Consider the following 57,146-nt stretch of genomic DNA (forward strand, 5'->3'; position numbering starts at 1 on the left):
GAAAAGCGGAACGTCTGCTTTGGAGGCCACATCCCAGGAAACCGGTGACTGAACGGGTATCCCCGTTGCATCAGTATTTTGCATCGTCAGAGCCGTTGGTTTCCCGCCGTTTGTGGGCTGATGCGAAATCTGAGAGTTTTTGCATAATGGTCACGGAGCGAATGACCGGTAGTCGCAAAAAATCAAAATGGGGCAGGAGGTCTATAAGTCATTGATACGCGATCAATGTTGTTATTGATGTCTAGCACCACCTCAATGTCCCAATAGAGTTTTCCAAGGCCATCAGGTGCGTAAGCAAGTCTGTATGGCTGCGCTAGCTTATTGTCGCTGCGGACCCGTTCGACATTCCACACGCTTTTAAACGGCACCTGTAAGAAAGCCTCGCGAGGCGAAACCTTCGTCTTGTCATATGAGGCGATCGATCCCGCAAGGTGCTCGAACGACTGAAATTTTCCAGCTCTCAAAAAACGTTGAGCGTCCTCCAGCTTGGCGATGAGGTCAGTTGCCTCTCGGGGGGTGACTCCGCTCAATTGCCGTTCGATAGGAACCGGCACGCCTGGCGTCGTTTGTGCCCCGCCGCTAACGGATTGGCCTGCTAGGCCGACGATAAAGGCAATTTGTAAGATGCCCATGCTCGAATTCTCCTTGGTTCGGGTTTTGCATGCAATCGCTCTGAAGCCAATCAGCCCTTCTGGTCCGCGGCCGTTGATGCAAAACTTTTGATTTTTGCATCAACGCGGAGGCGGGTTGGCATCATCGAGATGAACGGATGTCCGCTTTCGAGACTGCGAGTTACCTACCGGAACGTCCGGATGTGGCGATGAATTGAGGGAAAGCAGCCATTGGTGGTAACTATTTCGGGTCACTGACCATCGGAAAGTGAGGGCCTTCCACTACGGTCGCTTGCATGTCTGCCCACAGGGCAGACTTGCCATGCTTGATCAGTTCGCAGCCTTTGAGCAATCCGGCATCCATGATGCCCTGCGACTCATTGATCACCTTCAATGATGCGGGTCGAACAAAGCGATAGCCGTGATCACGCGCGGAAAGTGCGAAAGCGACCGCCTCTCGATACCCTATTTCCGTCATAGGCAAACGCTTCTCGCGCATGATTGCGTCTATCAGTGTTCGACCGAACATACACCGGATTGCGCCGGAGCTGTTTGGCGACTCCGTCAGCCGCACGCGCACAATCGGCGGGGACGATAAGTATGCGCCCTCAATTGCCCACGCAAATTGATCCTGCCGCTGCAAGCCAGCAGGGCTACACGAAGCAGTGAGCACAGCCATCAAGACGGGAGGAGCGGATAGGGAAAGAAAGCTCGCCACAAGCGGTATGGTGTCAGGTTCCGTCCGCCCGGTCTATGTCCGCTTTGTAGCACACTAAAATGGCGCTTCTACGACCGGTTTGGGAAGGAAAGCGGACTGGCGGTTTTTTGCCAAGCCCTGGTCAAGGCAGACGTTGACCTAGGGCGGAACGGTAGGCACTTCCCGCTGGATGAAGCGGTATGCCATTTGGATCGCGTGTGTATCGAGTTCGACGCCAGGTCAGATTCCTGCGGATCCGAAGCCCTCAAATTTGATGTATCGCCTCGACTCCGCGACGGGAGACGCTGACGCACACCGTGACTGTCCATCTCCACGTCGAGACCTCTACGCAGCGGACTTCCAACGGCGCTATGGGCACCGGATCGAGCATCTTAAAGACGTCCACCTTGCTCGATCAGGTCCAGATGCGGACTTTGTCACCGTTTCGTCCTGCCGAGTGTTTAGAGGGTCATCGGCAGAACGCGATGCTCGCCATCGGAAGGCCATGAATGACTTTGAAGACACGCTACGCGGATTAGAGCACGAGTTCGGCGGTTATTGAGCCTGCAAAAGGCTTCCTCAACGAAGGGCAACTCTTGGAGGGGAATTGCCCAGATGGACGTCCGGGTGTGGGCGTTAGCGGAATGGCCGGGTTGGGAAAGTTACGCGACGTTCGTCCGATACCGAAAGCCCGCAGCCAGCACGATAAGACAGATCGCGCTTCCAAGAAACTTAGCCATCGCCATCGCGGTAGCGGGATCGTCGATCGGACCGCTGACTGAATAGTGACCGAGCATAAAACCGAATCCCACGCAAAGAGACGGTATGTATGTCTTCATTTCTACAAAGAATATGCTCAACACGAACCGGGCAATTATCACGATGAGAGCCGTAACTAACATGGCGCTAACAAAGTTTTGAAAATAGACCATTTTGATTTTCCGTGCCGCTTAGACGGGAGACTGCTCACATATGCCTGCCCGGTCAAGATTAATGTCCGAGAATGGGCGTAGGGGGAATGGCCAGAATGGGGAGGAAAGCGGACGGTCCGCTTTGGCGGCCGCACCCTGGGACGCCGGCCACTGAACCGGCATCCCAGATGCATCAGTCTTTTGCATCGGCGGAACCCTCGATTTCCCGCCGCTCTTTGGTCGATGCAAAACCTGTGATTTTTGCATCATCATGCAAAGCGTGTTGGATTGCGTGAGAGCTGTTTTCTTTTTGTTGAAAGCCTGAGCAGCCATTGTAGGTGAGCTTGGGACAGGGAATACATGTGCTTCTGATTAAGCGTTCAGCGGGGCACACATGCGAGATTATTCAAGCATCTCATTAGCCGATGCGCGGAGGAATTATCTCGCCACCAGCACCACGGCGATGCCGATCGGTGGTTTCATAGCCTGGAGCGCATTGGCGATCACCGCGTACCTTCTTGGCAACCAGCTTCCGAGCTTTGCGCCATTTATTGCCGCAGCCATCCCTTTTCCGTTAGCCCTGATCATAGACAAAGTACGCGGCGCGCCTGGGCTTCAATCGGAAAGTCGGCACAACCCCGTGACACAGCTGTTTATGCGATTCATCACGGTAGTTGGGCTACTTATACCGTTTGTGATTATCGCCGCGCGAGCCGCTGATAACCTCGATATTCTAATTCTGGGCCTCGCCATCCTCGCCGGAATGGTATGGGTGCCTCACGGATGGGGCGCTGATGATCCGGCTGGGTTCATCCATTTCGTGATGAGAGCGGTCCTTTGCTACGCAGCTTACCTGTTCGTCCCCGAGGGGGTTCGCGGGGCTGTGATAGCTGGCGCTGCGGCGCTGACGTACGTTTACGCTATCGTTGCGATGCGGAAACCTTCCTCTGCACATTGATGCAAAACTTTTAACTTTTGCATCAGGAGAAAGCGGCTCGGGAGGAACCGACCTGATCGAATGACCGCTTTCGGAGCCCTAATTTGTGACACTCAGTGTCCCTCTCTGGGCGGAACTGCCCAGCAACGCGGGGCTTCCCAGACCCATTCCAAACACCCTGCGGCTGACCCGTCGATCGCTATCTCGGCCGCTCATTCATCGGCATAGCGCAAACTATAGATGTAAATGGCCGCTTTACCTTCGCGTCTCACTCTAGTGTCGCGAACTTCGACCGCCATTTCATTTTCATCTGTCGTATTACGGACATAGAATATCATGGAGCACCGCAGCCATGCCGGAGACGCAAATTGGCCGCGTGCGCTAGCGCCACCAGGATGCCCCCAGTTACCGTAACCGCGCTTTCGACGTCGCCTTCCGGCAGGGCGAAGGCACCTACCGTCATCAGACCCAGTCCAGCGACGCCAAGGCACAGGGGCCACAACGCCGCGTGGCGCGCATGTCCGCCGAGGAGCGCGACCGCCGCGAGCGGTACCGCCAACAGCAGCACCCAGCGGTGGAAGCTTTCGGGTATGACGATGATCGCGGACACCGCCGGCACTGCCGCCAGGAGGAGCGGTAGCGCGAGGCAATGGACCATGCATGCTGCCGATCCCGCCATGGCTGCCCGATCGAGCCAATCCATTCCGCAAATCCGTATCGTTCTCATCTTGCCACAACCAATATCTACATAGTAATGATATACTGTATCACGCTGTATGAGGTTGGTCGATGCTCGAAGTTGAGATGCCGCTGCTACCGGTAACCGTCCTTTCCGGATTTCTGGGTGCCGGAAAGACGACGCTCCTCAATCACATCCTCGCTAACCGCGAAGGCCGGCGCGTGGCGGTGATCGTCAACGACATGTCCGAGGTGAACATCGACGCCGATCTCGTGCGCAGCGGCGATACAGCGCTATCGCGAGGCGAAGACACGCTGGTCGAGATGACCAATGGCTGCATCTGCTGCACGCTGCGCGAGGATCTGCTCGTCGAGGTGCGCGCGCTGGCCGAGGCCGGGCGGTTCGACTGTCTAGTCATCGAGAGTAGCGGCATCTCGGAGCCGTTGCCGGTCGCCGCGACCTTCTCGTTCGCGGACGAGCAGGGCGAGAGCCTGTCGGACGTTGCGCGGCTCGACACGATGGTGACGGTGGTCGATGCCGCGAACCTGCTGCGCGATTACACAAGCACCGACTTTCTCACCGACCGAGGCGAGGCGCTCGGCGACGACGACCGCCGCAGCCTGGTCGGGTTGCTGGTCGAACAGATCGAGTTCGCGGACGTGATCGTCATCACCAAGGCCGATCTCGTCGATGCCGCGCAGCTGGCAACCGTGCGCAAGCTGGTGGCATCGCTCAACGCCGATGCCCGCATCGTCGAGGCGCGCCACGGACACGTCCCGCTCGACGCGGTAATCGAGACCGGACTGTTCGACGACGAAAAGGCGGAGCTCCACCCGCTCTGGGCGAAGGAACTCTACGGTCATGCCGATCATCGTCCCGAAAGCGAGGAATACGGCGTCGAGAGCTTCGTCTACCGGGCGCGGGCGCCGTTCGACCCGGCCAAGTTCCACGATTTTGCGCGCGGCGGCTGGCCGGGCGTGGTCCGCGCGAAGGGGCATTTCTGGCTCGCGACACGCCCCGATTGGTGCGGCGAACTGGCGCAAGCCGGAGCCCAGTCGGTGACGGAGCCGCTGGGCCGCTGGTGGGCCTGCGTACCGGAACCCAAGCGTCCGAGCGGCGATGCCTGGGGCCGGATGGTAGCGGCGAAATGGTCGCCGATCTGGGGCGATCGGCGACAGGAATTGGTCTTCATCGGCATCGACATGGACGAGGCCGAGATCAGGCGCCGCCTCGATGCCTGTCTTGTGCCGGCGGCTGCGTTCACGCCCCGGCTGTGGGAGGAAATGCCCGATCCATTCCCCGTCTGGGGCGTGCGGGAGACGGCCTGATGAAAGGCATGTCGACCCTCGCCCCATCCCGCTCGCATGTCCATTGCGCGCGGACCGTTGGCGATCTCGCGGCGATCCTGGACCCCGCGGTGACTCTCGCAATCTGGGAGCGACCCTCGGTGGTGCCGGTCGGACCACTGAACGGCTTCGGCACCATCCAGATGACGACTTCGGTCGATCGCGCGCACGCCGCGCTGACCGATGCGTTTGCGCAGCAGCCCCAGGCCGCCTGGCATGCGGATATCGCCGCGGACATCGCTGCGCTCACGGCGTCCTTTGCGGCGATCATGGCGCTGTCGCACGTCGTGATCCGGCTCGAGCGGGTGGTCGGCGACGCCTGCAAACGCTGGCACGCGGATTACGTGTCCGTCCGGCTGATCTGCACCTATCGCGGATCGGGAACGCAGTGGATCGAACGGGCGATCGAACGCGCCGATGCACCGCCCGTCGAGACGCCGCGATCGCTTGCGCCCGGCGCGGTCGGCCTGTTCAAGGGTCGCGTCCTCGCCGGCGATCAGGCGATCGTCCACCGCTCGCCCCAGATCGCCGGCACGGGCGAGGAGCGGTTGTTGCTCGTGCTCGACGCTCCACCACCAGCGGAAACCGCCGCGCTTTGGGAGCAGGCGATGCAACGTGGCTGACATATTCGCGGCGCACCCTCGTCACGCGATCGCCGAACACCGTCTCGCTCCTCCCATGATCCACACCATCAGGATCCACCCAGCATGACCCGTTTGCCGCTCATCATCGCTATCACGCTGGCGAGCCTCGGTGCCGTTGCCGGTGCGCAGCAGGCGCTCGGGCCGGCGGGCTATCTCAACCCCGGCGCTTTCGACGTGCTGGCCGTCCTGCCGCCTGCGCCGAAGCCGAGCGACCCTCGCGGCATTGCCGACCGCGCGATCTTCAAGGCGACGCGCGCTCTTGAGGGAAGTCCGCGCTGGGCGATGGCGACCAACGACGTCAAGCTGGCGCCCGCCGACCTGTTCCGCGATTTCAGCTGCTCGATGGGGATCGCGATGACCCCCAAAAACGCCCCGCGGACCGCTGCGCTGCTCCGGCGCGCGATGGTCGACACCGCGCGACAGACCGGCATCGCCAAGACATTCTATAGGCGCCAGCGCCCCTTCCTGATCGACCGCGGGCCGATCTGCCAGCCCGCCGCCGAGGTCGCGGACAGCTATGATTACCCCTCGGGCCATACCACCGCGGGCTGGACGATGGCGACATTGCTCGCGCAGATCGCGCCCGATCATGCGACCGCACTGCTCGCGCGCGGACGGGCTTACGGAGAAAGCCGGATCGTATGCGGCGTCCACAATGCCAGCGCGGTCGAAGCGGGACGGCTGTCGGCGTCGTCGACGCTCACCGCACTGCAAGGCGACCCGGCCTTCACCGCCGATCTCGCCGCGGCCAGGCAGGAGATCGCGGCGCTCCGACAGACCCGCGGCGTGGCAAGACCCAACACGGCACTCTGCACCCGCGAAGCGGCACTCGTCGCCCAGCTCCTCTACTGACGAGACACTTATGACCGATACGACCGGCTCGCACCTGCTCCTCAATCGCCGCACCATGATAGGGGCCGCTGCCGCCATAATCGGCGCACCGGCGATCCTGCGCGCACAGCAACTCTTCGCCGCCTATCCGTTTCGCCTCGGCATCGCGGCGGGGGATCCGGCCACGGACGGGTTCGTGATCTGGACCCGGCTCGCCCCCGACCCGCTGGCCGAGCATGGCGGCATGCCGATGCAGCCAGTCGAGGTCGAGTGGCGGGTCGCGACCGATCCGCGCTTTGCGACGCTGGTTGCCGGCGGCAAGGCGCTAGCGCGTCCCGAACTCGCGCACTCGGTCCATGTCGAGGTCGCCGGCCTGTTACCCGATCGCCCCTATTGGTACCGTTTCACGGTCGGCGGCGAGCGTTCGGCCGCGGGATGTGCGCGCACGCTGCCGATCGCCGGCGCATCACTCGACCGGCTGCGCTTCGCGGTCGACGGCTGCCAGAATTACGAGGACGGGCTATACACCGCCTATCGCCACCTCGCGGCGGACGATCCCGCCTTCGTCTTCCATTATGGCGACTATATCTACGAAGGCCGCAGCGCGCCGATGCCGGTCGGCTATGACGGCAAGCCCCGCCGCTTCGTCCGCGAGCATGCCGGGCAGAAGCTGTTCGACCTCGCCGATTATCGCCGCCGCTATGCCCAGTACAAGACCGACCTGAATCTCCAGGCCGCCCATGCCGCGGCGGCATGGTTCGTGACGTTCGACGATCACGAAGTCGAGAACAACTGGGTCGGCGAGATCGATCAGGAAAACGACCCGCCCGAAGTGTTCGCGCTACGCCGTGCCGCGGCGTTCCAGGCCTATTACGAGCATATGCCGCTGCGCCGCTCGGCGTTTCCGGGCCCTGCCGGCATGCAGATCTATCGTCGCGCGACAATCGGCAATCTGCTCGACCTGCATCTGCTCGACACCCGGCAGTTCCGGACCGACCAGCCCTGCGACGACGGCTTCAAGCCGCGTTGTGCGGGCTGGGCGGATCCCGCGGCGTAGGTTATGGGACGGATCCAGGAGGCATGGCTGTACACGGCGCTCAAGCAAAAGACGGCGCGCTGGAACGCGCTGGCGCAGCAAGTGATGATGATGCCGCTCGACCGGCGAACGGGTGACGAACCCGCGCCGATCCGCAACATGGACAGCTGGGGCGGCTACGACGCGCCGCGCGAGCGCGTGCTCAAGATGGTCGAAGGCCTCGGCGATATGGTCGTGCTGACCGGCGACGAGCACCAGAATTATGCGGGCGTCCTGCGCACCGAAGGCGGCCAGGGGAATGCCGTCGCGGTCGAGTTCGTCGGCACGTCGATCACCTCGGGCGGCGACGGCGCGGACCGGCGGGTCGGCGAAGACCGCATCCGCGCTCGTAACCCGTTTCTCGCCTGGACCAACGACCGGCGAGGCTATCTGCTCTGCGATGTAAACGCGAACCAGTGGAAGACGGAGTTCCGCACCGTCGATACCGTGATGCGTCCGGACGGCGTGGCCAAGACGTCCGGTACGGCCAGCGTCGAGCACGGCCGGGCCGCTGTGATGGTGACATGACCGCACCTTAGTATGAAACCGATACCTCGATCTGTGCCGATGCGGGCAAAAGCCGCGTTTAAGCCCCGGTTACCCTGCGCATTCCGGCCCGCTTGCGCTTTTATGTGCGCGCGTCGATTGTGAACCTGGCGCGGCGATAGGCGCCTGGTCATGACAAGCTCGACCCAGTTCCGGACGTTCAGTTGCCCTTCCCCGCTTCCCAACTTCAGCCGTTCGTTCATCGGGCTGGAAGTGACCGACGCTGATCGCTGGCGCCTGCGATCTCACTGGCTGCGTGCTGCAATGTCTTTGCCTGTACCGAAGGCGGTCCCCGCCATGTTGGCAATGCAGTCTCCGTTCAGCCGCGCCCGGGGGTCACGAAGGAAGGCCATCGTCATCTGCCCACCGCAACGGTTGAACATTGCTCCATGGGACTGCCCAGGAAGCTGCACGAACCTTGCGTTGGTCATAGTACGGAGCAGGCGACGGCCCCAGGCCGGTGGTGTGATTGGATCGAACTCACCAGCGAGGATGAGGACCGGCACGTCGCTTGTCACCGGAGCGTTTGCCAGCGCATCGGCGGAAAAGACGCGCCACGCCGCACACATTTCCGGCGTCGCCGTGCGATTGTCGGTTCCGCCCAGACCCAACGTCGGGGATATCTGCGAGGTCATCCGATGGGCGTTCTCGAACGGCATTTCTTCACCGCACCAGATCGACAAGCGCAATCCCCAGTTGAAAGTCGACGCGACCCGTCGGGTCAGCGTCAGCAGTCCGGTCAAACGGCCTCCGGCGGTCTCGCTGATGATGTCAAGCAAGGCCGGAATAACGCCGGGTTGCTGTAGACCGGCGCCTACAGCCTCGACGATATCGCGACCACGCAGCACGCGACCCGGTGCCGGGATACCGTCGCGATCGGCATCGGCGACTAACGCGGCGAAGCGAGCGCGAAGGTCCGGGTAGCGGACGTCGCACACCTGATCGCCGGCGCAAGCGTCCAGCAGGGCGTTAATCGCGCGCCCTAGTTAAGAGGCAGCCGTCTCGTCATAGTTGACGTCGACGGGCAGCACTGAATCGAGAACGACACTACGCACACCCTCCGGATGGCGTTGCAGCACCGTCTGGGCCAGACGCGTGCCGTAGGGGAAGCCGATCAGGTTCCATTGCCGGATACCCAGCGCGCGACGCAAATCGTCAAGGTCATCTGCGGTCTCGGCCGAGGTATATCCATCGAGATCGACGCCCGACGCGCTTAGCTCTGCCCGGCAGCGGGCTGCCGCCGCTGTCTGCACGGTGGGAGTCGCATTCGCGGCACGAAGATCGTTTATCTCTGGGCAGCCAAGCAACGGCCGGGCGAACTTGTTGCCCCGACCTTCCAGAAGGATCTGGTCGCGTTCCGCGAGGAACGGGTTCCCTTTACCCGTCGTTCGTCCGTCGATGCTACTCAGGCCCGGTCCCCCGGGAAGATAAACGACCGGGTCGGCCGCGGGAGCGGAGGCGGTGCTGCGAAAGATCATTACCGGAAGACCGATCGTGCGGCTTCGAGCCTTTCGCCGGTTCTCAGGCACGAATAGCAGACCGCATTCAATCCTTTCGGTGGGCACGACCTTTACGACGCACTCTGACTTTTCGAAGCGTGGCTTCACTCGCCTGCCATCGGATGCACTCGCTGTCGTCGATGCCATTATCGCAAGGGGTATCATGGTAAATCTGACGCGGTGAAACTGGATCAAAACGGTCCCCAGGCAAAACAGCATAGCAGTGTATTGCTGTAATAATACAACATTACAACATAGCTCGTTGCCAGCACTCTCGGTTGGAACTCGTAACGGAAAGCCGCAACTTCCAGTCGGCCAGTTAGAGAGAGCTCAGACTCAGAAGCAGCCATTCCGCTGGCTTTGCGCCTTCGCCGCTTTCGGACATTCGTTCAGATACACTTAACTACGCAAGTTTTTCTCGGCCGGATAATAGTCACACGGCCGCTCTGCCGACAATCTATCACATTAACTAGTAGGTTAGGCGGTGCGCTGCAGTTTAAATTGGCCGACATCTATTCAACAACTATCAGCTGGTCTCGACCCACGTTCGCCTACACCCGGTTACTGCCGACCGGCACGTGCAAAATACGTTACCACGCCAATGTAAGTGATATGGTCGCCAGCGGCACGATAGAGGCTGTCGTGCCATCGGGAGCGTCGCGCCGTCGGAGTTGAGCGTCGCGAACTAAAGCGAGAACTTCGCCCTGCAACGTCGCCTTTGCGCCAGCGATCTTCAACGGCTGGGCAACGCTCACCCCGCCGCTGCCGTAAACCCTGTCTCCGCTATCCGCTGCATAGAAGCTGCGCCAACCGCCACCGATCGAGACTGGCAACGTGAGCGTGAGGCCATCCTTTGAGCGTGTGAGGGGGAACGCGGGGGCTATGCCGACGATCGTGTAGAAGCCCCCCTGCCCCTTCGTCCGCGTCGTGGCGGCAAACCGGGGAGCAAGGAATCCCACTGCGTCCTTGCCGGTGTACAGGAACGTCAGGCTGGCTTCATGGGTCGTGCTCGCCACGCCGTTGGGACTTGCCTTGATGGCATAGGCTGCGGCGGCCGACAGCCCATCGACCGGTCGCCATGCCAGACCGACGATCGTGTTGCTCTCGTACCAACCGCGCGGACGGGATCTTTCGTCGGGGCGCGGCGCGTGAAAGCCGTTTGAGCTTTGCCCTACGAGGAACAGCGTCCCCTGCCCGTCCGCACCGCGCTTCAGCACTGCGGCGGCGCCGACCGAGACATGGACCGGAACCCTGCCAAGACCGGCGGCATCGTCGTCATACGCACCTCGCGCGTAATCGCCGTTGCGGACGTCGAACGAGACGATCGGATGAACGCTCGCACCGCCGACATCGACCTCAGATAACGTCGCATCCTCGGTGTCGATGAACGGCACGGTCTGCGACGACGCGGGTGACGCAGCGACCAACGCGAGCGTCGCTGCGAGAACCATCAAGGCCGGTATGGTCACGAGGTGCGTCGCACCATCCACACGGTATCCCCGGCATCGTCGACGACGAAGATCGCGCCGTCGTCGCGCGTCTGCACGCTCACCGGTCGACCATAGACTTCATTCGTCTTCTCGTCTGCGACGAACCCGGTCAGGAACGGCTGCGGCGCGGCCGTCGGCCTTCCGTTTGCAAATGGTACCGCGAGCACGTCATACCCGATGAACGTTGACCGGTTCCACGAGCCATGCCGCGCGACATAAGCAACCTGTTGGTCGGCCGGCGTTCCCTGTGCGAACGCTACGCCCAGCGCAGCGGCATGGGGACCGACCGCGACGTCGGGCATCAACGTCGTCGCCAATAGTTCGCGCCTGTCATTCGCATGACGCGGATCCTGCTTGCCGTAATAGCTGTAGGGCCATCCGTAGAAACCACTATCGCGCACACCGACGAGATAGTCTGGCGCAATATCGTCGCCGAGCTGATCGCGTTCGTTAACGGCGGCCCACAGCACGTTCGATCCCGGCGCCCACGCCATACCGACCGGGTTGCGAAGCCCGGATGCATAAAGACGCTCTCGTCCGGTACGAAGATCGACCGCGAGAATTGCTGCCCTGCGTGTCTCCTCGTCCATACCATGCTCACCGACATTAGACGCCGAGCCAACCGACACGTACAACGTTCGCCCGTCCGGACTGAGCAACAGGTTGCGCGTCCAGTGGTTATTGTAGCCACCCGCGGGCAGCGACACGAGCGGCTGCGACGTTGCGGTTACGCGCGTCTGGCCGGGCTTGAACGGGACGCTGACGACACCGTCGGTATTGGCGACATACAGGCGACCGTTTGCGTACTGCATGCCGAACGGCTGGTTGAGCCCCTCCATCAGTACGAAACGCTGTTCGGCAACGCCGTCGCGGTTCGCGTCGCGTAGCAAGGTGATACGGTTGGCGCTGAAGCCCGTCGTTTTTGACAGGGCTTGGCCCCGCTGAACGTCCGGCTCGGCGTCCAGCTTCGGCTTCGTACGAGCCTCTGCGACAAGCACGTCGCCATTGGGTAGCAACAACGCCTGGCGAGGATAGTCTAGTCCGCCCGCGAATTTAACGACCTCAAACCCTTGCGGCGCCTTTGGCTTACGTCCCTCGGGCCAGCCGATCGTCTTAGGATGGTTGACCACGGACGCAGTCGCATAAGGCTCTGCTTGCGCCTTCAGGCCTACCACTGCCGGTGTTTGCTGTGCGACGGCGCCGCTTGTCAGGCTTAAAAGGCTGACGGCTGCGAGAATCGTTTTCATAATGTCTCCCGGATTATGATCGATAGTGTAACCCCCTGACAATCAAGGATATCCGCGAGACAGACAGCCGTGCGAATTATTTAGGCTCCGAGCGATCGGCCCTTGGTGCAACGTCCCATGGCCGGGGAACTGCTCGAACCACTTAAAATGACAAAAGTTTCACGTTCACCGTGGCACGAAAAGGCTGCCGCGCGTTGTCGCCGTTCCTCAGCGAACGGGATATCATGCCGAAAACACTCACTATTATCGGCATGGGCGCCTGCGGTGTTGCCGCATTCGCCGAAGCTGTAACTCGGCTTAGCTACGATCCGGGCGAAGGTTGGATGATCCACCTGATCGAACGTGACGATGAGCTTGCTCGGGGATTGGCGTTCGGCACCGAGCAACCCGGACATCTTTTGAACACGGAATCCCGCCTCATGGGGCTCTACGACCGGGAGCCGGGCCATTTCCGGACCTGGCTGGAAGCGCGGCGCGCGGCATCCGGCTCCCCGCTCGATCCCGATGGCGTCGAATACCCGCAGCGCCGCGAATACCGCGTCTACATGCAAGGGGTTCTCGACCACGCGCTCGATCAGGCACGGACCACCGGGATCGATGTCCACGTCCACCGCGAGGAAGCTATCGCCATCGAGGGCGATCATGCCGCGGCGACGGTTCGGCTCGCGAACGGATCGAAGATCGCGACGGACGTCGCCCTTCTGACGATCGGCACGCCCGATCCGGATCGGTTCGGCAATCTGAACGGTATGCCCGGCTACTTCGACTCCCCCTATCCCGCCCACCGCATGACCGAGGGGATAGAGCGAGATCAGTCCGTCGTCATCCTCGGCAGCGGCCTGAGTGCCATCGACGCAGTGATGACCCTGCTCGACGACGGGCATCGCGGTCACATCCACCTCGTATCGAAGGAGGGGATGCTGCCACGCGTCGAAATCCCGGCACCCGAGACGGGGTATGACCGTCAGCACCTCACGCTCGGAAACGTCCATCGACTGATCCGCGAGCGGGGCAGTGCCTTCTCGGTCGTGGACCTGTTCCGCCTCTTTCGTCTGGAAGCAGAGACTGCTGCCGGACGCGCGATCGATTGGCAGGCGGAGGATCGCTACGACGGCGATGCCGAGACTGCCTTGTTGCACGACATTGCCGGAGCGGAAGCCGGGGACGAACCTTTCCAGCGCATTCTCACCGCCGCACGGCATGATTCAACGGCGATCTGGAACCTGTTGCGGCCCGCCGACCAGAAACGGTTCGGGCAATGGCTGGCCCCGCATTTCGCCGCCGCACGCTTCGTCACGCCGATGGCGAACGCACGGCGATTGGCGGATGCAATGACCCGCGGGTTGCTCAGCGTACGCGGGCGGATCAGCGAGACCGTTGCCCACGAGAGCGGTACGGGCTTCACGGTCCGGTTCGAGAATGGCGACACGCTCGACACGCCGATCGTCGTCAACGCCACGGGCCAGGCCACCACGCTCGACGAGATGAAGGAGCCACTTATCAAGGACCTGCTCGCGAAGGACTGGCTGCAACCGCATCCGGTCGGCGGGGCCATCGCGCACCGGGCAACGTGTCGGATCATATCCGCCACGCGCGACGCACCTCGGTTGTACGCGCTCGGCCAATTGCTGAATGGCGAGTTGCGCGACACCAACGCGGTCTGGTTCAACGTCGAATGCGCCGGTCGTGCGGTCGACGATATCCTGCGCCAGCAATGAGCGCGCTCGGTAATATCGCGGCGGCGCTGCTGCCGCTCTACGGCGTAATCCTGCTCGCATGGGCCGTCGGCGCCCGCGTGCCCTGGGCGGCGAAGCTGTGTTCAAAGGTCCTCGTCTTCGCCCTCATCCCGTTGCTGGTCATCGACAAGGTGCTCGGCACGGAACCACGACAGCTGCTGGTGATTCCGCCGCTGATGTTCGTTGTCTCGGCCCTGATGAGCATCCCCGCATACCGGTTGGCCAAGCGGCTGGGCGACGACTTCGACCCCAAACTGCTGTCGGCGTCCTTCTCGTTCTTCAACGTTGCGTTCTTCGGGGTGCCCGTCAGCCAGGCGTTGTTCGGCGAGGTCGGCGTATCGACGGTAATCTGCGCATATATCGGCAGCGCGCTGTACGGCAACACGATCGGGTATTTCCTCATCGCCCGGACCAAGGAGGGTACGCGCACCGCCGCGACCAAGGCGTTGCGGGTGCCGCTCGTCTATGTCGTCATCGGCTCGATCATCGCGAAATGGGCTGGCGTGACGATGCCTGAAGCGGCCGCGCCGATCGTCTCGATCGCCAGCACGCTGGTGTCGGTCCTAGGCATGGCGGTGATCGGCCTCAACCTCGCCGAAACCGGCCGGGACGACTGGCGGCCAAAGCTGATGGCGCACATCCTCGCGGTCAGGCAGGTCGCCGGCCTGACACTGCTCGGCGCAGCGCTGGCCCTCGAAGCGGCATTCGTCGGCGTGCTAAGCCCGCGCGACCGCGTGATCGTCGGGCTCGTCGCGCTGTTCCCGATCGCCAGCAACGTGACCCTGTTCGCGACCCTCCTCGACACGAACCGCAAGGCGGCCGCGATCCTCGTCGCGCTGTCGAGCGCTGTATCCCTCGTCCTCGTTCTGCTGGTCGTGGGCGCCTTTCACTCGGTCATGCCGACAAGTTAGTCTCGGTTCCTTGGGCAGTCCGGCTTTCAGCCGATGGCAGCGCCGTAAAACGCTGCCATTGACACGGCGGATCAACAGGCGGTCATGACCGACAGCAGGTCATCCACGTCTCCCACGGCGAACGCCGAGAACTCGTCGCCGATCGCATAGGGGAGCAGGATGCGACGATCCTGGATCAGCGCGCCGCAGCTATAGGTCACGTTCGGCACATAGCCCCCGCGTTGCTCCGCGCTCGGGAACAGCAACGGCGACGCGGTGCGCGCCAGCACCTTGGACGGATCCTCCTTGTCGAGAAGGCAGGCGCCAATGCAATATCCCCGGACCATACCGACACCGTGCGTGAAGACGAGCCAACCCTCGTCTATCTCGATCGGCGAGCCGCAATTGCCCAGCTGCACGAACTCCCACGGATATTTCGGCGCCATGATCGGCGCTCCGATTTCCCACGTGTAAAGATCGTCCGATCGCAGCAACCAGATATTCTCGCTGTCCTGCCGCCCCAGCATCACGAACTGATTACCGATCCGCCGCGGGAAGAGCGCCATACCCTTATAGCCCGTCATGGCTCCGGTAAGCGGCCTCATCTCGACACGGCGCAGGTCGACCCCGCGCAGGATTTCTTGGCGCGCGTCTTTGCCGTCGAACGCGGTGTACGTGCCGATGATGCTGCGGACGCCGTCGTGATCGGTGAAGTTGACGAGGCGAAGATCCTCGATGCCTTGGCGCTGGCTGGGTAGCACGGGGAAGATGACGGTTTCGGACGCGTCCTGGCTGTCCTCGCACAGCAGCCGGACCCATCCGTCATCCTGGCGTTCGATGCGCGGCGGCACGCCGTGGGCGCTCGGCGGATCGATCACCAGCCGGCCGCCCGGCCCCCATTCACCGGTGCGAAACGTAATCGACGAGATATGCCCCTCACCGATCCCGCGCAACGACAGGACGAAACGGACGGCGCCGGGCATGCTCGGCTCCTCGTCCGTCAGAGAGACGATGCTGGGATTGAATAACGCGGCGGACTCGAACGCGTATTCTTGACTGAAATACGCGCCAATTAGGAGGCGCTCGGCATTGGTGAAATCACCGTCGCTCAAGTCCTGCCGTACTTCGTCGTAGCGCCGCAACAGCACCTGCTCGACGTTGCGATGACGCTCGCGCATCGGCGTCAGCAACAAGTCGAGCATCCTCGCCCGCATCGTATCGTCCAGCGCCAGGATGCGGTCTACGACCACCTGGCTGCGTGGCGGGTGGTCCGCCTCGAACGCCTGCGGATAGCCAAAGCTGAACGGCCTGATCACGGTGCGCGACGGATCGGGTTTCAGTTCTACGTCGAGCGTAGCGAAAACATCGGCAGCGTTCATCGGCGTCGGGCCTTTCGGTTAGCGCGAGAGAACGCTCGCAACAGACCGTGTAACGATACCGAACCGGCCATGATCCCACGCTGGCAGCAAAACGCGCGCTTTGCGGCTTCACGTTACAAGATCGCAGCGAGCGCTCAATCAAACGGTTTCCCGACGTCGCCGAGCGTTGCAGAAGGCGGCAATGAACGACACTACCTTGCCAGCAGAAGACGCCCTTGCGAAGCCCAAGCCAACGCTTGGTATTCGGCATGGTATGGCGTTGTGCGTCGGCATCGTGGTTGGAGCGGGCATCTTTCGCGCTCCCGCAATGGTTGCGGGGGCAGCTTCCAGCGAAGCAATGTTCCTTGGAACCTGGGCTTTGGGTGGCCTGCTCTCCATCATTGGCGCGCTCTGCTATGCCGAGCTCGCCTCTGCCCACCCAAGTGCCGGGGGCGACTTCCACTTTCTCGAACTGGCATTCGGCCGCAGCGTGGCCTTCCTCTACGGCTGGGCGCGTCTCGCCGTAATACAGACCGGCTCGCTGGCGCTGCTGGCCTACGTCTTCGGAGACTATGTCGCGGCCGTCTGGTCGTTCGGACCTAATACCAGCAGCATCTATGCGACGCTCCTCGTCATCGGGCTCACGTTTCTCAATTGGCTCGGCATCCGACAGGGTGCCGAGGCGCAGTTCTGGATGACCTGCGCAGAAGTCGCAGGTCTTCTCGCCGTCATCGTCGCCGGGTTGCTCATTGCGCCAGAAGCCGCACCTGCTCCTCCTACCGAACGGGAGGGTGCCTTCGGGCTGGTGCTTGTCTTCGTTTTGCTGACCTATGGTGGGTGGAGCGAAGTAGTCTACATCTCCGCCGAGTTGAAGAATTCACGTCGACGTATCGCACCGGTGATCGTCGCCGGACTGGGACTGGTCACGCTGCTCTACCTGCTCGTGAACTGCGCCTACCTGAGGGCGCTGGGGTTGGAAGGCGTGGCAGGTAGTCAAACCGTGGCAGCCGATGTGATGGCGCACGCTTTTGGCCCCGCCGGCGCTACTTCGATAAGCTTAGCGATCGCCGTTGCGGCGCTCAGTTCGGCCAATGCCACCGTCATCACCGGTGCGCGCACGAGCTATGCATTGGGCCGCACATTCCCTCGTCTTGGCTGGCTCGGAGCTTGGAACGCCACCCGCGGCACGCCGGGCAACGCCATGCTTCTCCAAGGTGGCATCGCCCTCCTCCTCGTCCTAGGCGCAACGTTCAACCGCAACGCTTTCGGCGCGGTGGTCGAGTACACCGCGCCGGTCTTCTGGTTTTTTCTGCTAATGGTGGGTGGAGCGGTGTTCGTGCTCAGACGTCGCGGTCCGCCCCCACCGGGTAGTTTTCGCGTCCCCCTCTATCCAATTCTACCGGCACTATTCTGCGCGACGAGCGCCTACCTTCTTTATTCGAGCATTGCCTATACCGGAGTAAGCGCGCTGGTCGGTGTCGCTGTCCTCGCCGTCGGCGTGCTCCTTCTGTTTCTGGTGCGAGATCCATCGCGACCCCCAGTAGGACAGGACTAACGCCACCGTCATTCGTGCGATAAGTCGTGCAAATACGGCATATTAATTCTGTGGAATACTGGCCTCAAGGAATACTTGACGGTACGATTCAGATCGATGGCTCGTCGTTTCAATTTACCCGCGCTAGCTCTCACGCTGCTCGTCAGCGGGAGCGTCGCACTCGGTGCTCGGTGCCTTTCGCCGGGCGTTGCCTGGTGTTCCTGGGAAACGTTGACCGGTCATGGACCGACGCTTGACGTACCCTATCTCGGCACCCGACCGGAGGTGATCGACAAGATGCTAGACATGGCGGCCGTTGGTCCAGGCGACCGCGTGCTCGACCTCGGGATAGGTAACGGTCGCATTCTGATTGCTGCTGCTAGGCGTGATGCTTCAGGAACCGGGATCGACATCGACCCGGTGTTGATCGACGAGTCAAATGCTGCCGCAATCAGGGTCGGAGTCGCTGACCTTACGCGCTTTATGGCGCAAGACCTGTTCGTAACTCCGGTGCGCGGCCACTCGGTCGTGACCATGTTCCTGTTACCCCAGGTCAACTTACGTTTGCGCTCTCGCTTGCTGCGTGATCTTGCGCTTGGCTCGCGTATCGTCAGTCATGCTTTCGATATGGCGGATTGGGCGCCGGACAGCACCGGTCGGGTTGGTGGGTCGCATCTCTACCTTTGGCGAGTGCCCGCGGCGGTGGCTGGCGAGTGGGTGCTCGATGATGGTGCCCGGGTAACCCTACACCAACACTTTTAGGATATTGGTGGTGCGCTACGTCGCGCAGGGTCGACGGAGACGCTAACTCGCACCGGACTGCGTGGCAGCCTCATTCGCTTTACGGCACTGGGCCGTAACTGCGAGGGAGTGGTAAACGGTGATAGCATTACGGGCGCTAACTGGCGCGCGCATCGCGCGATCAGAAAACCAGAACAAACCGCTTCCTGAGTAGGGTGCTGCTCGATCATACTCGACCCAGATCCGAAACTTCGGAAGCCAGATCGCTGAGCGATATTGCCGTAGCAGCTTCAAGTCATCGGAACCCTCCCCCCCTCCTTCCGCGCTTGAGCCATGAAGGAGAGACGGCATGGACGACCAGCGCGTGTGGGAATTCGAAGGTAGCCTATGGGATGCCAGCGACGAGCATTACCAGAACCGGATCGACGAGGAGATCGTCATGGTCTTGCCCCGGCCGCCTTATGTATTCCAGGGGCAGGAAGCGAAGGATGCGGTCAAGGCTACGCCCGACTGGGATTCGGTCGAGTTATCGGATCGACGAGTGTCACGACCTCAAGAGGGTCTGATCGTCGTTGCGTACACTGCGCGATGCGCGAGCGGCGACGAGAAGTACGAGGCCCACTGCACCTCGACTTTGCGGATGCGGGGACACGACGATTGGCTGGTCGTTCAACATCAGCAAACGCCACCCTTAACCGCTAGCGTGGAGGCCTGACCGCCGGCCTGCCGTTGCGCCTGATACATACCTGTAACAGGTGTGACGGTACCTAACCGGGAGTCAGCGCCCTCATTGCTGGTGTAATCCCGACAGCCTCAACTGCGGCCGGTTATCGCGACCAATGGATCCCCCAGGCGACCGTCGGCGAGTATGGAAGCCGTAGCATCGCGGAACCCTGCTGTTTCCAAATAGAGGCGGACAAGCGATGCGTGGCCCTGCGTATCGAAAGCGCGCCAGACCGCCACGGCCTTAGTCGGGAAGCAGCGGTTCGAGAAGCTTACGATGACGAGGCCTCCCGGCTTCAGCACACGACGGACCTCGCGCAGTACCCCCAGGGGGTGTTGCAGATATTGAACGCCGACACAGATCAGTACGGCATCGTAGCGCGCGTCCTCTTCGGACAGGTCAGGCACATCGTTCAGGTTCTGGACGAACCAGCGATCAAGGCGCGGGTTGGCCGCGAGTTCCTCTGCGTTCATGCCCTGGCCGACGACCTCGGCATAGGCGACGTCGTCCGGCAGGTGGCTGACCCAACTTGACATGAGGTCGAACACCCGCCCGCCAGTCAAGATCGAATTGCGGTACAGGCTGGTCAGGGCGCCGACAGCTGCCTCGTCGATGTGCGTGACTAAACGCGGGGGTGCGTAGAAGCCAAGGTCGTCGCCATCATCCTGACGGTCGAAGGCCCGCGCCGGCAGTCCCAATTCGATCGCTTCGGTCATGCGGTAAGCCCCTGCAATGCCAAGCCGCCAGTATCCGCGACCACAGCGTCCATTGGGAACCGTATCCAGGGGCGCACCGCGAGATAGCGGTTGTCCTCAATCACCGGCGGCGGCCGAGCCAGACACCGGCCCCCGCGAGGCCAAGAACCGCCATACCGCCAGCCGCGGCTGCCAGCTTGCGCCCCCGGTGTGGATCGCGCCGGCCACCATCCGGACCGGCGGAGACGCCTGGTTCGAACAACACCCCATCGCTGTCGTCACCGTTGGGCGCGCGGGCGGACCAGGTGTCGAGGAAGCCACTCATGATCGCCGCCAGCAGGTTCGGCGCCGCGAACTCGCCGAGTTTGAAGGCGATTGCCGCCGCGCCGACCGCAGTGAGGTTACGGGGGTGCGTGGCGAGCCGCACGACAGCCTTATCAACCGTCTCTGGTGCGAGCGAACCCGGGGGTAACGAAAGGTGTGCGCCAGTATAGTTACCGGCGTGGTCAACGCCGGGTGTGTCGACGAAGGTTGGGCAGACGTCGCATATGTGAATGTGCGGGCGCTTCGATACCTCACCGCGCAAGGCCGAGCTAAACCCGCGCAACCCGAACGTACTCGCCGAGTAGGCCGCAGCGTACGGCGTGGCGACAAAACCGCCCGCCGAAATCATGTTTACCCAGGTGCCGTGATCCTGCGCTAGGAAAGTCGGCAGTACTGCATGGACGTCGTTCATGTGGGCGACGAGGTTCACGTCGACGACACGGCCATGATCCGCGATCGGCACGTCTTCGTACCGGCCGAGCACACCGACGCCTTCGCAGCTGAACCAAAGATCAATGCCACCAAGCAGATCGCACGCCTCGGCTGCGAACGTCGCCACAGCGCTCGCGTCGGTGCAGTCGACCGGACGGACAGTCGCGTGGCCGCCCGCCGCTGCGCAGCACCGCGCAACGTCATCCAGCCCTTCTTTACCGCGGGCACCTATGACGAGGTTTGCGCCCGCCTCAGCGAACGCCACGGCCGTCGCGGCGCCAATGCCACTTGACGCACCGGTGACGACCACCCGCTTCCCGGCGAGAGTATGACCAGCACTCATTGGAAGCTGCCCAACGCGTTAGGCACCGGACCGATGGGGAGGCGGCGCTGTCGCGTTGAAGGAACTGTCCTGTAATCAACCATGGACCCTAACGTTCCGACACCCCCCCGGTGTTCCGCGTCGGGGAGGCGTCTCACGATCTAGTCCTGCCGACATTGGCCACGGAGACCTACTGTAATCCATCTAGCGTTTGTCTCGCTAGGCACCTCGATCTGCAGCGGGCACGATCGCGCTCTCGACGATGCCATGCAGCGCATCAATGTGCCCCGCGTCTCTGGCGCCATTTGGGTCCGACGTCATAACCACCGTTATTCGCAGATCGGGGATGACGTAGATCATCTGGCCGCCATAGCCCCAGGCAAAGCGCACTGGATGACCTCTCATCTCGGTAAGGAACCAGCCATAGCCGTACTCCTTCCCGCTCCACGGTGAGATCGCGCGTGGCGTCCAGCTTTGCGCGATCCATTTGGCCGGGACGATGCGCCGGCCTTCAATCATACCACCTAATCGATAAAGCTCGCCAAAACGGGCAAGTGCTCGGGGCGAGAGTTTCATCTCGTTGCCACCAAAGTAGATGCCTTGCGGGTCAGCCGGCCAGGACGGGATCGCGATCTCGAGCGGCTCACCGAGCCACGCCCGCGCGTTGGCAAGCGTGCTCTTTCCTGTCGCGCGCGTCAGCATCGCCGAGAGCAGGTGGGTAGATCCGGTGGAGTAGAGCATCGCCGTTCCGGGATCAGCGACGAACGGCCGGGCCAGCGCGAAACGTACCCAATTGGGGCTAGATACCCAGCGGCCGTAGTTCTCGCCGGAAGTGCGCTCGAGCCCAGCTTGCATCGACAGGAGGTTGCCGATGGTCACCCCCGCGAGACGTGGGTCAGGATCGGCGGGCGCGTCTCGTCTGAGCAGCGGCAGTACCGGCTGGTCGACGCTGTCAAAGACACCGCGTTGTATAGCGATGCCGATCAATGCCGACATTACCGACTTCGACGCCGACTTGATGTTGACCGGCTGATCTAGCGGGGGACCGCCGTTAAACACCTGCGCTGTCAGCGTCTGTCCGTCGCGAAGAATGAGGAGCGAACGGAGCCGCGGGAGTACGGCGGCCCGGGCCTGCACGTCGCGCATCGCTGCGGCGTTCATCCCTTTCGTGTCCGATCCGGCGACCGCGCTCGAACTGGCCGCACCGGCGGACGACGCTGATCCGTCGCAGGCGGTGAGGAGGATAAGCAAGGGAAGGATGAGCCGCATCGGCAACATGTCGCCCGTCAAATTTGCCTTACAAGCCCGCTACACGGCACGTTATCTCCGTTGAGCCGTTTCCTGCTGATGCCACCAGCAGGAACTGATATGACCGACGATCCACGCACCAGCCATCCGACAAGTTTTCCAATGAGCCGCAACAGCCGCGGCCCGGCTTGACGACGAACATGCGAACTAAGCCTGATCATGGCGAGGAAAGTTACGTCGGCAAGGGCCTGCTCAAAGGCAAGGTGGCGCTCATAGCAGGAGAAGATTCCGGTATCGGCCGGGCAGTAGCGATTGCTTATGCCCGTGAAGGTCCAAGCGTGGCGATCTCATACCTTGCGGATGAGCAGACCGACGCTGAGGAGACACAGACCTCGGTTGAGCAGGCAGGGCAGCGTTGCGTTTTGCTACCAGGCGATCTCCGCGACCGGGATCATTGCGTAAGCATCGTAGAGCGTACGATCGCGAATTCGGCGGTATTGATGTGCTCGTAAACAATGCCGCCGCTCAGACAATGAACGACGACCTGGAAAGCATCGATGATGACGAGATGCAGGGTGCCTTCGCTGCTAACGTCTTTGCCATGATCCGTTTAGCCAAGGCGGCTGCGCCGCATATGAAGCCTGGTTCGGCGATCATCAACAGGACCAGCGAACAGGCAAAGGTCGCTGGCAAGAACATGATTGTCTACGCGGCGACCAAGGGCGCTATCTCGAGCCTGACGGTGGGCCCGTCCAACCTTTTATCCAGTGACGGCATTCGCGTGAACGCGGTGGCGCCCGGTCCAATCTGGGCGCCTATCCAGCCGATCGCCAAGTCACCCAAAGAACTGGAAACGCTCGGCCAGGACACTCCGATCGGCCGCGCTGGCCAGCCGGGCGAACTCGCTCCCGCCTATGTGATGCTCGCGTCGGCAGAGGGGAGCTACATGTCCGGTAATGTCGTGGCCGTGACCGGCGGGGTTCCGATTTCCTAATCCCTGCCGGCATAACCTCAGCCGATCGAGACTAAGCGTTCAGCTGAGGTTGCCACAAGACCCAGAAGGCGACGCTCACGGCATTCGAACAGCTCGCCCAAACCGGACGCTGGTTCATATGCTGCGGCCAGCCCAGTGTGGTGTTAGAGAGGGCCGATGGCTGTCTTAAACAATTTCCAGCGTGAGCAAAGTGGCGTTGCTACCAGAATGGTGGCGGCACTTTGTCTCACTATCCTGGTGACGGCGGCTTGCATGCACGTAAGTGTCCCGGCGTTTCTCCCGCTGCAAGATCGCCTGATTGCTGTCGCAAGGGCAGACCTTTTGGTCCTCTTCTGGCTTGCAGCGACGATTGGAAACGTGGCGCGACTACGTTTCTTCTCGGCAACCGATATCGCCGGCAGTGCCTCCACGACCGGCAGTGCGGACATAAGCAGCGCCAACGCAGTGTTGCAAAATACCTTGGAGCAGGTGACGTTGGCGGTTCCGATCCATGTCGCGCTGGCAGTGCTGGTTGAGTCGTCGGTGACGCTGATCATTGCGCTTTCGATGCTCTTTGCCGTCGGGCGTCTGCTGTTCTGGATTGGCTACGCGAATGGTGCGAGGTCTCGGGCATTCGGATTCGCGTTGACCTTTTACCCGAGTGTCGTTGGACTAATCATCGCGGTGGTCGCGGTAGTGCAATCGTCGCTCTAGCGATGTGAGCCGGGCAGCGACGGCAGCGACGGCCCAGTTGCGGACATTCAGGCCGGCCCCGCCTCTTCCCGAAACCAGCCGTTCATTCATGTTCCGGTTTCGCGCTTAAGCTCCCTTCTTCGGCGCTTCCATAGAGGTCGCGGGTAGGTGCCTGCTCACCTTGATCTCGAGGAGGCTGACCATTTCTGGCTGCAGCAAAGCCTAATCATCCGGTATGTCGAGGCAAATTACGCGTGCCTGCCAGAGCCTCTCGGAAGCGTCGCTGCAGCTCGCTTTGATGCGCCTTCTCCATGACGAAAATCAGGTCGGCGTATCTGACCAGCTCAGCAGTGAGTGGGTTTTCGGCATCATGGTTGGTCCCGGCAGAGCCAACCTCCAGTTCTTCTTGCAACGAAACCACCTGCTAGGCCGTCGGGCTTCGCAGCTCGTTCTGGCTACACACCAACAGAACCGATGCTGCCCAAACTAGCCTAAACCGGCCAGAGCTTCTCTGTCGTCCGGGCACGACCGCATGCTTCGGTCCGAGCGCCCCGGAGCATGCTCGACAAATCCGGTCGGGGCCTTCAAACCGTGTCCGTACCGCGCAGGGTGCGCGTAACCGATCGGTCTGGAGCGCTCATGCATCGTCGCCACTTTCTCACGTCCGCCGGCCTCGCCTCTGCTCTTATGGCCCTGCCAGCGATCGCGCGCGCTGCGATCGGTCGCGACGACGCGAAATTGCGTGCCATGCTCGACCAGTTCTTCTTCGCGCGGCTGGACAACAGCCCCGAACAGGCGACCTCGCTCGGTCTCGACACCGGCGCGCGGGTCGGACTTAAATCGAAGCTTGACGACACCTCACGCGCCGGCGAGCTGCGCCAGTTCGCGCGGGCCAGGACCGAGCTCGCTGCGCTGAAGACGGTGTCGCGCGACGCGCTGGGCGACGCGGGAAAGATCGATTACGACGTCGTTGAATACAGCCTAGACCGCATGATTGCGGGGCAGCGCTTCGCGTACGGCGCCAGTGCGGGCCGGTACGCGCCCTATGTGCTGACCCAGTTGAGCGGCGCCTATCGCGACGTCCCGGACTTCTTGGCCAACCAGCATGCGGTGAAAACCGCCGCCGACGCGGACGCCTATGTCGCCCGCGTGCAAGCCTTTGCAGGCGCGATCGATGCCGAAACTGAGCGGCAGCGCGAGGATGCCGCCAAGGGCGTGTTCGCGCCGGACTATATCCTCGACACCACATTGAAACAGCTGGCGTCGGTGCGCGACAAGGCGCCCGAAACGTCCGGCCCGGCAACCGATCTGGCTGCCAAGCTTAAAGCGGCCGGTTTGCCGCCCGAGCGCCGCTTGGCGGTTGCGGCGCTGATGCGCGAACGAGTGTTTCCCGCGCTTGATCGGCAACGCGCGCTGGTGACCGAATTGCGCAGCAAGGCGACGCACGATGCGGGCGTCTGGCGCTTACCGGACGGCGACGCATATTACGCCGCCGCGGCAAGTGCCGCCACCACGGTGGAACTGACCGGAGACGAGATCCACAAGCTCGGTCTGTCTCAGGTCGCGGAAATCGGCGCGCGCATTGACGGCATCCTCAAGACTCAAGGCATAACGCAAGGTAGCGTCGGCGAGCGTCTAGTCGCGCTTAACAAGCGACCCGACCAGCTGTACCCCAACACCGATACAGGTCGCGAGGCGCTGCTCGAGCAACTCCGTGCGCAAATCGCCGCGATGGCGAAGAGCCTGCCCGAGCAATTTGCGGTTCTGCCCAGGGCGCCGGTCGAAGTGCGTCGCGTTCCCGAGGCGATCCAGGCCGGCGCGCCAGGTGGCTATTATCAATCCGCCTCACTCGACGGGTCGCGATCGGCGATCTATTTCATCAACCTGCGTGACACGTTCGACCGCCCGAAATTCGGCCTGGCGACGCTGAGCTATCACGAGGCGATCCCCGGCCACCATCTCCAGGTCATGACGGCGCTGGAGAGCGAGGACATCCCGCTGATCCGCCGCCGCGGCTTCTATTCGGGGTATTCCGAGGGCTGGGCGCTCTACGCCGAACAGCTTGCCGACGAGATGGGCGTTTACGATGGAAACCCGCTGGGCCAGGTTGGCTACCTCCAGTCGCTGCTGTTTCGCGCCACCCGTCTGGTGGTCGATTCAGGCATGCATGCCAAGCGCTGGAGCAGGGAGAAGGCGACCGATTACCTGATTGCCACAACCGGTATCGCCCGTGGGCGCAGCCAGGGTGAGATCGACCGCTACACCGTCTGGCCCGGACAGGCCTGCAGCTACAAGATCGGTCATACCGTGTGGGTCCGCCTGCGCGACGAAGCCAAGCGGAAGGCCGGCGCCAACTGGGACCCGAAGCAGTTCCACCGCGTGCTGACCATGGGAGCGATGCCATTGACGGTGCTGGAGAAGGTCGCGCGGGAGCGGATCGCGTAGCAGACCAGATCCGGGAGTCCCGGAGACAGGGCAGAGCATATCGTTCTTCGGTACCTAGGCGGCAGTGATTCCCCAAGAAACGCGCAACGCGTGCGGGTTAAATGTCGCGCCGTACGTTCTCATTGACGCACTGAATCGCAATCCTTGCAGCGTATGAATACCCACAAGCGGACGTTTAGGAGGCCTCGCCCCTTTTCCAACTTCGGACACTCATTCATCTTTAAAATGATAGTGCATATTGCCAAAGTTTGATCGTTAGCATCCTATTACGGTGGCAATACACAAAGCTTCGACGATATCATTTCAGCGCAACCAGGCTGGTCGGAAAGTATATAAGGTCAGTAACTAAAACAACGTAATCAGGCTAAGGTAGCCGTTCAGCGCCGGCTCGAATCTTGGGCTAAAGATCGGATGCACCGTTACTCCCAAGCCCGGCTGGATATAGATCCCCGCCGCAGCGCGATAGGCGTAGCTGGCCGTGGCAGCCCAGGTACCTTTGTAGAATGATTGGGTTGTCGGGACACGAGCGCGCAGTCCCTCCGGACTATACACGTTATACGTTGTTACCAACGACGCCAGATCGAACGGACGGCTTTTGATGAGACCGACGCCATAGACGCGGCCTTCGTAATATTGCGTGAAGAAGTTCTGTTCCGGTGGCGCGTAGTTGAATGTCGCTCCGGCATAGATTCCGCGAAAGGGTTTCGCCGGATCGGTCTGCGTCAGCTGTTGATCGGCAGCGACGAAAACGGCCCAATTATCTTTTTGCGCACCATCCGAGAAACGAGTGTAGCGCGTCGAATTGTGAATGCCGCCAAACCGTACCCAGGCAGATTTCGTTCCGGGCGCCGATGCCCGATTGAAACCGATTTCGTCGATCAATAAGACGCCAGTACCTGGCGGAGAGAAACGAAAACCTCCCGGGTTTACGGCGTTTTCCGCCGTCGCGCCCCCTGGTGGCAAGCTGCGCTGAATACCGAATTTGTTGTAGAAGCCGGCCTTGGATCGTACCCGGACATTGATACCGGGAGCGGCAAACCCGCCATAACTCAAACCGAGTTGGAACGGGATCGTCGCCTGCGGTCCAAGGTTTCCGGTTGCCAGATTGCCACCGACGTTGATCCCGAGGAACTCCTGCGTGTTGTCGATGTAGCCCGCTTTGAAGTCCAACACCCCCGCGATCACATCCTGATAATAGTGGAGACGACCGATCCGGATTTTCTTCGGACCGTTCACTGCTGGAAAGCTGTTGTCGACGATGCTCAATGTCGTCGCGATCTGTCCACCCTTGAGCCCAATACGGCCGAGGTCATAGGTCGCGGTGAGGCTGGCCGTGGTATTGGTCCGCGTTATACGCTGACCGTTATAAAGCTGTGGTCCACGATAGCCGCGATCGTTCTGCAAGAAATCATATTGGAAGTTGGCCGTATTGATCGGCGAAATGCCTATCCCGATATCGGCGAGTGCATCACGAACGCCCAGATGATCGGCGAGGATCGTATCGGCAACCTTGGGATACGAGATTGCCCAACCCTTCAGACTAAGATCGTCGAACCGCTTGAAGCGATCGGGCGCGGGCAAGACGCTGTCGTCTGGCAGTGCGCTGGTTGTAGCAGGCTGTGTCGTCTGTTCGGGGGGAACCGGTCGCGGGGGCACCTGAGCAAGAGCCACGGAGGGCGCTGACACCGCCAATAGCGCTGCAACGCAGCAGAATGCGGTAGGATCGGACATACGCAACTCTCCAAATATCAGCGACGCGTCGCGCGCTCCGCCTGCGCCCAGGCCAGCGCCATCAACTCGGGCAGCACCGCGACGCGCTGGCGTGCCTCGGCAGACGCCGCGGTACCGTTCAGCACGCGGCCTTTTATTCCGTGGAAGATCGCGGCGAGGCGAAAGAAGTTGAACGCAATGTAGAAGTCGTATCCGGGCATCGAAGCCAAGCCACGCCGAGCACAATAGGCCTGCAGATACGTCTCTTCGGACGGGATCCGCAGCGAAGCTGGATCCACACCACCAAGCCCGGCGACGATATGTGCCGGCATCCGGTACATCATGGCATGATAGGCGAAATCCGCTCCCGGATGCCCGAGTGTCGACAATTCCCAATCGAGCACAGCCAATATCCTGGGTTCGCTGGGATGAAAGATCAGATTGTCGCAGCGAAAGTCGCCATGCACGATGGACGATGCATCGTCGTCGAGGGGAATGTTCGCCGGCAGCCATTCGACGAGCCGGTCCATATACGGGTCCCGCCCTGCGGCATCGTCGGACAGATACTGGCTCGACCAACGCGCGATCTGACGTTCGAAATAATTGCCGGGCCTGCCATAGTCGGCGAGTCCGATCGCGTCTGGATCGATCCCGTGGAGCTGCGCCATCGTCGCATTCATTGCATCGAAATACGCAGCCCGCTCTTCGGCAGGTACGTCAGGGAAGGTCGCGTCCCAGACGACGCGCCCTTCGACCATGTCCATGACGTAGAACATCGTGCCGATCACCGTGTCGTCCACCGACAATCCGTGCACGTGCGCTACCGGAAAGCCGGCACGCTCGAGTGCGATCAGCACCCTGGCTTCGCGGTCGACGGCGTGAGCGCCCTTCAGCAACGGCCCGGGCGGCTTGCGACGCAGGACGTAACGTCGCTTCGGCGTGGCCAGATGGTAAGTCGGATTGGATTGCCCACCGCGAAACTGCGTGACGATCAGCGGCCCCTGATAGTCCGCAACATGCTCGCGCATCCACGTGTCCAACGCGGCTTCGTCAAGCTCGAAACCCGGGCGTACTGGCGTGGTCCCCAGATTGGCATCGGAGACCCTCGTCATGACGTGCTCGACCCGCAACTTGCGGCGCCGCGGTAACGCTTCGCCGGGAAAACCAGCGTCAATTCGGCGGCGCAACATGCGATCTGGCACCGACCAACCCTTGTATGCCAAACCTTCAAAGCGTCTGTCCGTCGTCGATCGTCATCACCGAACCGGTCAGGTTCCGGCTCGAATCGGACGAGAAATACAGGATCATCGCGTCAAGCGCGTCGCTGTCCATAACGCGCTTTCGCGGAAAGGACGCGAGCAGCCGCTGCCCCGCCGGCTGATCCCAAAGCGTTTCGTTCATTTCGGTGGAGATGTAGCCGGGGCAAAGCACGTTGACGTTGATGCCCTTGCGTGCCCAATCCTTCGCCAGCGATCGCCCCATCTGCGCGACGGCAGCCTTTGTCGCGCTGTACGGCGCAATGCCCGCCCCCGGCTGATGCGCGGTAATCGACGATATTATCGTGATGCGACCATGTTCGCGGTCCTGCGATCCGGCTGCCACCATGCGCCGCGCACCTTCGCGTGCCGTCAGGAAAACACCGCGCAGATTGACCGCGACGATCCGGTCGAAGGCGTCGGCCTCCAGCCCGAGAGAACTGCCTGCGACGTTCAGTCCGGCGTTGGCAATGACCGTATCGACGGGGCCGAAGCGTGCTGCTGCTTCGTTATAGGCCGCGATGATCGAGGCCTCGTCGGTGACATCCATCGCCAGCGGCAGCGCTTCGCCGCCATTGTCCGAGATATCCTGCGCAAGCGTGTCGAGCAGATCGGCACGCCGCGCCCCGATTACGACTTTCGCACCGCTCGCCGCCAATATGGTCGCAAAACGACGCCCCAGTCCCGAGGAGGCCCCGGTGACCAGCGCAACACGACCGGTCAGATCGAACGAAAATCCCGTCATGCCGACACCAGTGCCGCAACCGCACGCGCGGACATGACCTTCTTGTCGAGCTTTCCGGTCGCGCCGATCGCCATCTCATCGACCAGGACAAGATGTTCCGGCCATTTCTTGCGCGACATTCCTTCGCGTTGGAGATGCGCGATCATCTCGTCGAAACTGATTGGCGACGCGCCATCGCGTATCCGGGTGCGGAGCGTTGGGCGGTACGCCATTTGTCCTTCGCCCTGGCACCGGGCGAAGTGCTGGCGCTGGTCGGCGAGAACGGCGCCGGGAAAACGACACTCGTGAAGCTGCTTGCCCGGCTCTACGACCCCGTAGAGGGTCGCGTGCTGCTCGATGGTCGAGACCTGCGCGACTTTGATCTCGATGCGTTGCGCGGCGCGATCGGCGTGATCTTCCAGGACTTCGTGCGCTACAATCTACCAGCTGCCGACAACATCGCGGTCGGCCGCATCGAGGCGCGCGGTGATCGTCAACGGATCGAGACCGCCGCCGCCGCCGCCCTCGCGGACGACGTCGTCGCTAAGCTGCCCGGCGGGTACGATCAGATGATCGGCAAGCGGTTCCGCAACGGTGTCGATCTATCGGGGGGTGAATGGCAGAAGATGGCAATTGCCCGCGCGTATATGCGCGACGCCGAGGTCCTGATCTTGGACGAGCCCACCGCTGCTCTCGATGCGCGCGCCGAGTATGAGGTGTTCCAGCGGTTTCGAGAACTCAGTACGGGGCGGTCGGCGGTGCTTATCTCACACCGGTTCTCCAGCGTGCGCATGGCAGACCGCATCTTGTTTCTCAGCGATGGCCGCGTAGAAGCATCTGGTACGCATGACGCCCTGCTCGCCGCTGGCGGGCGATACGCCGAGTTGTTCGAGCTTCAAGCTGCTGGGTATCGATAACTGGCATCGCTTACGCAACGACCCACAAGGCGACATTCGCCCGCGGTTCCTGGCTCACCAATTTCGGACATTCATTCACTTTTCGGGTGATCTCGACCAGGGCCTCGTCCACCGTGCGAGCATCTACTTTCGACAGTTTTCAGACGACTAGCTTTACGCTGTTACATGCAATTTGTGCCGGCAAGGCTGGTGGCCATCGCCCAAAACTTTAAATTCAATGTCATTAGCGCGCCACTCAGGGCATCTGTTCGGTATGAGCCCTGACTGAACCCCGCCCCATCAAGGCTGCTCGTCACTAACCCCACCGACCTAGCATCGGCTCGCGAATCCCGATTGGCTGGTCGATCTCGCCAGAAGGCAAGCGCGCAACGCCGCCGGAATGGGCTGGTACCCAGTCAGGGTACTAGAGCGGTACCAGCCGCCATAGTTGGTACTTTCTCCATAAGCGCTACCATGGCCGGCATGACGACAGACGAGATAGACCACAGCATGCGGGCCGCGATCCAGCGCCTTACGACAGGTGAGCGGGAGTGCCTGAAGCGTTGTCTGGATCATCAGACGGCCAAGGAGATGGCGCTGGATCTGGGCGTGTCTCCTCACGCTGTCGAAAAACGTCTTAAGATGGCGCGTGCCAAGCTGGGCATATCGTCCTCGCTTGAGGCGGCAAAGCTGGTGGCAGCAGCCGACGAGGCCAACCGCCTGGTACCCCAAACGTCCGGACTTTCGGGAACCAACGCGATCGTTGAGGAGGTTCCGGCCGCCATTCCTCTTCCGTCGACCACGCAGGGTGAGCGGCGCCCCTCCATCTATGTGATTTCAGGAGCGATCGTTATGATCTTAGTCGCTGCAGCCGCCCTCATGTTCTGGCTCCAAGGCTCTGGCACTGGCGGCCAACAGGCAATTCCACCCGTCGTTGCTGATGCGGCGCTGGCAACACCAGCGAACGCAGCACCAACACCAGGCACCGAAGCTATGCTGCGGCAGCTTGTCGCCGGCCTCGCGAGCGGCTCACCCGATTACAGAAAACTTTCGCCTGGGTTCGCGGAGGTAGTTCAACGCGATCTCCCCATGACACACCCCATGTTCAAGGCCCTCGGCGAGCTGAAATCTGTGACGTTTCGCTCACGCGGCATGAAGAACGATGACATCTACAACCTTGTCTTTACTAATGGTCAGGTTCTGATGTCGGCCGCGCTCGATCCCGATGGCAGAATGGCGGGCGGCATAATGCAACCGGGCAACCGCATTCCTTCTGCAGCGATGCCATCACCTGGCACTGAGGCTGCAGTTAGGAACCTTGTTGCTGGCTTGGCGAGTGGCTCGCCAGATTACGACAAACTTGCCCCAAAATTCGGTGATCTGGTGCGGAGCGATATGCCGATGTCACGACCTATGTTCAAATCTATGGGCGAGTTGAGGTCGGTCACTTACAAGGGGAAGGGCAGAATGGGAGACGACGTCTACAATCTGGTCTTCGCCAACGGTGGAGTATTGATGTCTGCTTTCCTCGACGCGAACGGACGAATGGCCGGAGGGTTCATCGCTCCGCCGAGTACACCTCTCCCTTGATCCTGCAAGTGGCGGAGCGAAAAGCTTCCTCCATGAGACGCAACCACTCAAGCGTCGCAAGCGGTTGCGTTTTTCATCTGCTTCGCGGCTTCGCTCAGTCGCCCGAGACAGGGGATTGCCAAACGAGCTCTGCCACGGCTCGGTTTGGGAGAAAACGCCCACTTCTCTGTGCAGCGAGACCCAATGTCAGCCGTTCAACGGCCAGCAGTCGCTCTTCAGGACCAGACGTTCGTTCATGTTAGCTGAAGAGATACCGAGGCTGGGTCCCAACAACTTGCCCCACGACGAAACTCACGTAAGCTCTGACCTCTCGCCGTGTTGGCACCGCCTACCAAACCCTGGCGCTAAACGGCTTGGCGATAGCGACAAAGGAATTCAAATGCTCGCCGGTGTCTGTCTGTTTGCCCTGCTTCTCACCACCACCGCCTACGCTCAAACGCCCGGCGACAGCGCCTACCATCGCGCACCCGACGCAATCGCCAAGGCGCTGGAAACACCGCCCACCCCCGGCGTCGCGGTCAGCCCCGATCACCGCACGCTCGCTATCCTGGGACGCGAGAATTTGCCGTCGATCGCCAATCTGTCGAAACCGATCCTTCGGCTGGGTGGCTACCGCATCGATCCCGCCACCAACGGCCAGGCCGAGGTGCGCGTGCAATGGCTGAACGCGCTCAGTTTCAAGGACGTGGAGTCCGGGCGGACCGTTGCGGTCGCGCTGCCCGCCGGCCTGCGCTTCGCCGCGCCCGATTGGTCGCCCGACGGCACCCGGCTCGCCTTCTACGCGCAAGAGGCCGACGGCCTGTCACTATGGATCGCCGAGCGCGACGGCAGCGCCCGCGCGGTCGCCCGCGGGCTGAACGGCACGTTCGGCTCGCCCTTTGCCTGGATGCCGGATGGCAACGCGCTGGTCGCCTATACCGTACCCGCTGGTCGCGGCGCGGCGCCCGTCACGAGCAGCACCCCGACCGGCCCCGTCGTACAGGAAAGCGCAGGGCGCACATCGGCGGCGCGGACCTATGAGGACCTGCTCGGCGATGCGCATGACGAGGCGCTGTTCGACCATTATTTCACCGGCCAGCTGGTCCGGGTCGATCTCGCCGGCGCTACGACGCCGATCGGAACGCCGGGCCTGGTCACCGATTTCAGTGTCTCCCCGGACGGTCGCTATCTGCTGACCGAGCGGCTCAAGCGGCCTTATTCCTATCTGCTGCCCGCCCGCTTCTTCCCGACCGAGATCGCCGTCTCGACGATCGACGGCCAGCCGGTGAAGACCCTGGTCGATCGCCCGCTCGCCGACGATTTGCCGGTCGATTTCGACGCCACCGTCAAGGGGCCTCGCGAGGCGGTTTGGCGGTCGGATGCGCCGGCGACGCTGGTCTGGGCAGAAGCGCTGGACGGCGGCAATCCGCGCGTCAAGATCGCGTTCCACGACAAGGTGATGATGCAGGCGGCGCCGTTCGCTGCGGCACCGGTGGAACTGGCGCAGACCCCAGCCCGCTATTCAGAGACCCTTTGGGGAGATGATGGCTTCGCGATGGTCATCGATCGCGAATGGCGTACGCGCACTGAGCATCGCCTGGCCGTTGCGCCATCACGACCGGGCCAGACGCGGACGGTATCGACGCTCAACTATCAGGATCAATATGGCGATCCCGGCGAACCGCTCGTCGAAGAAAATGCCGCCGGCAAGCCGGTGATGCGCTTCACGCCCGCGCGTGACGGCGTGTACGTCACAGGCGACGGCGCGACCAAGGCGGGGGCGTTTCCCTTCCTGGCGACGATGCCGCTTGCCGGGGGCGAACAGACGCGGCTCTGGACCGCCAAGGCGCCCTATTACGAAACGGTCGTCGCCTTGCTCGACGAGCGCGGGCAGCACATCCTGACGCGGCGCGAGAGCGCGAAGCTTGCGCCCAATTACATGATCCGCGGCGTGAAGGGCGGCAGCGCCAAGGCGGTCACCGCCTTCGCCGATCCCGCTCCGGTCTTCGCCGGCGTCACGCAGCGCACCATCACCTATCCCCGCGCCGACGGACTGCGGCTGTCGGGCTCGCTGTATCTGCCCGCCGGCTACGACGCGAAACGCGACGGGCCGTTGCCGACGCTGCTTTGGGCGTATCCGGCGGAGTTCACCGACGCGAACGTCGCCGGCCAGACGGTCGATCAGGGCAACCGGTTCGTTCGCCCGCGTGGCATCAGCCACCTGTTCCTGCTGACGCAGGGCTATGCGGTTCTCGACAACCCGTCGATGCCGATCATCGGCGAGGGCGGCGCAGAGGCCAACGACACCTACGTCAAGCAGTTGCAGCAGGATGCGCAGGCCGCGGTCGATGCGGTGGTCAAACTGGGCGTCGGCGACCGCGCCCGCATGGCGGTCGGCGGGCACAGCTACGGCGCGTTCATGACCGCCAATCTACTCGCTCACACCGACCTGTTCCGCGCCGGCATCGCGCGGTCGGGCGCGTACAACCGCACGCTGACGCCGTTCGGCTTCCAGGCCGAGCAGCGTACCTATTGGCAGGCTACGCCGACCTACACCGAGATGAGCCCGTTCACCTATGCCGACCGCATAAAGGCGCCGATCCTGCTGATCCATGGCGGCGCGGACGACAATAGCGGCACCTTCCCGATCCAGTCGGAGCGCATGTACGCAGCGCTCAAGGGCAACGGCGCGACGGTACGCTACGTCGTCCTGCCCAACGAACCGCACGGCTATCGCGCGCTGGAATCGACCGAGGAGACGTTGTGGCAGATGACCGACTGGCTCGACCGCTACGTCAAGCCGAAACAGACCGGATCGAGGGTGGCGGCGGTAGCCGCGGAAAAGTGATCGATGCACCGGTGACGGTCCGGAAGTAGGTAGGCAATTTGACCCACAACTAGACGCTCAGCCTGCCATTCCCGCCTCCCAACTTTGGACACCCGTTCATCTTAATATGCTGACCAGCTTCCACCTGCCAAGGTATGATTGGTGGTAAGTGGCATTTCGTAGATAGAGCGCTAGGGAACCTCGAATGCGGTCAGTATAGGGCACGCTCCCGCCGATCCTGATCCGCACTCGTCGGCTAGCCGGGCGAGCGGCTGACGCGCTGACATCATTCCTGCGATGTTGGCATCCAGCGCCGCAAGGCGTGACTGGGCGAGCTCGCGCGCGCGGCTGAAGTCCTGCGTCGCGTCCAGCGCTAGGAGTTCGCTTATCTCGTCCAGTTTGAAGCCAGCTGCCTGCACTTAACGTATGAAGCGGAGGCGCGCACGTCGCTGGCGCTTTAACTGCGAAACCGGTCCCGCCGGGTTGAGCTGGCTCGCTAGGCACGATTGCCATGGCGGTCTGGATGCTTGCCAGAATGTGAGCCGCGTCACCAAGAAAGCTCCTCACGACCCGATATGCAAAATCGCATCAGGAACGTCGTAAACCGCCGCGAGCATAGCTTCGGTTCGCAACAGACCTTCTTGCGAAAGCTGAATACCATCTAACGCGTCTGCGCCCATTTGGACAAAACCGCGCTCCTGTAACAGCTTAAGCCAACGCGATGCCGCAGTCGGAGCCACCCCTGCATACTCAGCGACCTCAGCAAGAGCGAGATTGCGCCCTTCGGCTTCCGCCAAATATATGCCGATAAGGAGCGAACCCACAGGATCAGTGCTGAGTTCGTTACCGAATAGGTTCACGCGTGCGGTATGAACGTGGCGAATCCGTAACGCTGCTTCCCAAAGTCGTGCTGGCGGAAGCTGGCGCCCGTGATCGCGCCAAAAAAGTGTGCTGACCAACCTGTCGGGATTGGAAAAGCGAGTGACGAACAGATTGGCTGCCACACTGCTGCCGTCAGGGCGGATGTAGCGCTTTTGCAGACGGACCGGCGCGGCTCCATCCTCCAGAACCGATAACATGCGAGTGCTGCGATCCATGTCCCTGGGATCGGTGAACAGCTTGTAGGACCGGCCGACAAAGTCAGCCTCCTCGCGCTGCAGCAAATCACAGAAACCTCGATCGCCTGCGAGGATGACACCCTCAACGGTCGATACACAATGAGCCGACGGCATTCACGTTCTCCGCCTCGTCTTTATCATAGGTAGGCTCAGGCTGCTATTAGGCAACAGCCGACATGAGGCGCACGCCAAGATCTGCACCAAGCGCCGCCCCTGCTCGAATGGCTGCCCTTGCACGTCAGGATGGCGTCAAACGTGACCGCTTGTGTGAATGGTTTGTCATGCATTGGTTCAGTTTCAGTTCGGGAACCTATGTTAGCGTCAGCCGATTAGTCCCACGCCGCTGGACATGCCGCGCTACTGAGAAAATTTCATGAAAGATGAAAAACCACCAGCTCAGCTCGATGAGGCTATCAAACTGCTGTCTCAAGCGCTCCAACTGGTTGATGCAGACAATTGCACGCTAGTTGCAGCCCAAATCCAAATGGCACTTGATGCTGCCAACCAGCACAGCCGCAGTCAAAACGATTAGTTTACAGCAGCCTCAACGATTGGGGTCCGATGCATCTGTGAAGCGTTAGACATTGATTGTCCCTCGGCTAGGATATTAGTTAGCGTTACCCGATTGGCGCCCCATGACGCGTTAGCTAGTTCCCGCGCGAGATGGTCGACAAGAGCCTGGACGTACAGATAGTCGGTAGCTGGCTTGCTGAGTCCACGATCCTGCACGTGGCCTCGCTACTCGAGAGCGTCAGCCCAGTACGATATCTGCACCCTACCCTGTGACGGCGAAGTGCCACCCGGTCGAGTTCACCGGGGGCGCTACCCGGCTCCCGCCGCCCGCTATGTGACCGGCTTCGCAACCTGCTTAAGTATAAGATCCTTGGCCGTGTTTCCGCCAAGAACACCTAGCGACCCGCGATACAGCGAGGCCGGCCTACAGACAGCTCATTGGAGTGACGCCCACTTGTGGGGGGTCGGGGCCATTCCGCCGTTTCCCGAAACCTGCCGTTCGTTCGTCACGTTTGAACACCTAGATCGAACGCGAGTCGGGTTGAATGGTAAAGCCCGCGAAGGCGCCCATCCTACAATCCAGCTTGGTCAATCATGGATGCAACCTCGACCGGCAATGCCAACTCTGACTTTGGCAGGAACCGATTAAACGCAGTCTGCACTCGCTTGCGTGCGACCTGATATGCCTTGTGTCGGATCGCGCGCGTCGCATTCGTCCGCCATGATGGGCTCTCGCCAAGCAGCGCCTCCCACTTAGCCTCCTCTGCCTCCAGGATCGACAGCGCCAAGCGCAGTCCATCTCGCCGCCCGCGTGCGTAATCTTCGGACATCGTCAGCTTCTCCGTCATGCGCGCACCGTTGGTCTCGCACCCGATCCTTGGCAAGGCAGCCCCCCCGGGTGGCACGTCCGAAATCGAATCAAAGACCCAGTTGTGGACGTTCGCGAGGTAATCTCCGCTTCCCAACTTCGGCCCTTCGTTCATGTCGAGGTGGGGCTCATGCGGCACGCATTGCCCCAAGCCTAACAGCAAGCCGAATTTGCCGAAAAGGGATGCTGTTACGTGAACGGCGGAGAATGGTAGGCAGCGGAATGGCCGAGTGCGGAAACGAGGCGGTTAGCTGTTCTGCCACAGATCTCCAGTTGTCGACATTCACGCGCTCGGCGGCGTGCTACGATCGAAATCCATTTTGAATGAGCCGTCAGCCCTCAAGACATACGAACAATGATGCCAGTCCTCCTGACCTTCTTTGAGCATGTCACGCCGCAACGCGGATAGAGCATCGTTGACGGATCGGTTCACGAGACGCTCGCCCTCAACGCCTTCCACGAGCTTCCCGTTCTGCACGATATCATACCGTCTCTCCACCCAATCGTCATGAACCTCCGCTACGACTGTGACTTCAGAGACGGAATCATCAAGCATGGTCGCAATTGCGATGCCGATCTTCTCCAACTCACGACTACTTTCCATTTCAAGATCACCTCGCATTCGTAAATTCCCTAAACGTGACCTTCCCATTTATCGAGTACGTCAAGTCGATAAGTTAATAACAGCTTGATTTATAGGGAATATGAGATCTATCTTCGCATACGTAATTTGATGCAGTGTTGCGTTTGGAATGCTTAATTAATATCATTTATTGAACGCAGGTGAGCACTTAGCCTCCGCCAAACTTTCTACTGGTTTTCCAGTTAGAAAACCCTGAACTTGATCGCAACCCCATCGGCATAAAGCCGATAATTGGTCCTCGGTCTCAACTCCTTCAGCAACGATAGTTAAACCAAGGCTCTTGCCTAGACCGATCGTCGCCTTAACGATCGATGCCGACGACGCATGACTGTGCATCGTGGCCACGAAACTTCGATCGATCTTAATCTTGTCGAAGGTAAAATCTTTTAGATTGCTGAGAGAAGAATGTCCTGTTCCGAAATCGTCCATCACAATCTTGGCGCCGTACTCGCGGAGCTTCTCCAGCGTCGCCAGAACGTCGTCCCGTTGAAAACCGAGCAGCGTCGCGCTCTCGGTGACTTCGAGTTCTAATCGGTCGAACGCGACACGCCAACGCAGTGCGGCATCGCATATCTCAGGCGCGAGGCTGAGCGAACGAAACTGTATCGGCGACAGGTTTATCGCCAGTGATACCTTCGAATCCCAGGTCGATGCCGCACGAAGGGCCTGATCGATCATCCACGATCCAATAGTTCCGATGAGTCCGCTGGACTCGGCTATAGGTATGAACACGTCCGGTGGTATTTCGCCCAGGCCGGGATGCCGCCAGCGAAGTAGAGCCTTGTACGCTACGATTTCCAGCGACACCGTATCGGCGATCGGCTGGAACACCAGACGAAGCTCTTGCGCCGAAACGGCATTCTCGAGGTCCCTGGCCAACCGGACGCGCTGACTTTCCTCGTCCTTCAGATGCTTGTTGTAGATTCTCGCCGTATTTTTCCCATCGGCCTTAGCGCGGTACAATGCGAGATCGGCGAGTTCGTGAAGTTCATCTCCGGCCTGCCCGGGTTCTGACAAGGCAACTCCAACGCTCATTTTTATCGCCACGCCCTCGTCCGACGATGTCGAAGCCATCTTGAAGATACGGGAGATCAGCGCTTCTGTAGCTGCGGGTTGAGCACGCGCCACCTGGACGACAGCGAATTCGTCACCGCCGATGTGAGCCACAAGATCATCGCCGCGCACGCAAGAGGACAGAAGCTGCGCCGTACGCTTCAGGACACGGTCTCCGCCCGCATGACCGAGTCGATCATTGATGGCCTTGAACGCGTCCAGATCAATGGCAAACACCGCTACGATGTCACCTGTTCGCGCGCTTCGAGCGAGCTCGTGCGAGAGCCGATTTTCGAACAGAAGGCGATTTGCTAAACCGGTCAACATATCGTGGTTGGCAAGGAACTCGGCGCGACGCTCGGCGGTCCGGCGACTCTCCACGGCATTGCGGTATTCGTTCAGGCCCCGCGCCAAGTCGCCAAGTTCGTCGGCCCGCTCCAGCCCAGGTATGTTTCCGTGATTTTCACCGACCCGGAATTCGCGCAGGCGAGCGGCTACAGTGCTTATCGGCAACACCAGCCTTTGACGAAGCCAGACGGTCATGCCGAATACGATCGCCACGATGACCAGCCCGCCGAGCAGCACGGAAATGATATCCCGTCGGCTCTAACGTCGATTCTTGTCCGCCGCCTTCCAAATCGCCGAGGTCAGTTCCTGGCGCGCTTGACTACGGCTCGTCTCGAACGCCGTTCGCGCACTCAAGAAACGCGGCATGGCAGCCTTGATGCCGGAGGGGTTAGACCGGCTCGTTTCGATCAGTTGGTCGGAGACCATGACAAAAACGGTGGAGGCTCGCTGCTCGTCCTGGGCAGCTTCCGATCCCAGTTGCGACCTGTAGTCGGGTGATTGGCCCGTTTGTAGCCAACGGTTTTTAGACTCCGTGATGCGCTTGTGCAGATCGTTCCAGCTTGCATCGGGTACCTTCGTGCCGCGTTCGGCGTCGCGGGTCAGGCGACCAATTTCCTGGCGCAATTGACGTTGTAACTTCTCCAGCCGGTCCTCGCGGCCGAGCGCGAAAGTGAGAGATGTGATGCGCAGATCGGCCTTATGGATTTTATTGCTGACCGAAAGACCGACTGCCAATACTGCTAGCGCCATCAGGATGACAGACGCGCAGGCTATGGATACGCGCGCTGATATTGATAACCGCACAAGCTTCTCCCCGAACCCCGCATGACGCCAATGCGTTACGTTATGGTTAGAAGACGCACGGGCTCGGTCTGCCAAACGCTCATCACGACCCACAAGCCGACACTCACGAGCAATTTCCTCTTTCCCCATCTCTGCCGTTCGTTCATCTTCAGCCTGCACGAAATGTCGCCGATTTTCGAACTCAAAGAGGCTTTGTACGTGCAAGCCATGCCGCCCAATGCTCATGGCTCAGTGAGACGAACTCAATCTATCAGCGGTGGGGGATCAGCGTCGAAAGCGAGCCCCTGCTGCTAGCGAAGCAACTGACTGCAACCATTTGCAAAATGTCGGTCAGGGAAGGGTTCCGATCGGCGCCGATCTAGCCCCTACCATGTAGGTTTTCGAGGTAGTTCCAATAAATTAGCGATACTCTGCCATGGCAGAGCTTTCGACGCCGATCCACAACCGGCGTCATCGAGTGATGGGAGCACAGATTTGGTCTTCGCTCGGTAAAACCGTGACGGAAATATCGGGGCCATGCATCTATGCTGTGGTCAGGAGTGAAATGAGGCACGTAACTACCGAACTCGTAAACTGGGTTGCCCGGCAGATTCTGCCGCATGAGCCCGAGTTGCGACGGTGGCTCCGGGCCGGATTTCCTGGTGTTGATGTAGATGATGTCGTCCAGGAAGCCTATTGCCGGTTGGCGGCGTTGGCAGATTTCAAGCGTGTAGAGGATCCGCGTCGTTATCTGTTTCAGACAGCACGCAACGTAGTTCTGACCGAGCTACGCAGAGCTCGCGTCGTGCGTTTTGAGGCCGTCGGAACCATTGCCGATCTCGAACTTGCGCTAGCTGCCGACCATCTTTCACCTGAACGTATCGTCGCAGGGCGGGGACTATTAGCGAAAGTCGAACATCTTCTAGCCGCGCTTCCAGAGCGAAGCCGAACCATCTTTCGCATGCGAAAGGTCGAAGGACTGTCGCAGCGGCATATCGCAGAAGAATTGGGCGTGACTGAGATGATCGTTGAGAACGATCTGGCACGGGGATTAAAAATTATCCTTAGTGGCCTTTCAACAGATGACAGGGCTGACTTGCCATCGCGAAACGAAAGGAATCGCAATGCGCGACCATCCTGACGCTATCGACGTTGCTGCAGCGAGGTGGGTCGCGCGACTGGATCGCGCACCAGACGATGCGAACTTGGCAGGCGAGATCGACCGTTGGTGTGCAGAACATCCGCGACACGTTGGTGCCTTGCTGCGTGCCCGTGCTGTTTGGAGTGGGTTGGACGCGGCTGATGCCCGCATAGTAGCGAGACCGTTATTCTCTCGTCGGCGAGTACTGACGGTCAGCGGGGGCTTAGCGGTTGCTGCCGCGGCCTTAGGCGTGGTCTGGCTAGAAACGCACGGCAGTATGGGCATAGAGACAGCTGTCGGCGAACGCCGTCTAGCCAAGCTTGAAGACGGATCAACCATCGTTCTCAACACCGCTAGCCGGACTCGTGTACGAATGACGCCGGAGCAGCGGTCGGTAGCGCTTGACGATGGCGAGGCCTGGTTCGCGGTAGCAACGGATCATGCTCGACCGTTTGTGGTCTCTGCGGGCGACGTGCGGGTTCGTGCGGTTGGAACGGCCTTCGCGGTTCGCCGTTATCCGGGCCGCGCTGAGGTGACGGTAACGGAAGGGCGTGTTCGAGTCTGGTCGGTTGCTGCCCCAGAACGCTTCGTCATGTTAAGCGCTGGCAAGCAAGCAAGCGTAGCAGATGTGTCCGGTACCGCCGAAACCGTCGTCGCAAATGCGAAGCCCGCCGAGTCATTAGCATGGCGACAGGGTGAAATCATACTCGATGGTATGACTTTTGGCGACGCTGCAGCCGAGTTCAACCGGTACAATAGGCGACAATTATCCGTTGATACACAACTAGCCGACCGCAGGATCGTGGGTTGGTTTCGCACCGATGATCTGGACGGGTTCGCACGCGCGGCTGCGATAATGACGGGTGCGAAGATCGAGAGAGACGGCACTGATTTACGGATCGTAAAATAAATCTCGCAAATCCTGACGGAAACGGGAGCGCGACGCATCTTCTCCTGCAGGCGCGCTAAAGACGCGGTCGGCAGATCGGAAGGGGAGGATTATAATGCGTTCGCAGTTCTATTTGGGCCTTATGTTGACCAGCGTCGCGGTTGCCGCATCGCCAGCAGTTGCTTTCGGACAGACCCGAAACTTTGATGTTGCCGCCCAGTCGGCATCGACCGGTATCGTCGCATTCGCACGCCAGGCGGGCATTCAGATCATTGCGCCTGAAGACGCTACGCGCGGCCGACGGATCGTCGCAATCAAGGGCAATCTTGCAGTCGCCGACGGCCTTCGCCAGATCGCCAGCGCCTCCGGTCTCAAGATCGTGTCATTCAATGGCCGCACGGCTGTGCTCGCGACCGGGGTTATGGCGGCACCCCGCTCGACAACTCAAGTATCAATCGCAGTTGCGCAGGATACAACCGCCCCAACTGCGGTGGGCGCATCTGATGAGAACGCGGACATAGTCGTCACGGGGCAAACATCCCGTAATCGAGCTCTAATAACATCGTCAGCTGATATTACGCTAGCGTCGCGCGCCGATATCGACCGCAAGGCTCCGCGGTCGACCGCGGATATGCTTGAACTTATCCCCGGCATCTTCGTCGAGTCGACCGCGGGCGCCGTATCGAACAATTATTCGGTGCGCGGCCTGCAAGGTGGCGGCCAGCGCTTCATCCAGCTGGAAGAGGACGGCATGCCGATCCTGTACAGCGGCGGCGGTGCCGACTTCTTCTTCGACCAGGACCTGACGATCGATCGCCTCGAAGCGGTAAAGGGTGGCTCGTCAGGCGTATTGACCGTCAATGGTGCCGGCGCGACGATCAACTTCATTTCCAAGACGCCGAACTTCACGCGTACCGAAGCGATGGCGCGCGGCAGCTACTACAATTACGGCCAGAAGCGCGGCGAACTGTACCTGTCGTCGCCCATCACCGACAAGCTGGCGTTCAACGTCGGCGGCTATTTCCAGTCGAGCCCTGGCGTGCGCGACAACCCGTTCGAATATCGCGGCTGGCGCATCAAGGGCGCGCTGGAATATCGCCCCGAGGCCGGTGGCTATATCCGCATCTCCGCCAAGGGCGGCGATATCGAGAATGCCTTTTACGCGGATCAGCCGTACCGCTTCATTGATGGCGAGCCGAGCGGTATCCCGAGCCTCAGCACCCAGTTCGGCAATGTCGGCGGTGATGCGTTCAAGAGCATCCAAGTCCCGGTCTCGACTTTCGCGAATCCTAGCGGCTTCCGCGAATTCCGCTATCAGGATGGCATCAAGGCGAAGACTGCTCAGTTCCGCATCGACATGGAAACGCCGGTCAGCGACAGCGTCAACCTGTTCCTCCACAGTCGCTATCTGAAATACTCTTACGACTTCAACGGCCTGTTCCCCGGCTCGGGCACCGGGAACGCCGGTCTGACCAGCGCCGTCAACTATTTGACGCCCGGCGCCGGTTCGCCGATCAACGACCTGCTGACCGCGGGGCGAACGGCGTTTCCGACCGCGACGCGCTTCGGCATCCGCAACCTGCGGACCGGCACGGTGCTGGGCAGCAACCAGACCACGGACCTGAATGCGCTGAACGGCAACGGCTTCCTCCAGCGCACAACGCTCAACCACGATTACATCGACGGGAAGGATTTCGGTCTCAACGGCGGCGGCACGTGGGAATATGAGAGCGGCGGCTTCAAGAACTCGCTGACCGTCGGCGCGATGTATTACGACGTGACACGCGAGCAGGACCAGTCGGCGACGGCAAGCGTCGTCAACGACGTGCGGTCGAACAGCGACATCTACGACATCGTCGCGCTGAACGCGGCTAATGGCGTCGTCGGTACGCTGTCCGATAACGGCCTGGTTTCGTATGGCGACTGGGGCGCTGGCATCCGCACGCGCAAGGACTCCACCGTCTCGTTTTATGCCAATGACGAGCTGTCGATCGGCGACCTACATCTCGACGGCGGCATCCGCTGGGAGCGCGACTCCGCGACGTTCCTGGACGGTCAGGCAGCGGCGGTGAACCAGCCGGTGCAGCCAAACGTGCCCGGCCTCATCCGCACGGTCGGATCGACCTTCGACGGGACCTTTGCACGGACGCAGCGGACACAGTCGAAGGCAGCGTACACCGCCGGCGCGAACTATCAGTTCACGCCGAACCTCGCGATCTACGCGCGCTATGCGAACGGTTTCCAGACCAACAACACCGATCCTATCACGACGATCGAGCTGTACGAGGCTGGTGTCCGCTATCAATACCAGCGCTTCATCAGCGGCTCGGCAACCGTTTTCCAGACCAACTTCAAAAACCAGAACTACAACTTCGCCAACCCGACCAACCCATCGCAACAGCAGAACATCAACGCCGACCTGCGCACGCGCGGCGTCGAAGTGGATGTGAACGTCCGTCCGATCACGTGGTTCTCGGTGGATTTCCAGGGCGTGTTCCAGCAACCCAAGCTGCTCAACCTCGAGATCGACGGCGTTAGCCAGGGTGCTCAGTACGAAGGCAACCGCCCCGAACGCACGCCCGCCAAGCTGTTCACGATCACGCCAGCGATCAAGCTGCCGAATGGCTTGGGCGAAGTGTACGGCCGCTACAAATATGTCGGGCGGATCTTCGCGGATGCCGGCAACGGGGTCGCTCTCCCCAGCTACGGCGTGACCAGCGCGGGGATCACGATCAACGTCAACGAACGGATCCAGGCGAACTTCAACGCCGACAACATCTTCAATGTCGTTGGCCTGACCGAGGGCAATCCGCGGCAGGGCCAGACACAGGCGGTAACCGATGGCTATTTCTATGCCCGCGGCATTGTCGGCACGACCTATGGCGGATCGGTTACGCTGAAATTCTGAACGACTGACGATTTGGGGGTTCAAACGGGGCGGCGAGCAGGCAACTGTTCTGCCGCCCCTTTTCGCGGAGTGACAATCATGAAGACGATAGCGCGCATGGCGATGGCGGGTGGCCTCGTACTCCTCACTTGCGCCGCGGCGCCGATCACGGCTCGACCGGAGCTTGCGTATCAGTTGACCGAGGGGAAGAACCTCAACGCCTTCGTCCGCGACAAGGCGGTGGCGGCGCATGTCCTGCTGCGCAACGGTAACGATCCGCGCATCCTGGTAGCGTTTCCGGCGGGCAACAGCGGTGTCGGCCTGTGGTTCGCGAACACCGCACGCCCCGTGACCTGGCGGCTGGACCAGGCACCGCTACCGTTGAACCGCGGGAGCCTGCACGGCATCGTTGCGGTCGCGACCGTCGATGCGCCGCGGCTGGTTCCAAAGCAGGCGGTGTTGTCCAACATCCGCTTCCTGCGCGACTATCAGGCAGTTGGGACGTTCCCCGTGGAACTCGCCGCGACGCCGGCAATCGCCGGGGATGTAATCACGTGGCACCGCAAGCGCCTCGACGGGGCGGCAGGCTATGAACTGACGCTGCGGGTTGTCGAGGGGCGGATCGACCGGGGCGCCATCGTTGCCGGCCCGAACGGGCAGATCCGGTTGGAGATCACTGCGCTGACCGGCGACGCACCGTTGACCCCTATCCCGGCGGCGAAGTTGCTCAATGCGACGGCGGCCGCCGATCCCGCCGCGCGCAATGCACTGGCGTTTCTCAGCTATCGGGAAAAGTTCCTGGCGGGTTCCTGGCGCTTCGATACGTATTTCGGGCGCGACACGCTGATGTCGTTGCGGCTGCTGATGCCGGCGCTCAAACCCGTCGCGATCGAAGCTGGCCTCAATGCCGTCATCGCGCGACTGTCGGCTGGCGGCGAAGTCGCGCATGAAGAAGGGATTGGCGAATTCGCGATCCTCGCCAATCGCAAGACGAGCCGCAGCGGTGACGCCGCCGAACTCGATTATGGCATGGTCGACGACGATTACATGCTCGGACCGGTCGCCGCTGACTATCTGCTCGGGGCGGACAAAGCACGTGCGTCCGCCTATCTGGCCGCGCCGCTAGCAAGCGAGAGCCAGCCGGGGCGCGGCGAGACGGTCGGTGCAGCGCTGGTCCGCAATCTCCGCTTCGTGCTGGCGCAGGCGAGTGCGTTCGCCGCAGCCCCATCGGCCCGCAACCTCGTCGCGATCAAGCCCGGGCGGATGACCGGCGAGTGGCGCGACAGCAATGAAGGCCTTGGCCGCGGCATTTACGCGTATGACGTGAACGCCGCCCTAGTCCCCGCGGCGATCGAAGCGGCAGATCGCCTCGCGCAGGCCGGACTGCTCGACAGATATCTGTCGGCGGGCGATCGCGCGGCGTTTGGGCGGGCCGGCACGATGGCCGAAGTCTGGCGGACAAAGGCACCCGCGCTGTTCCGCGTCGAAATTCCTGCTGCAACGGCCGCGGCGGGCGTGCGGCGCTATGCAGCGACCCTTGGCCTGCCCGCAGCACCGGCGCTGGCGGCACTGGGCAAGGCCCCGGTCGTATTTCATGCGCTATCTTTGGGCGCCGATGGCGCGCCGGTTAAGATCGTCAATTCGGACGAGGGCTTTGCGCTGTTGTTCGGGCGACCGTCCTCAAACGATCTCGATACCTTTGTGGGCGGGATCATGCAGCCCTTCCCGGCGGGTCTGATGACCGACATCGGCTTGCTGGTAGCTAATCCGGCGTTCGCCGATGGGGCGGCACAGGCGCGCTTTACGCCCGCGGCATATCACGGCGCAGTCGTCTGGTCGTGGCAGCAGGCGTTGCTGGCGGCGGGGCTTGAACGCCAGTTGCAGCGGACTGACCTGCCCGCGGCGACCCGGACGCGGCTCAGGACGGCACAGGCGGCGTTGTGGCGCGCGATAGCGGCAGGCAGGACGATCCGCGGATCGGAACTCTGGTCGTGGACGTACAAAGACGGCGGCTACCGCATCGTCGCCTTCGGTGCAGGCAAGGCCGATGTCGACGAATCAAACGCGGCGCAATTGTGGAGCACGGTCTATCTCGCCGTGCAGCCGCCGGAGGCTCGCTAACCGGCGAAGAAGCCAGTGATCGTCAGGCGTCCGGTTTGCGGGTCGGACCCCAGCGACGTGCCGTCCGCGATCTCACCCGAATGCAGCAGGCTGCTGCGATACAGCAGCGCCCGATTGTACACGCCGTCGATGCGCGTGATCCGTTCGAACAGCGGCGTGTCGCCGGCGATATAGGACTCGGGTGCGCCGTGCTTCGCCAGATCCCGGTTGAGCGCGGCGAAGTAAGGATCGCGGCGACTGGCGTCGATCGTCTCGAACCCGGTCGAACGATGCCGGTAGAACGCGGTACCGCCGGTTTCGTCGGGCACGAGATAATGGATCAGCGCCAGCCGTCCGGGCTCCACCGCATCAACGTGCGGCAGGCGTTGCTCGATCGACAGCGCGGACGGCGCCATCGTCACGATCGAGAAGCGCGCCTCCAGCAGCGACAGCCCGGCCGACATCCCAAAAACCTGCTTCGCGATCGTCGCGATGAGCGCCCCTTGATCGCGCATATAGCTATCGGGAAGCGACGCGGCGATTCCGGGGTAATGTCGTCCTGCCGGGCCATAATCCTGCGTCGCGGCAAAAACTCGCAGCGCGTGGGGATCGGGGACGAAGTGGTCGATGACGACCACCGGCTCCCCTTCCGTACCGATACGGCGCGCCCGCACGTCGGGCGTCGTCATCTCCCGGCGACCTGCGGGGCAACGAGCGCTGCGATGGCCGCGTCATGCAAGGGCAGCGTGGGCGTCGCGCGCGCGATGACAGTCTCGATCTGGTTGAGCTGGCGGCGGTTTGTCGCCGCATCGAGGGTATCGGCCAACGGCGCATGGCCCAAGGCGCCCACCCCCTGCCCCTCCAGCACCGCGAGCCAGCTTGCCTCGCGGAACAGATCGTCGGCACTCAACATCAGACGTCCGGCGCGCGTATATTGCGCGATCTTGTCGACCAGCGTGGGAGGCGGCGTCATATGGCGAGTGTGTTGCCAGAGCGGCGCGTCATGGCCCTGCGTGGCGTGATAGTGCAGGATCAGAAAGTCGCGGATGCCGTCCATATCACGTGCGAACAGCGTGTTGAACTGACGCGCCAGTACGGGGTCGCAATCGGAATCCGGGAACAGCGTGATAAGCTTCGCGATACCGCTCTGGATCAGGTGGATACTGGTCGACTCGAGCGGCTCGAGGAACCCCGATGACAGCCCGATCGCGACAACATTGCCGCGCCATGCCTCGCGCCGGAACCCTGCGGTAAAGCGCAGCATCCGTGGATCTGCCAGCGCTTCGCCGTCTAGGTTGGAGAGCAGGGTCGCCACCGCCTCGTCGTCCGACACGAAACTGCTTGCATAGACATAGCCGTTGCCGGTGCGGTGCTGGAGCGGGATCCGCCACTGCCAGCCGGCGGGGCGCAGCGTCGACCGCGTGAACGGCGTCGTTGCGGCGATGCGCGCGCACGGCACGGCGACTGCGCGATCGCAGGGCAGCCAATGCGACCAGTCCTCGAACCGAGCGCCCATCGTCTCGCCGATAAGCAGCGCACGAAACCCCGAGCAGTCGATGAAGAGATCGCCCTCCAGCCGCTCGCCCCGGTCGCTCGTCAAGGCGGTGACGAAGCCGGTTTTGGGATGACGCTCGATATCGCGCAGCAGGCCCTCGTGCCGGACGACGCCGCGTTTCTCTGCAAGTTGGCGCAGGTGGCGGGCGTAGAGGCCGGCGTCGAAATGATAGGCATAGCCGAGCGTCGACAGGATCGACCGCGGATCGTCCACGGGCTTCGCGAAGCGGCCGTCGGCGGCAAGCTGCGCGGCCAGCGAATAAACCGAAAGCGGCCGATCGAGTCCGTCTCCCTTCCCGCGCAACCAGTGCTGGTGGAACGGCACGGGTCCAAGATCGACGCCGTAGCGACCAAACGGGTGGAAATACCGCGTGCCGGGTCGCGCCCAATCGACGAATTCGATGCCGAGCTTGAAACTCGCTTTCGTCGCCGCGACGAATGCCTCCTCGTCCAGTCCGATCAACTGGTTGAACCAGTGGATCGTCGGGATAGTCGCTTCGCCGACACCGATGGTGCCGATTGCGTCAGATTCGAGGATGCTAATGTTGACCAGGTCGCCGAACGTGGCGCTCATGGCCGCGGCGGTCATCCACCCCGCGGTTCCTCCGCCAAGGATTACAAGACGTTGCACGCGCTTCATGCCACGCAGTCCTGCGCAATTTCTCTTGGATAGCAAGCTGCTTCCTTACTCATGCCGGCGCGACGGTTAGCGGCGATAGGTACCCATTGGCCTGCAGTCCCGGTTGGCCAGCGGCGTTCTGCCGGCGCGTGGTCGATCACTCGCGTAGACTGGCAGCGCGCACGCAGCGGGTCAGTCATTCGGGCCCGTGAACGGACCCAAAAGCAGACGCTCAGAGCATCGGGACAGCTCCCCAACTCCGGCCGCTTGTTCATGTCCAATCCCAGAGTGAAGTTAGGACGGCAAGCCCCTCCCTTTGACCGCCAAGCTTTCTCAAAAAAGATCGAATTTCGGGAATTAACCGCCACGTCGTATTGTGGTGTCGAACGAGGATATCGGACCGAGTTGTGCAGTCTTACCCAATAGGCATGATCTTACCGGTGCCAGGCTTGGGGCGTCTGGTTCTGTTCGATGCGTATCTGGCGAGAGATGTCATTCACCGGGAGATCTGGGGACGAGAGGTGTTCCTGTTCGACGCCAGCAACTGGCCTGTGTGGCAGATTGCGCCGGAACAGGGCGCGACGGACGACATGCACCTGAATTTCGATGCGACCCGCCCCGCGACCGACACCTTCTCCGCCATCAGCAATATCGACGGAAGGTTCTATGCGAGCCGGATCGGCGGTGATACCTTCGTGATCGATATGACGACCGGCGCCGCCTCGTATAGCGGCGGGGCACGGACATAGTCCGTGCGTAGCGGTCAGATGGCGGGATTGACCCATTTCCGGTCGCTCAGGTGCCTCTCTCCGCTTCCCATCTTCAGACGCTCGCTCATGATCGCCCGACTAGCATCCTTGGCTGATATCGCGGATTCAGGGGCAAGACTTTGACTGGTTTAGCAGCGCCAGCCGACGATCACGGGTAGGCAGCCTTGAGCGGCAGCTTCAAAGCAATTAGCTATTTAGCGGCAAGCTCACCGGCGCCGCATGCGCTCAAATTCCACGACCAGGAACGCAATCGACCAGCCTAGCACTGAGAACAGCCCGCGGTTGATGCCTCCGATCGCCGCAACTTGTTGCCACGGTAGCCACCGCAGATTTGGAAATAGCCGAGCTCTGCGTGGGTGACGGCTGAGAAATACCATGTATCTAAGACAACAACTGGAGGTTCCTTTTCAGCTCGGGTAGTTTTGATGCTGCATGCGATCGGCCGATTTTGAGACTGGAGCTGGCGCCGCTAGAACGCCAGCCTCAAACCCGGCCGCGCCCAATTGGCACTCGCCAGCCTGCCGGTCGCCGATAGCGTGACGAACGCGGTACGGTGGTTGATGCCGCCCCAACAGATATTGGTCGTGTAGGGATCATCCGTGGCGACGGTTTCGACCAGCCCGCCACGCGGCGAGATCACGGTGATGCCGCCCGTCCCAAGGGTCGCGACGCAGATGTTGCCGCTCTCTTCGACGCCGAGGGAATCGAAGAATGCATAGCCGCCGGGAGCATACAGGAAACGCCCCCCGCTGCCGCCTGACGGACCACCGCCAGCAACCTGCCCAGGACCGATGATATCGAACGCCCAGAGACTGCGGGTAAAGGTCTCGGAGACGTACAGGGTGCCTCCATCTGGCGACAGGCCGATGCCATTCGGGTTCTCGAGTGGGAAAATGACTTCTCGACACTCTCTGCCGTCGGCCGTTGCGTAAAACACGCCGGTAACGTCGCGCTCGCGCGTTCGGGTCTTGCCGTGATCTGTGAACCAGAAGCCGCCATGCGCATCGAAAACGATGTCGTTCCGAGCCCGCAGCGGGGCATTGACGGCTTCGCTGTAGAGCGTTTCGACATAGCCCGTGGCAATGTCGATTCGTTCGATCCGGCCGCCGCCATAGTCGTCGGCCTGTCCATGAGGGATCAGGTACCCGAACGCCTCGCGCCATGCGAAACCGCCGTTGTTGCAGCAATACAGCTTACCGTCGGGCCCCACGGCCAGTCCGTTCGGCCCCCCGCCGGGTTCGGCGACCACGGTCTTGTTGCCGTCTGAACCGACGCGGGTGACCCGGCCGGCCGCTATTTCGACCAGGATGACGCTGCCATCGGGCATCGCGACCGGCCCTTCTGGAAACCTCAGCCCTTCGGCGATTGTGACCAAATTCTGCATCACCGCTTACCGCCATGATCCGCGTTCGCCGCCGAGAAGCGATGCGCGGCGAGCCAGGATTCAAGCCACTGCGGCCATTGCGCCGATGGCGTGCCCGCGACGCCCATGCCGAAGCCGTGCCCACCGGACGGCAGGCGGTGCAGTTCGACCGCGATGCGCGCTCTCTCGCACGCATCGCGGAGAATGAGCGCGTTGTGCGGGTCGGAGATCGGATCGTCCTCGGCCTGGACAAGGAATATCGGCGGACAGGCGGCACGCACATGTGTCTCGACCGACCAGTCAGCGCTCACCGCCGCACCGGGATGCGCGCCGATCAGCACGCGCCGCGTCGATGTATGGTCATAGGGTGGCTTCAGCGTCACCACCGGATAGATCAGTGCCGCGACATTGGGCCGGGGCGGATTGCCGGTCTATGACGTCCATCGGAGCATATGACGGGAAGTTCGACCGCGTCGCGGCCAGCCCCAGCAGATGACCGCCGGCCGAGAAGCCCAGGACGCCGACGCGTTCCGGATCGATACCTAGCGAACCTGACCGCGAACGGATCAGGCGGAGCGCACGCTGCGCGTCCTGCAACGGCGCCAACGGGCCATCCGCCCACCCCTCGCCGGGGAGGCGATAGCACAAAATGAACGCGGTGATGCCATAAGCCGCCAGCCACGATGCCGCGGGAATAGCCTCCTTCCCCTCCTCGATCCGCTTGTATCCGCCGCCCCCGGCGATCAGTATCGCCGCTCCGGTCGGACGATGCGGCCGGACGACGGTGATCGTCGGGACCGCGATGTTGCTGACGGCGCCGCGCCCGTCGATCGCGACCGGGCCGGCGGGGCCACCACCGCCCGGCGGCGTCGACCAGAGCGGCCAAACGTCCTGCGGCGGCGCGGCGCGCAACAGGGCGGGCATGAGCCCCGCTCCCGCGACCATTGCCAACGCGGTCCGTCGATCGACATTCCAGGGAGCGTCGGGTTTGATCGGCATCGAAGTACCTCGCATTTGAGATTGGTGCTTGTCGGGGTCTTCGAAAGAACCTTCACGGCTATGCCGCGTAGGCACGCGGACCGGTCCCTTACGGTTGCGCCGCGGGGCCGCCGGGAAATGACGGACGCGCCCGTACCGCCATCGTACCGCGATCGGCATCGTAAAGGATATCGTAGGCTAGATACGGGGTCACACCCATGCGTAGCTGCGCGGCCTGCTCGCCCGGCTTGTCGATCGCCGAGTATTTCGTCATCTGGCGGCGGTCGTTCAGGCGAAGCGTCATGCCGGGTGAGCGGGCGTCCGGCGCGCCGAACACGAACCGCGCAGGTGCGCCAGCTATCGCTTGCGGGAACATGCCCGCGTTAAAGACGCCGATCCCAGGTGCGCCAGTATCCAGTGTCGCGTTCCCGCAAGCACGCGCGGGCCTTGGCGTCGGCCGGTACAGGCATGCCAGCACCTGACCGGGGTTTTGCCCTGACGGCACCTGGCGGAAGCCGGCTTCGTCACGCGCGTTCGGGTTCAGCATCAGCGTGCCAGGTCGCCCCGATCCGGGTTGCGGCAGGCTGACGATCCAGCGGTGAATGCCGAGCTGGACGAACGGATTGCGTGGGATCGCGTCAAGATTGGGCTTGATGCCGATGATCCCGAGAAAGCCTTCGCCGGGAAGACCGTCGCCCATCACCCGGTATCGCCCGATACCCAGCCTGGCCGCACATGCGTTGCCGCCCTTTGCGCAATGGACACCGAGCACCTGTTGAACGCCGATGACGGCGGACCGGTTGCCGACCCCGATCTGGCCACGGGCAATCGGGCCATCGAGCACGACGCCGCTGCCGAACGGTTCGTGATTGGCCTTGCCGGTCGACTGCAACCCAGCCTGTGCGTCTGGCAGAAGACGCAACCCTGCCGATCCGGTATCAAGTCCGACTAGCACGGGTTGGCCACCGACCGAGATCGGTATCGCGTACCGGGTGGTGCCGTTGCTAAGTTGAAGCTGGCGGATCGGCACCTCCGCGCGTCCAGAAGCCGGTCCGGAGCGAAAGTCTCCATCGACGCGCTGCGCGATCAGCGGCGGCGACGCAGCCATGGTCATCACCACTGCGCTGACAACGCCTGACGCGGTCCTTCGATAGGTCATCGGTGTCGTTCCTTGTATCACGTCTCGCTGGGCAACGATTGCGGTGTGCGCCGCGCCCGCCTATTGCTCGCCGGACGCCTTCTTCAGGCTTGCAAGCGCCGCGGAAGACCCTGCGAGCACACGCGTTACCAGCCTGCCGTCCGAAGATGCGGGCTTCGCAGCATACGCCTCGGCATAGCTGCCCGAGGTCGCCATGCTGAACCCCAGGTCGACGAGTTTGCCCTGCGCATATCGGCGAGCGAGCATTCGACGCGAGACGGCCGTCCCCAGTACCTTGGGATTGGGATCGAGCCAGACGGTCCCGTGGGAGTCCGCTTTGCCGATGTGGCAATCTATCGGCTGCGCGGTCTGCTCACCGTTGTTCATGCGTGCGACGGAGGTGCCATGATCCGCGCAGAACGAGAGCCCGGTCGCATCGCGCCGAACGAAGTCCGCCGTCACGATCTGACCGGTCCTCAACCGGTTCCCGCTATCGTCGGCGACGGGGCGCAGGATCCTGACCTTGCACTCGGGCGTCTCCCTCGCGATCGCCGCAGTGGAGAGGAAAGGCAGGACGACGAGCAGGCCAAACAATTTCACGGGGTTTCTCCGTATCGTGACTATCAAACACATAAATAGCGGCGCTCAGGCCGGTAGCGGCGGTCCCTGCGACACGCCGAGCCGCGAGTCCGCGAGGCCGACGAACAGCCACCAGCGGCCGGCGAACGCCACGAGCCCCTGCGCGAAACACACATTGCCGACCTGCCCCGCGGCTTCCGCCGGGTCGATGCGCAGGAAAGGCTCCGGCAAGCGCCCGATCACCGCGCTCGGATCGCGCGCGTCGAGCAGCATCTGTCCGGGCTGGTAGGCGAACGGCGGCGCGTCGGCGACGCCGCCGTCGAAATGGTTGGTGCCGTTGTAGATCAGCACAATGCCGTCATGGGTCAGGACCGCGGGGGGCCCCGGTTCGGTCAACAGCGAGTCGAACCGGTGACGACGCGGCCCGGCGATCGCGCGCAGGCCGCGCGGCCCCTCAATCCGATCGATCGTCCAATGTCCCATCAGGCCGCTCGCACTCGGATCCCAGGTTAGATAGCGATCGGGCGCGGTTTCCGATTCCAGCGGCGTCCAGCGGATCAGGTCGGTGGAGGTGGCGGCAAAGACCATGCCTTCCCCCCAATACATCCAGTAGCGACCGTCGATCCGAGCCGCGACGAGCCGCCCATCGACTAGCGCGGTCACGATCGCACCCGCTTTCGTCGGTCGGCGGACATAGGGCGAGCCGGCAAAGGCTGGGCCGTGCTTGGTCCAAGTCCGCAGGTCAGGCGAGGTGGCGACGAACAGGCATCCGACCTTGCCGTCGAACGCGGTGTAGGTGCAAACGAAGCCGCCATCAGGTGACGCGACGACACGCGGGTCCTCCACGCCGCCGGGCCATTCCCATGCCTGCCAGCGGTCGTCGGCGGGAAACAGCACAGGCTCCGGATCGATATCGAAATGGACCCCGTCGATGCTGGTCGCGAGACCGATGCGCGAAGTACCGGCGTAGCGGCCGACGCGATCCTCGCCACGAACCAGCAGGCAGATCTTCCCCTCATGCACAACTGCACCGGGGTTGAAGATGTCCTTTTCGGCCCAGGCAATACGTCGCCCGGCCAGGGGGCAGTCGAACGCGATGTCGGCACGCTGCTCCAGAATGCGGCGCGGCGGCGCGAACGGTCCGATGCTCCAATCAGGCTGCTTGGGGATCGTCATGCGAAATCCTTCAGACGCGCAGGGACCAAGCCCCGCGCAATCAATAGAGCGCCGTCGAGACCGGCATCTTCCAGCATGGCCGGACGGATGAAGTCGGCAGCGGTGGCGGCTGGTCCGATGCCGTAGCCGCGAACCGCTTCGGCAAAGGCGGAGCGGATGGCCGCCAGCATCGACGGTGCACGGCCAATCCCGCCACCGATCACGATCCGGTGCGGCGACCAGGCGAGCACGGTCGCGACGAGCAACTGGGCGATATAGCCTGCGGTCAGATCACGCACGTCCTCGCGGGCGATCAGCGTCTCGCCCGTGCCCAAACGCTGCGCTACTGCTAGACCGGCAGCGAGCCCCTCGGCGCAATCGTCGTGGAACGGGCAAGTCGACGGCATGATATCGCCGCGCCGCCGGACGATCCTCAGATGACCGATCTCTGGATGCAGGGCACCACGCAGCGTACCCGTTGCGGTGGCAAGCCCTGCGCCGATCCCCGTCCCGATCGTCACATAGGCGACGCTGGTACAGCCCTGCCCTGCCCCGAGTTCACGCTCGGCCGTGGCGGCAGCGTTGACGTCCGTATCGACTGCCACCAGTATGTTCAGCGTCTCGGCGAGTTCGGCGCGCAGGTTGCTGCCGGTCCACCCAGGCTTCGCGGTGGCCAGCATTTTGCCATATTCGGGGTGAGCAGCGTCAATCAGGATCGGCCCGAACGCCGAGATACCGACTGCGACTAGCGGATCATCGCTGACGTCGAGCGAGCGAGCGAACGCCACAAGGCCAGTCAGTGCGGCTTCGGGCGTGGTGGTCGGCCAGCGACCACTCGCCATTACCATGCCACCGGCCGCCACGATGCGCGCGACGATCTTGGTCCCGCCGGTCTCGATCGCGAGCCAGCTCATGCTGTTACCGTCACGCGTCGTGCGTCGAGATCGCGGAGGATGCCCGCATGCCGTGTGGCGTCCAGCCGGTAGAAGAAACACGTCGATGCGGCCGCGAGCGCGAGCAGCCCTGCGCCCGGACCG

The 57,146-nt window shown here is 62.0% G+C and carries 52 protein-coding genes and 2 pseudogenes (1 of these 54 running past the window's edge); 22 read left to right on the top strand and 32 right to left on the bottom strand.

All coding sequences use genetic code 11. The features are described 5' to 3' along the window. Nucleotides 1-182 precede the first annotated feature (182 nt). The 3 genes from ASE88_RS18760 to ASE88_RS04585 form a co-directional block, all read right to left on the bottom strand. Nucleotides 183-632, bottom strand: a complete 450-nt coding sequence (locus ASE88_RS18760) for a hypothetical protein (RefSeq protein ID WP_156356909.1) — start codon at nucleotides 630-632, stop codon at nucleotides 183-185. A 220-nt stretch (nucleotides 633-852) separates the two neighbouring features. Continuing rightward, nucleotides 853-1,110, bottom strand: coding sequence for a hypothetical protein (locus ASE88_RS18765; RefSeq protein ID WP_156356910.1), 258 nt, complete (start codon nucleotides 1,108-1,110; stop codon nucleotides 853-855). An 860-nt stretch (nucleotides 1,111-1,970) separates the two neighbouring features. Further along, nucleotides 1,971-2,240, bottom strand: coding sequence for a hypothetical protein (locus ASE88_RS04585; protein ID WP_156356911.1), 270 nt, complete (start codon nucleotides 2,238-2,240; stop codon nucleotides 1,971-1,973). Nucleotides 2,241-2,613: 373 nt separating this feature from the next. Here ASE88_RS04585 and ASE88_RS04590 point away from each other — a divergent pair, with 373 nt between their 5' ends. Next, nucleotides 2,614-3,177, top strand: coding sequence for a DUF7010 family protein (locus ASE88_RS04590; RefSeq protein WP_156356912.1), 564 nt, complete (start codon nucleotides 2,614-2,616; stop codon nucleotides 3,175-3,177). A gap of 313 nt (nucleotides 3,178-3,490) precedes the next feature. Here ASE88_RS04590 and ASE88_RS04595 read toward each other — a convergent pair whose 3' ends face one another. Then, complete coding sequence (locus tag ASE88_RS04595) at nucleotides 3,491-3,835, bottom strand: MerC domain-containing protein (protein WP_162233387.1); 345 nt, start codon at nucleotides 3,833-3,835, stop codon at nucleotides 3,491-3,493. A 110-nt stretch (nucleotides 3,836-3,945) separates the two neighbouring features. Here ASE88_RS04595 and ASE88_RS04600 point away from each other — a divergent pair, with 110 nt between their 5' ends. From ASE88_RS04600 to ASE88_RS04615, 4 genes and pseudogenes are all read left to right on the top strand, one after another. Then, the gene (locus ASE88_RS04600) at nucleotides 3,946-5,163 is read left to right on the top strand and encodes a GTP-binding protein (protein ID WP_082466206.1); all 1,218 of its coding nucleotides are present in this window, start codon (nucleotides 3,946-3,948) and stop codon (nucleotides 5,161-5,163) included. Nucleotides 5,164-5,171: 8 nt separating this feature from the next. Further along, entirely contained in the window at nucleotides 5,172-5,804 is a 633-nt protein-coding gene (locus ASE88_RS04605; protein ID WP_235527816.1) for a DUF1826 domain-containing protein, read from the top strand. Between the two features lie 84 nt (nucleotides 5,805-5,888). Then, nucleotides 5,889-6,677: an acid phosphatase gene (locus ASE88_RS04610; RefSeq protein ID WP_056475857.1), complete on the top strand. Its 789-nt coding sequence runs from the start codon at nucleotides 5,889-5,891 to the stop codon at nucleotides 6,675-6,677. Between the two features lie 55 nt (nucleotides 6,678-6,732). Then, nucleotides 6,733-8,259: pseudogene (locus tag ASE88_RS04615) on the top strand (alkaline phosphatase D family protein). A gap of 263 nt (nucleotides 8,260-8,522) precedes the next feature. On the opposite strand, the gene ASE88_RS04620 reads toward ASE88_RS04615, so the two are convergent. The 4 genes from ASE88_RS04620 to ASE88_RS04635 form a co-directional block, all read right to left on the bottom strand. Further along, a complete protein-coding gene (locus ASE88_RS04620; RefSeq protein WP_056475860.1) occupies nucleotides 8,523-9,215 on the bottom strand; it encodes an alpha/beta hydrolase in 693 nt (230 codons plus the stop codon). Nucleotides 9,216-9,263: 48 nt separating this feature from the next. After that, nucleotides 9,264-9,755 carry an alpha/beta fold hydrolase gene (locus tag ASE88_RS04625; RefSeq protein WP_056475862.1) on the bottom strand — a complete coding sequence of 164 codons (492 nt, stop codon included), beginning with the start codon at nucleotides 9,753-9,755 and terminating at the stop codon, nucleotides 9,264-9,266. 611 nt (nucleotides 9,756-10,366) lie between these two features. Continuing rightward, on the bottom strand, nucleotides 10,367-11,227 hold the full coding sequence (locus ASE88_RS04630; RefSeq protein ID WP_156356913.1) for a hypothetical protein: 861 nt from the start codon (nucleotides 11,225-11,227) through the stop codon (nucleotides 10,367-10,369). A gap of 14 nt (nucleotides 11,228-11,241) precedes the next feature. After that, nucleotides 11,242-12,513 (bottom strand): PQQ-dependent sugar dehydrogenase, encoded by a 1,272-nt coding sequence (locus ASE88_RS04635; RefSeq protein WP_056475869.1) that lies wholly within the window; start codon nucleotides 12,511-12,513, stop codon nucleotides 11,242-11,244. A gap of 194 nt (nucleotides 12,514-12,707) precedes the next feature. Between ASE88_RS04635 and ASE88_RS04640 the strand changes: the two genes are divergently transcribed. After that, nucleotides 12,708-14,231: an FAD/NAD(P)-binding protein gene (locus ASE88_RS04640; RefSeq protein ID WP_082466210.1), complete on the top strand. Its 1,524-nt coding sequence runs from the start codon at nucleotides 12,708-12,710 to the stop codon at nucleotides 14,229-14,231. Further along, the gene (locus tag ASE88_RS04645) at nucleotides 14,228-15,160 is read left to right on the top strand and encodes an AEC family transporter (protein ID WP_056475874.1); all 933 of its coding nucleotides are present in this window, start codon (nucleotides 14,228-14,230) and stop codon (nucleotides 15,158-15,160) included. Before ASE88_RS04640 ends, ASE88_RS04645 begins: the two co-directional genes overlap by 4 nt. Before the next feature lie 71 nt (nucleotides 15,161-15,231). Here the strand turns inward: ASE88_RS04645 and ASE88_RS04650 are convergent, their stop codons facing one another. After that, nucleotides 15,232-16,518, bottom strand: coding sequence for a glycoside hydrolase family 130 protein (locus tag ASE88_RS04650; protein WP_056475878.1), 1,287 nt, complete (start codon nucleotides 16,516-16,518; stop codon nucleotides 15,232-15,234). A 181-nt stretch (nucleotides 16,519-16,699) separates the two neighbouring features. Between ASE88_RS04650 and ASE88_RS04655 the strand changes: the two genes are divergently transcribed. From ASE88_RS04655 to ASE88_RS04665, 3 genes are all read left to right on the top strand, one after another. Continuing rightward, complete coding sequence (locus ASE88_RS04655; protein ID WP_056475883.1) at nucleotides 16,700-18,052, top strand: APC family permease; 1,353 nt, start codon at nucleotides 16,700-16,702, stop codon at nucleotides 18,050-18,052. A gap of 264 nt (nucleotides 18,053-18,316) precedes the next feature. Continuing rightward, complete coding sequence (locus ASE88_RS04660) at nucleotides 18,317-18,793, top strand: SAM-dependent methyltransferase (protein WP_056475885.1); 477 nt, start codon at nucleotides 18,317-18,319, stop codon at nucleotides 18,791-18,793. A 328-nt stretch (nucleotides 18,794-19,121) separates the two neighbouring features. After that, nucleotides 19,122-19,487, top strand: coding sequence for a hypothetical protein (locus tag ASE88_RS04665; RefSeq protein ID WP_056475890.1), 366 nt, complete (start codon nucleotides 19,122-19,124; stop codon nucleotides 19,485-19,487). 98 nt (nucleotides 19,488-19,585) lie between these two features. Here the strand turns inward: ASE88_RS04665 and ASE88_RS04670 are convergent, their stop codons facing one another. The 3 genes from ASE88_RS04670 to ASE88_RS04680 form a co-directional block, all read right to left on the bottom strand. Then, complete coding sequence (locus tag ASE88_RS04670; RefSeq protein WP_056475892.1) at nucleotides 19,586-20,212, bottom strand: class I SAM-dependent methyltransferase; 627 nt, start codon at nucleotides 20,210-20,212, stop codon at nucleotides 19,586-19,588. A gap of 100 nt (nucleotides 20,213-20,312) precedes the next feature. Further along, entirely contained in the window at nucleotides 20,313-21,290 is a 978-nt protein-coding gene (locus ASE88_RS04675; protein WP_056475895.1) for an SDR family oxidoreductase, read from the bottom strand. Nucleotides 21,291-21,488: 198 nt separating this feature from the next. Continuing rightward, nucleotides 21,489-22,538 (bottom strand): serine hydrolase domain-containing protein, encoded by a 1,050-nt coding sequence (locus ASE88_RS04680; RefSeq protein WP_055877234.1) that lies wholly within the window; start codon nucleotides 22,536-22,538, stop codon nucleotides 21,489-21,491. Between the two features lie 179 nt (nucleotides 22,539-22,717). Here ASE88_RS04680 and ASE88_RS04685 point away from each other — a divergent pair. From ASE88_RS04685 to ASE88_RS04700, 3 genes and pseudogenes are all read left to right on the top strand, one after another. Further along, nucleotides 22,718-23,511: pseudogene (locus ASE88_RS04685) on the top strand (SDR family oxidoreductase). 156 nt (nucleotides 23,512-23,667) lie between these two features. Next, nucleotides 23,668-24,204: an MAPEG family protein gene (locus ASE88_RS04690; protein WP_056475898.1), complete on the top strand. Its 537-nt coding sequence runs from the start codon at nucleotides 23,668-23,670 to the stop codon at nucleotides 24,202-24,204. A gap of 618 nt (nucleotides 24,205-24,822) precedes the next feature. Then, entirely contained in the window at nucleotides 24,823-26,628 is a 1,806-nt protein-coding gene (locus ASE88_RS04700; RefSeq protein WP_056475904.1) for a DUF885 domain-containing protein, read from the top strand. A gap of 345 nt (nucleotides 26,629-26,973) precedes the next feature. On the opposite strand, the gene ASE88_RS04705 is transcribed toward ASE88_RS04700, so the two are convergent. From ASE88_RS04705 to ASE88_RS19710, 4 genes are all read right to left on the bottom strand, one after another. Next, on the bottom strand, nucleotides 26,974-28,359 hold the full coding sequence (locus ASE88_RS04705) for a carbohydrate porin (RefSeq protein ID WP_082466212.1): 1,386 nt from the start codon (nucleotides 28,357-28,359) through the stop codon (nucleotides 26,974-26,976). Nucleotides 28,360-28,376: 17 nt separating this feature from the next. Further along, nucleotides 28,377-29,450 carry a phosphotransferase gene (locus tag ASE88_RS04710; RefSeq protein ID WP_056476451.1) on the bottom strand — a complete coding sequence of 358 codons (1,074 nt, stop codon included), beginning with the start codon at nucleotides 29,448-29,450 and terminating at the stop codon, nucleotides 28,377-28,379. Nucleotides 29,451-29,565: 115 nt separating this feature from the next. Then, a complete protein-coding gene (locus tag ASE88_RS04715) occupies nucleotides 29,566-30,339 on the bottom strand; it encodes an SDR family NAD(P)-dependent oxidoreductase (RefSeq protein WP_056475909.1) in 774 nt (257 codons plus the stop codon). Beyond that, nucleotides 30,336-30,458 (bottom strand): hypothetical protein, encoded by a 123-nt coding sequence (locus ASE88_RS19710; protein ID WP_268795204.1) that lies wholly within the window; start codon nucleotides 30,456-30,458, stop codon nucleotides 30,336-30,338. The genes ASE88_RS04715 and ASE88_RS19710 overlap by 4 nt, the downstream gene beginning before the upstream one ends. A gap of 15 nt (nucleotides 30,459-30,473) precedes the next feature. Between ASE88_RS19710 and ASE88_RS04720 the strand changes: the two genes are divergently transcribed. The 3 genes from ASE88_RS04720 to ASE88_RS04730 all read left to right on the top strand — a co-directional run bounded on the left by ASE88_RS04720 (nucleotide 30,474) and on the right by ASE88_RS04730 (nucleotide 35,631). Next, nucleotides 30,474-31,235 carry an ABC transporter ATP-binding protein gene (locus ASE88_RS04720; RefSeq protein ID WP_235527817.1) on the top strand — a complete coding sequence of 254 codons (762 nt, stop codon included), beginning with the start codon at nucleotides 30,474-30,476 and terminating at the stop codon, nucleotides 31,233-31,235. A 453-nt stretch (nucleotides 31,236-31,688) separates the two neighbouring features. Continuing rightward, nucleotides 31,689-32,804: a sigma factor-like helix-turn-helix DNA-binding protein gene (locus ASE88_RS04725; protein ID WP_056475912.1), complete on the top strand. Its 1,116-nt coding sequence runs from the start codon at nucleotides 31,689-31,691 to the stop codon at nucleotides 32,802-32,804. Between the two features lie 379 nt (nucleotides 32,805-33,183). Then, complete coding sequence (locus ASE88_RS04730) at nucleotides 33,184-35,631, top strand: alpha/beta hydrolase family protein (protein WP_056475915.1); 2,448 nt, start codon at nucleotides 33,184-33,186, stop codon at nucleotides 35,629-35,631. A gap of 170 nt (nucleotides 35,632-35,801) precedes the next feature. Here ASE88_RS04730 and ASE88_RS18165 read toward each other — a convergent pair whose 3' ends face one another. After that, nucleotides 35,802-36,029, bottom strand: a complete 228-nt coding sequence (locus ASE88_RS18165) for a MerR family DNA-binding protein (protein WP_056475918.1) — start codon at nucleotides 36,027-36,029, stop codon at nucleotides 35,802-35,804. Nucleotides 36,030-36,173: 144 nt separating this feature from the next. Next, a complete protein-coding gene (locus ASE88_RS04740) occupies nucleotides 36,174-36,842 on the bottom strand; it encodes a helix-turn-helix domain-containing protein (protein WP_055876676.1) in 669 nt (222 codons plus the stop codon). 259 nt (nucleotides 36,843-37,101) lie between these two features. On the opposite strand from ASE88_RS04740, the gene ASE88_RS18770 reads away from it, so the two are divergent. Continuing rightward, nucleotides 37,102-37,260 (top strand): hypothetical protein, encoded by a 159-nt coding sequence (locus tag ASE88_RS18770; protein WP_156356915.1) that lies wholly within the window; start codon nucleotides 37,102-37,104, stop codon nucleotides 37,258-37,260. Between the two features lie 553 nt (nucleotides 37,261-37,813). On the opposite strand, the gene ASE88_RS19380 is transcribed toward ASE88_RS18770, so the two are convergent. The 4 genes from ASE88_RS19380 to ASE88_RS04760 all read right to left on the bottom strand — a co-directional run bounded on the left by ASE88_RS19380 (nucleotide 37,814) and on the right by ASE88_RS04760 (nucleotide 40,903). Next, complete coding sequence (locus tag ASE88_RS19380) at nucleotides 37,814-38,224, bottom strand: hypothetical protein (protein ID WP_235527818.1); 411 nt, start codon at nucleotides 38,222-38,224, stop codon at nucleotides 37,814-37,816. A gap of 168 nt (nucleotides 38,225-38,392) precedes the next feature. After that, the gene (locus tag ASE88_RS04750; protein WP_156356916.1) at nucleotides 38,393-38,731 is read right to left on the bottom strand and encodes an immunity protein YezG family protein; all 339 of its coding nucleotides are present in this window, start codon (nucleotides 38,729-38,731) and stop codon (nucleotides 38,393-38,395) included. Nucleotides 38,732-38,875: 144 nt separating this feature from the next. Next, complete coding sequence (locus tag ASE88_RS04755) at nucleotides 38,876-40,390, bottom strand: putative bifunctional diguanylate cyclase/phosphodiesterase (RefSeq protein WP_056475922.1); 1,515 nt, start codon at nucleotides 40,388-40,390, stop codon at nucleotides 38,876-38,878. A gap of 21 nt (nucleotides 40,391-40,411) precedes the next feature. Further along, a complete protein-coding gene (locus tag ASE88_RS04760; RefSeq protein WP_056475925.1) occupies nucleotides 40,412-40,903 on the bottom strand; it encodes a hypothetical protein in 492 nt (163 codons plus the stop codon). Between the two features lie 469 nt (nucleotides 40,904-41,372). On the opposite strand from ASE88_RS04760, the gene ASE88_RS18170 reads away from it, so the two are divergent. From ASE88_RS18170 to ASE88_RS04775, 4 genes are all read left to right on the top strand, one after another. Further along, nucleotides 41,373-42,077, top strand: coding sequence for an RNA polymerase sigma factor (locus ASE88_RS18170; protein ID WP_235527819.1), 705 nt, complete (start codon nucleotides 41,373-41,375; stop codon nucleotides 42,075-42,077). 277 nt (nucleotides 42,078-42,354) lie between these two features. Further along, on the top strand, nucleotides 42,355-42,987 hold the full coding sequence (locus tag ASE88_RS18175) for a FecR family protein (RefSeq protein ID WP_235527820.1): 633 nt from the start codon (nucleotides 42,355-42,357) through the stop codon (nucleotides 42,985-42,987). Between the two features lie 121 nt (nucleotides 42,988-43,108). Continuing rightward, entirely contained in the window at nucleotides 43,109-45,874 is a 2,766-nt protein-coding gene (locus ASE88_RS04770) for a TonB-dependent siderophore receptor (protein WP_235527821.1), read from the top strand. A 78-nt stretch (nucleotides 45,875-45,952) separates the two neighbouring features. Then, nucleotides 45,953-47,974: a hypothetical protein gene (locus ASE88_RS04775; protein WP_056475934.1), complete on the top strand. Its 2,022-nt coding sequence runs from the start codon at nucleotides 45,953-45,955 to the stop codon at nucleotides 47,972-47,974. Here the strand turns inward: ASE88_RS04775 and ASE88_RS04780 are convergent. Continuing rightward, on the bottom strand, nucleotides 47,971-48,642 hold the full coding sequence (locus ASE88_RS04780) for a DUF6445 family protein (protein WP_056475937.1): 672 nt from the start codon (nucleotides 48,640-48,642) through the stop codon (nucleotides 47,971-47,973). The genes ASE88_RS04775 and ASE88_RS04780 overlap by 4 nt on opposite strands. After that, nucleotides 48,639-50,147, bottom strand: a complete 1,509-nt coding sequence (locus ASE88_RS04785; protein ID WP_056475941.1) for a tryptophan halogenase family protein — start codon at nucleotides 50,145-50,147, stop codon at nucleotides 48,639-48,641. Before ASE88_RS04785 ends, ASE88_RS04780 begins: the two co-directional genes overlap by 4 nt. Nucleotides 50,148-50,554: 407 nt before the next feature. Here ASE88_RS04785 and ASE88_RS04790 point away from each other — a divergent pair, with 407 nt between their 5' ends. Then, nucleotides 50,555-50,875 (top strand): hypothetical protein, encoded by a 321-nt coding sequence (locus ASE88_RS04790; protein WP_156348239.1) that lies wholly within the window; start codon nucleotides 50,555-50,557, stop codon nucleotides 50,873-50,875. Between the two features lie 490 nt (nucleotides 50,876-51,365). Here the strand turns inward: ASE88_RS04790 and ASE88_RS04795 are convergent, their stop codons facing one another. The 8 genes from ASE88_RS04795 to ASE88_RS04825 form a co-directional block, all read right to left on the bottom strand. Next, complete coding sequence (locus ASE88_RS04795) at nucleotides 51,366-52,280, bottom strand: SMP-30/gluconolactonase/LRE family protein (RefSeq protein ID WP_056475946.1); 915 nt, start codon at nucleotides 52,278-52,280, stop codon at nucleotides 51,366-51,368. After that, entirely contained in the window at nucleotides 52,280-52,642 is a 363-nt protein-coding gene (locus ASE88_RS19180; protein WP_200910144.1) for an alpha/beta hydrolase, read from the bottom strand. The genes ASE88_RS04795 and ASE88_RS19180 overlap by 1 nt, the downstream gene beginning before the upstream one ends. Next, the gene (locus ASE88_RS19185; protein ID WP_200910145.1) at nucleotides 52,620-53,258 is read right to left on the bottom strand and encodes an alpha/beta hydrolase; all 639 of its coding nucleotides are present in this window, start codon (nucleotides 53,256-53,258) and stop codon (nucleotides 52,620-52,622) included. The genes ASE88_RS19180 and ASE88_RS19185 overlap by 23 nt, the downstream gene beginning before the upstream one ends. A gap of 88 nt (nucleotides 53,259-53,346) precedes the next feature. Beyond that, nucleotides 53,347-54,396, bottom strand: a complete 1,050-nt coding sequence (locus ASE88_RS04805; RefSeq protein WP_156348241.1) for a hypothetical protein — start codon at nucleotides 54,394-54,396, stop codon at nucleotides 53,347-53,349. Nucleotides 54,397-54,456: 60 nt separating this feature from the next. Continuing rightward, a complete protein-coding gene (locus ASE88_RS04810) occupies nucleotides 54,457-54,975 on the bottom strand; it encodes a hypothetical protein (protein WP_056475952.1) in 519 nt (172 codons plus the stop codon). 45 nt (nucleotides 54,976-55,020) lie between these two features. Then, nucleotides 55,021-56,130 (bottom strand): glycoside hydrolase family 130 protein, encoded by a 1,110-nt coding sequence (locus tag ASE88_RS04815; RefSeq protein ID WP_082466219.1) that lies wholly within the window; start codon nucleotides 56,128-56,130, stop codon nucleotides 55,021-55,023. Beyond that, entirely contained in the window at nucleotides 56,127-57,023 is an 897-nt protein-coding gene (locus ASE88_RS04820) for an ROK family protein (RefSeq protein ID WP_056475954.1), read from the bottom strand. Before ASE88_RS04820 ends, ASE88_RS04815 begins: the two co-directional genes overlap by 4 nt. Beyond that, nucleotides 57,020-57,146 carry the 3' portion of an MFS transporter gene (locus ASE88_RS04825; protein ID WP_055876827.1) on the bottom strand. It continues 1,370 nt past the right edge of the window, so only the last 127 of its 1,497 coding nucleotides appear in the window; the start codon falls outside the window, past its right edge — the gene reads right to left on this strand; the stop codon is at nucleotides 57,020-57,022. The genes ASE88_RS04820 and ASE88_RS04825 overlap by 4 nt, the downstream gene beginning before the upstream one ends.

Source organism: Sphingomonas sp. Leaf38 (assembly GCF_001421825.1).
Lineage (GTDB): Bacteria > Pseudomonadota > Alphaproteobacteria > Sphingomonadales > Sphingomonadaceae > Sphingomonas.

Excerpts from the sequence above, each read along its gene's own strand:
- ASE88_RS04635 (WP_056475869.1), bottom strand. The coding sequence starts at position 12,513 with ATGAAAACGATTCTCGCAGCCGTCAGCCTTTTAAGCCTGACAAGCGGC.
- ASE88_RS04600 (WP_082466206.1), top strand. The coding sequence starts at position 3,946 with ATGCTCGAAGTTGAGATGCCGCTGCTACCGGTAACCGTCCTTTCCGGA.
- ASE88_RS04775 (WP_056475934.1), top strand. The coding sequence starts at position 45,953 with ATGAAGACGATAGCGCGCATGGCGATGGCGGGTGGCCTCGTACTCCTC.
- ASE88_RS04715 (WP_056475909.1), bottom strand. The coding sequence starts at position 30,339 with ATGACGGGATTTTCGTTCGATCTGACCGGTCGTGTTGCGCTGGTCACC.
- ASE88_RS04670 (WP_056475892.1), bottom strand. The coding sequence starts at position 20,212 with ATGACCGAAGCGATCGAATTGGGACTGCCGGCGCGGGCCTTCGACCGT.
- ASE88_RS04630 (WP_156356913.1), bottom strand. The coding sequence starts at position 11,227 with ATGGTTCTCGCAGCGACGCTCGCGTTGGTCGCTGCGTCACCCGCGTCG.
- ASE88_RS04680 (WP_055877234.1), bottom strand. The coding sequence starts at position 22,538 with ATGCGGCTCATCCTTCCCTTGCTTATCCTCCTCACCGCCTGCGACGGA.
- ASE88_RS19710 (WP_268795204.1), bottom strand. The coding sequence starts at position 30,458 with ATGTCGCGCAAGAAATGGCCGGAACATCTTGTCCTGGTCGATGAGATG.
- ASE88_RS04645 (WP_056475874.1), top strand. The coding sequence starts at position 14,228 with ATGAGCGCGCTCGGTAATATCGCGGCGGCGCTGCTGCCGCTCTACGGC.
- ASE88_RS04770 (WP_235527821.1), top strand. The coding sequence starts at position 43,109 with ATGTTGACCAGCGTCGCGGTTGCCGCATCGCCAGCAGTTGCTTTCGGA.
- ASE88_RS04790 (WP_156348239.1), top strand. The coding sequence starts at position 50,555 with ATGATCTTACCGGTGCCAGGCTTGGGGCGTCTGGTTCTGTTCGATGCG.
- ASE88_RS18170 (WP_235527819.1), top strand. The coding sequence starts at position 41,373 with ATGGCAGAGCTTTCGACGCCGATCCACAACCGGCGTCATCGAGTGATG.
- ASE88_RS04785 (WP_056475941.1), bottom strand. The coding sequence starts at position 50,147 with ATGAAGCGCGTGCAACGTCTTGTAATCCTTGGCGGAGGAACCGCGGGG.
- ASE88_RS04605 (WP_235527816.1), top strand. The coding sequence starts at position 5,172 with ATGTCGACCCTCGCCCCATCCCGCTCGCATGTCCATTGCGCGCGGACC.
- ASE88_RS04740 (WP_055876676.1), bottom strand. The coding sequence starts at position 36,842 with ATGCCGTCGGCTCATTGTGTATCGACCGTTGAGGGTGTCATCCTCGCA.
- ASE88_RS04720 (WP_235527817.1), top strand. The coding sequence starts at position 30,474 with ATGCGCGATCATCTCGTCGAAACTGATTGGCGACGCGCCATCGCGTAT.
- ASE88_RS18765 (WP_156356910.1), bottom strand. The coding sequence starts at position 1,110 with ATGCGCGAGAAGCGTTTGCCTATGACGGAAATAGGGTATCGAGAGGCG.
- ASE88_RS04585 (WP_156356911.1), bottom strand. The coding sequence starts at position 2,240 with ATGGTCTATTTTCAAAACTTTGTTAGCGCCATGTTAGTTACGGCTCTC.
- ASE88_RS19380 (WP_235527818.1), bottom strand. The coding sequence starts at position 38,224 with ATGAACGAAGGGCCGAAGTTGGGAAGCGGAGATTACCTCGCGAACGTC.
- ASE88_RS04705 (WP_082466212.1), bottom strand. The coding sequence starts at position 28,359 with ATGTCCGATCCTACCGCATTCTGCTGCGTTGCAGCGCTATTGGCGGTG.
- ASE88_RS04730 (WP_056475915.1), top strand. The coding sequence starts at position 33,184 with ATGCTCGCCGGTGTCTGTCTGTTTGCCCTGCTTCTCACCACCACCGCC.
- ASE88_RS04655 (WP_056475883.1), top strand. The coding sequence starts at position 16,700 with ATGAACGACACTACCTTGCCAGCAGAAGACGCCCTTGCGAAGCCCAAG.
- ASE88_RS04815 (WP_082466219.1), bottom strand. The coding sequence starts at position 56,130 with ATGACGATCCCCAAGCAGCCTGATTGGAGCATCGGACCGTTCGCGCCG.
- ASE88_RS18760 (WP_156356909.1), bottom strand. The coding sequence starts at position 632 with ATGGGCATCTTACAAATTGCCTTTATCGTCGGCCTAGCAGGCCAATCC.
- ASE88_RS04710 (WP_056476451.1), bottom strand. The coding sequence starts at position 29,450 with ATGACGAGGGTCTCCGATGCCAATCTGGGGACCACGCCAGTACGCCCG.
- ASE88_RS18770 (WP_156356915.1), top strand. The coding sequence starts at position 37,102 with ATGAAAGATGAAAAACCACCAGCTCAGCTCGATGAGGCTATCAAACTG.
- ASE88_RS04595 (WP_162233387.1), bottom strand. The coding sequence starts at position 3,835 with ATGGCGGGATCGGCAGCATGCATGGTCCATTGCCTCGCGCTACCGCTC.
- ASE88_RS19185 (WP_200910145.1), bottom strand. The coding sequence starts at position 53,258 with ATGCCGATCAAACCCGACGCTCCCTGGAATGTCGATCGACGGACCGCG.
- ASE88_RS04725 (WP_056475912.1), top strand. The coding sequence starts at position 31,689 with ATGGCCGGCATGACGACAGACGAGATAGACCACAGCATGCGGGCCGCG.
- ASE88_RS04805 (WP_156348241.1), bottom strand. The coding sequence starts at position 54,396 with ATGACCTATCGAAGGACCGCGTCAGGCGTTGTCAGCGCAGTGGTGATG.
- ASE88_RS04625 (WP_056475862.1), bottom strand. The coding sequence starts at position 9,755 with ATGATCTTTCGCAGCACCGCCTCCGCTCCCGCGGCCGACCCGGTCGTT.
- ASE88_RS04590 (WP_156356912.1), top strand. The coding sequence starts at position 2,614 with ATGCGAGATTATTCAAGCATCTCATTAGCCGATGCGCGGAGGAATTAT.
- ASE88_RS04665 (WP_056475890.1), top strand. The coding sequence starts at position 19,122 with ATGGACGACCAGCGCGTGTGGGAATTCGAAGGTAGCCTATGGGATGCC.
- ASE88_RS04760 (WP_056475925.1), bottom strand. The coding sequence starts at position 40,903 with ATGGCGCTAGCAGTATTGGCAGTCGGTCTTTCGGTCAGCAATAAAATC.
- ASE88_RS04795 (WP_056475946.1), bottom strand. The coding sequence starts at position 52,280 with ATGCAGAATTTGGTCACAATCGCCGAAGGGCTGAGGTTTCCAGAAGGG.
- ASE88_RS04650 (WP_056475878.1), bottom strand. The coding sequence starts at position 16,518 with ATGAACGCTGCCGATGTTTTCGCTACGCTCGACGTAGAACTGAAACCC.
- ASE88_RS04690 (WP_056475898.1), top strand. The coding sequence starts at position 23,668 with ATGGCTGTCTTAAACAATTTCCAGCGTGAGCAAAGTGGCGTTGCTACC.
- ASE88_RS04780 (WP_056475937.1), bottom strand. The coding sequence starts at position 48,642 with ATGACGACGCCCGACGTGCGGGCGCGCCGTATCGGTACGGAAGGGGAG.
- ASE88_RS18175 (WP_235527820.1), top strand. The coding sequence starts at position 42,355 with ATGGGCATAGAGACAGCTGTCGGCGAACGCCGTCTAGCCAAGCTTGAA.
- ASE88_RS04610 (WP_056475857.1), top strand. The coding sequence starts at position 5,889 with ATGACCCGTTTGCCGCTCATCATCGCTATCACGCTGGCGAGCCTCGGT.
- ASE88_RS04820 (WP_056475954.1), bottom strand. The coding sequence starts at position 57,023 with ATGAGCTGGCTCGCGATCGAGACCGGCGGGACCAAGATCGTCGCGCGC.
- ASE88_RS04675 (WP_056475895.1), bottom strand. The coding sequence starts at position 21,290 with ATGAGTGCTGGTCATACTCTCGCCGGGAAGCGGGTGGTCGTCACCGGT.
- ASE88_RS04750 (WP_156356916.1), bottom strand. The coding sequence starts at position 38,731 with ATGCGAGGTGATCTTGAAATGGAAAGTAGTCGTGAGTTGGAGAAGATC.
- ASE88_RS04700 (WP_056475904.1), top strand. The coding sequence starts at position 24,823 with ATGCATCGTCGCCACTTTCTCACGTCCGCCGGCCTCGCCTCTGCTCTT.